This is a genomic window from Pseudoalteromonas sp. DY56-GL79 (genome assembly GCF_041414765.1).
GTDB lineage: Bacteria > Pseudomonadota > Gammaproteobacteria > Enterobacterales > Alteromonadaceae > Pseudoalteromonas > Pseudoalteromonas piscicida.
Genome location: NZ_JANHZS010000015.1, coordinates 1 through 57,671 on the forward strand (window position 1 = coordinate 1; position 57,671 = coordinate 57,671).

General features: G+C 43.3%; 53 protein-coding genes and 1 riboswitch (1 of these 54 running past the window's edge). Of the genes, 31 read left to right on the forward strand and 22 right to left on the reverse strand.

Annotated elements, in window-relative coordinates; all coding sequences use genetic code 11:
* Positions 1-432: 432 nt before the first annotated feature.
* Positions 433-1,791, reverse strand: coding sequence for a capsule assembly Wzi family protein (locus NO992_RS12010; protein ID WP_371377435.1), 1,359 nt, complete (start codon positions 1,789-1,791; stop codon positions 433-435).
* Positions 1,788-2,270, reverse strand: a complete 483-nt coding sequence (coaD, locus tag NO992_RS12015) for a pantetheine-phosphate adenylyltransferase (RefSeq protein ID WP_010374242.1) — start codon at positions 2,268-2,270, stop codon at positions 1,788-1,790. The genes NO992_RS12010 and coaD overlap by 4 nt, the downstream gene beginning before the upstream one ends.
* 185 nt (positions 2,271-2,455) lie before the next feature.
* Here coaD and NO992_RS12020 point away from each other — a divergent pair, with 185 nt between their 5' ends.
* Together NO992_RS12020 and thiI are read left to right on the forward strand one after the other, a co-directional pair.
* On the forward strand, positions 2,456-3,112 hold the full coding sequence (locus NO992_RS12020; protein ID WP_010374241.1) for a TetR/AcrR family transcriptional regulator: 657 nt from the start codon (positions 2,456-2,458) through the stop codon (positions 3,110-3,112).
* 219 nt (positions 3,113-3,331) lie between these two features.
* A complete protein-coding gene (gene thiI / locus NO992_RS12025; protein WP_371377439.1) occupies positions 3,332-4,789 on the forward strand; it encodes a tRNA uracil 4-sulfurtransferase ThiI in 1,458 nt (485 codons plus the stop codon).
* Between the two features lie 247 nt (positions 4,790-5,036).
* Here the strand turns inward: thiI and NO992_RS12030 are convergent, their stop codons facing one another.
* Both NO992_RS12030 and NO992_RS12035 read right to left on the reverse strand, forming a co-directional pair.
* The gene (locus NO992_RS12030; RefSeq protein ID WP_371377442.1) at positions 5,037-5,939 is read right to left on the reverse strand and encodes a ketopantoate reductase family protein; all 903 of its coding nucleotides are present in this window, start codon (positions 5,937-5,939) and stop codon (positions 5,037-5,039) included.
* Positions 5,932-6,204 carry a VanZ family protein gene (locus NO992_RS12035; RefSeq protein ID WP_010374238.1) on the reverse strand — a complete coding sequence of 91 codons (273 nt, stop codon included), beginning with the start codon at positions 6,202-6,204 and terminating at the stop codon, positions 5,932-5,934. Before NO992_RS12035 ends, NO992_RS12030 begins: the two co-directional genes overlap by 8 nt.
* A gap of 230 nt (positions 6,205-6,434) precedes the next feature.
* Between NO992_RS12035 and NO992_RS12040 the strand changes: the two genes are divergently transcribed.
* The 3 genes from NO992_RS12040 to NO992_RS12050 all read left to right on the forward strand — a co-directional run bounded on the left by NO992_RS12040 (position 6,435) and on the right by NO992_RS12050 (position 10,818).
* A complete protein-coding gene (locus NO992_RS12040; RefSeq protein ID WP_010374237.1) occupies positions 6,435-6,917 on the forward strand; it encodes a YajQ family cyclic di-GMP-binding protein in 483 nt (160 codons plus the stop codon).
* A gap of 354 nt (positions 6,918-7,271) precedes the next feature.
* Positions 7,272-7,518, forward strand: a riboswitch (cobalamin riboswitch).
* A gap of 34 nt (positions 7,519-7,552) precedes the next feature.
* The gene (locus tag NO992_RS12045; protein ID WP_371377447.1) at positions 7,553-9,415 is read left to right on the forward strand and encodes a TonB-dependent receptor domain-containing protein; all 1,863 of its coding nucleotides are present in this window, start codon (positions 7,553-7,555) and stop codon (positions 9,413-9,415) included.
* A gap of 425 nt (positions 9,416-9,840) precedes the next feature.
* The gene (locus tag NO992_RS12050; protein ID WP_010374234.1) at positions 9,841-10,818 is read left to right on the forward strand and encodes a hypothetical protein; all 978 of its coding nucleotides are present in this window, start codon (positions 9,841-9,843) and stop codon (positions 10,816-10,818) included.
* Between the two features lie 41 nt (positions 10,819-10,859).
* Here the strand turns inward: NO992_RS12050 and msrA are convergent, their stop codons facing one another.
* From msrA to NO992_RS12065, 3 genes are read right to left on the reverse strand one after another with little or no spacing between them, the layout of a single operon-like run.
* Positions 10,860-11,393 (reverse strand): peptide-methionine (S)-S-oxide reductase MsrA, encoded by a 534-nt coding sequence (msrA, locus tag NO992_RS12055; RefSeq protein WP_010374233.1) that lies wholly within the window; start codon positions 11,391-11,393, stop codon positions 10,860-10,862.
* The gene (locus tag NO992_RS12060) at positions 11,393-14,491 is read right to left on the reverse strand and encodes an efflux RND transporter permease subunit (protein ID WP_017218429.1); all 3,099 of its coding nucleotides are present in this window, start codon (positions 14,489-14,491) and stop codon (positions 11,393-11,395) included. The genes msrA and NO992_RS12060 overlap by 1 nt, the downstream gene beginning before the upstream one ends.
* Positions 14,492-14,497: 6 nt before the next feature.
* Positions 14,498-15,550 (reverse strand): efflux RND transporter periplasmic adaptor subunit, encoded by a 1,053-nt coding sequence (locus NO992_RS12065; RefSeq protein WP_371377451.1) that lies wholly within the window; start codon positions 15,548-15,550, stop codon positions 14,498-14,500.
* A 213-nt stretch (positions 15,551-15,763) separates the two neighbouring features.
* Between NO992_RS12065 and NO992_RS12070 the strand changes: the two genes are divergently transcribed.
* From NO992_RS12070 to NO992_RS12090, 5 genes are all read left to right on the forward strand, one after another.
* Entirely contained in the window at positions 15,764-16,483 is a 720-nt protein-coding gene (locus tag NO992_RS12070; RefSeq protein WP_371377454.1) for a DUF2982 domain-containing protein, read from the forward strand.
* A gap of 22 nt (positions 16,484-16,505) precedes the next feature.
* The gene (locus NO992_RS12075; RefSeq protein WP_010607140.1) at positions 16,506-16,838 is read left to right on the forward strand and encodes a hypothetical protein; all 333 of its coding nucleotides are present in this window, start codon (positions 16,506-16,508) and stop codon (positions 16,836-16,838) included.
* Positions 16,839-16,853: 15 nt separating this feature from the next.
* A complete protein-coding gene (locus NO992_RS12080) occupies positions 16,854-18,539 on the forward strand; it encodes a DUF1566 domain-containing protein (RefSeq protein ID WP_371377457.1) in 1,686 nt (561 codons plus the stop codon).
* 10 nt (positions 18,540-18,549) lie between these two features.
* Positions 18,550-19,053, forward strand: a complete 504-nt coding sequence (locus tag NO992_RS12085) for a DUF1566 domain-containing protein (protein ID WP_371377460.1) — start codon at positions 18,550-18,552, stop codon at positions 19,051-19,053.
* Between the two features lie 183 nt (positions 19,054-19,236).
* A complete protein-coding gene (locus NO992_RS12090; RefSeq protein ID WP_045990556.1) occupies positions 19,237-20,007 on the forward strand; it encodes a YggN family protein in 771 nt (256 codons plus the stop codon).
* Here the strand turns inward: NO992_RS12090 and NO992_RS12095 are convergent.
* The 7 genes from NO992_RS12095 to NO992_RS12125 form a co-directional block, all read right to left on the reverse strand.
* Positions 20,002-20,835, reverse strand: a complete 834-nt coding sequence (locus NO992_RS12095) for an amidohydrolase (RefSeq protein WP_371377462.1) — start codon at positions 20,833-20,835, stop codon at positions 20,002-20,004. The genes NO992_RS12090 and NO992_RS12095 overlap by 6 nt on opposite strands.
* A 14-nt stretch (positions 20,836-20,849) precedes the next feature.
* Positions 20,850-21,578 (reverse strand): SDR family NAD(P)-dependent oxidoreductase, encoded by a 729-nt coding sequence (locus NO992_RS12100; protein ID WP_371377465.1) that lies wholly within the window; start codon positions 21,576-21,578, stop codon positions 20,850-20,852.
* A gap of 2 nt (positions 21,579-21,580) precedes the next feature.
* Positions 21,581-22,069 (reverse strand): peptidylprolyl isomerase, encoded by a 489-nt coding sequence (locus NO992_RS12105; RefSeq protein WP_010607145.1) that lies wholly within the window; start codon positions 22,067-22,069, stop codon positions 21,581-21,583.
* 101 nt (positions 22,070-22,170) lie between these two features.
* Entirely contained in the window at positions 22,171-23,586 is a 1,416-nt protein-coding gene (locus NO992_RS12110) for a LysM peptidoglycan-binding domain-containing protein (protein WP_371377468.1), read from the reverse strand.
* Positions 23,587-23,694: 108 nt separating this feature from the next.
* Positions 23,695-24,675 carry a hypothetical protein gene (locus NO992_RS12115; protein WP_371377471.1) on the reverse strand — a complete coding sequence of 327 codons (981 nt, stop codon included), beginning with the start codon at positions 24,673-24,675 and terminating at the stop codon, positions 23,695-23,697.
* On the reverse strand, positions 24,675-24,959 hold the full coding sequence (locus NO992_RS12120) for a cell division protein ZapA (RefSeq protein ID WP_010607148.1): 285 nt from the start codon (positions 24,957-24,959) through the stop codon (positions 24,675-24,677). The genes NO992_RS12115 and NO992_RS12120 overlap by 1 nt, the downstream gene beginning before the upstream one ends.
* Positions 24,959-25,186, reverse strand: coding sequence for a hypothetical protein (locus NO992_RS12125; protein WP_010374211.1), 228 nt, complete (start codon positions 25,184-25,186; stop codon positions 24,959-24,961). Before NO992_RS12125 ends, NO992_RS12120 begins: the two co-directional genes overlap by 1 nt.
* A gap of 234 nt (positions 25,187-25,420) precedes the next feature.
* On the opposite strand from NO992_RS12125, the gene NO992_RS12130 reads away from it, so the two are divergent.
* Positions 25,421-26,263, forward strand: a complete 843-nt coding sequence (locus tag NO992_RS12130; RefSeq protein ID WP_010374209.1) for a 23S rRNA (adenine(2030)-N(6))-methyltransferase RlmJ — start codon at positions 25,421-25,423, stop codon at positions 26,261-26,263.
* A gap of 137 nt (positions 26,264-26,400) precedes the next feature.
* A complete protein-coding gene (locus NO992_RS12135; RefSeq protein WP_081629150.1) occupies positions 26,401-26,652 on the forward strand; it encodes a hypothetical protein in 252 nt (83 codons plus the stop codon).
* On the opposite strand, the gene NO992_RS12140 is transcribed toward NO992_RS12135, so the two are convergent.
* Both NO992_RS12140 and NO992_RS12145 read right to left on the reverse strand, forming a co-directional pair.
* Positions 26,613-27,182, reverse strand: coding sequence for an alkylphosphonate utilization protein (locus tag NO992_RS12140; RefSeq protein ID WP_010374208.1), 570 nt, complete (start codon positions 27,180-27,182; stop codon positions 26,613-26,615). The two genes, NO992_RS12135 and NO992_RS12140, sit on opposite strands and share 40 nt — an antisense overlap.
* Before the next feature lie 107 nt (positions 27,183-27,289).
* The gene (locus NO992_RS12145; RefSeq protein WP_253106015.1) at positions 27,290-28,027 is read right to left on the reverse strand and encodes an ABC transporter substrate-binding protein; all 738 of its coding nucleotides are present in this window, start codon (positions 28,025-28,027) and stop codon (positions 27,290-27,292) included.
* 209 nt (positions 28,028-28,236) lie between these two features.
* On the opposite strand from NO992_RS12145, the gene NO992_RS12150 reads away from it, so the two are divergent.
* Positions 28,237-29,514 (forward strand): EAL and HDOD domain-containing protein, encoded by a 1,278-nt coding sequence (locus NO992_RS12150; protein ID WP_371377477.1) that lies wholly within the window; start codon positions 28,237-28,239, stop codon positions 29,512-29,514.
* Positions 29,515-29,614: 100 nt separating this feature from the next.
* Here NO992_RS12150 and NO992_RS12155 read toward each other — a convergent pair whose 3' ends face one another.
* From NO992_RS12155 to NO992_RS12165, 3 genes are all read right to left on the reverse strand, one after another.
* Positions 29,615-31,108 carry an exopolyphosphatase gene (locus NO992_RS12155; protein ID WP_371377480.1) on the reverse strand — a complete coding sequence of 498 codons (1,494 nt, stop codon included), beginning with the start codon at positions 31,106-31,108 and terminating at the stop codon, positions 29,615-29,617.
* Positions 31,109-31,125: 17 nt separating this feature from the next.
* Positions 31,126-33,222 (reverse strand): polyphosphate kinase 1, encoded by a 2,097-nt coding sequence (ppk1, locus tag NO992_RS12160; RefSeq protein ID WP_235368009.1) that lies wholly within the window; start codon positions 33,220-33,222, stop codon positions 31,126-31,128.
* A 119-nt stretch (positions 33,223-33,341) separates the two neighbouring features.
* Positions 33,342-33,848 carry a glycine cleavage system protein R gene (locus NO992_RS12165; protein ID WP_371377483.1) on the reverse strand — a complete coding sequence of 169 codons (507 nt, stop codon included), beginning with the start codon at positions 33,846-33,848 and terminating at the stop codon, positions 33,342-33,344.
* Between the two features lie 304 nt (positions 33,849-34,152).
* Between NO992_RS12165 and NO992_RS12170 the strand changes: the two genes are divergently transcribed.
* The 10 genes from NO992_RS12170 to NO992_RS12215 all read left to right on the forward strand — a co-directional run bounded on the left by NO992_RS12170 (position 34,153) and on the right by NO992_RS12215 (position 44,887).
* Complete coding sequence (locus NO992_RS12170; protein WP_174170599.1) at positions 34,153-36,387, forward strand: ABC transporter permease subunit; 2,235 nt, start codon at positions 34,153-34,155, stop codon at positions 36,385-36,387.
* Between the two features lie 15 nt (positions 36,388-36,402).
* Positions 36,403-38,052: a phosphate ABC transporter permease PstA gene (gene pstA, locus NO992_RS12175; protein WP_371377486.1), complete on the forward strand. Its 1,650-nt coding sequence runs from the start codon at positions 36,403-36,405 to the stop codon at positions 38,050-38,052.
* Positions 38,053-38,079: 27 nt separating this feature from the next.
* Positions 38,080-38,907 carry a phosphate ABC transporter ATP-binding protein PstB gene (pstB, locus tag NO992_RS12180; protein ID WP_010607157.1) on the forward strand — a complete coding sequence of 276 codons (828 nt, stop codon included), beginning with the start codon at positions 38,080-38,082 and terminating at the stop codon, positions 38,905-38,907.
* Between the two features lie 23 nt (positions 38,908-38,930).
* A complete protein-coding gene (gene phoU / locus NO992_RS12185) occupies positions 38,931-39,632 on the forward strand; it encodes a phosphate signaling complex protein PhoU (RefSeq protein WP_010607158.1) in 702 nt (233 codons plus the stop codon).
* Positions 39,633-39,774: 142 nt separating this feature from the next.
* On the forward strand, positions 39,775-40,452 hold the full coding sequence (locus NO992_RS12190; RefSeq protein ID WP_138580352.1) for a TIGR00153 family protein: 678 nt from the start codon (positions 39,775-39,777) through the stop codon (positions 40,450-40,452).
* Between the two features lie 36 nt (positions 40,453-40,488).
* The gene (locus NO992_RS12195; protein WP_010607160.1) at positions 40,489-41,757 is read left to right on the forward strand and encodes an inorganic phosphate transporter; all 1,269 of its coding nucleotides are present in this window, start codon (positions 40,489-40,491) and stop codon (positions 41,755-41,757) included.
* 108 nt (positions 41,758-41,865) lie between these two features.
* Positions 41,866-42,777, forward strand: a complete 912-nt coding sequence (locus NO992_RS12200) for a hydrogen peroxide-inducible genes activator (RefSeq protein WP_010374185.1) — start codon at positions 41,866-41,868, stop codon at positions 42,775-42,777.
* A gap of 118 nt (positions 42,778-42,895) precedes the next feature.
* A complete protein-coding gene (locus NO992_RS12205) occupies positions 42,896-43,435 on the forward strand; it encodes an RNA polymerase sigma factor (protein WP_010374182.1) in 540 nt (179 codons plus the stop codon).
* Entirely contained in the window at positions 43,428-44,000 is a 573-nt protein-coding gene (locus tag NO992_RS12210; RefSeq protein ID WP_010374179.1) for a hypothetical protein, read from the forward strand. The genes NO992_RS12205 and NO992_RS12210 overlap by 8 nt, the downstream gene beginning before the upstream one ends.
* On the forward strand, positions 43,997-44,887 hold the full coding sequence (locus tag NO992_RS12215; RefSeq protein WP_371377492.1) for a hypothetical protein: 891 nt from the start codon (positions 43,997-43,999) through the stop codon (positions 44,885-44,887). Before NO992_RS12210 ends, NO992_RS12215 begins: the two co-directional genes overlap by 4 nt.
* A 90-nt stretch (positions 44,888-44,977) precedes the next feature.
* Here NO992_RS12215 and NO992_RS12220 read toward each other — a convergent pair whose 3' ends face one another.
* Together NO992_RS12220 and NO992_RS12225 are read right to left on the reverse strand one after the other, a co-directional pair.
* On the reverse strand, positions 44,978-45,175 hold the full coding sequence (locus NO992_RS12220) for a hypothetical protein (RefSeq protein ID WP_371377495.1): 198 nt from the start codon (positions 45,173-45,175) through the stop codon (positions 44,978-44,980).
* A gap of 158 nt (positions 45,176-45,333) precedes the next feature.
* Entirely contained in the window at positions 45,334-47,841 is a 2,508-nt protein-coding gene (locus NO992_RS12225) for an EAL domain-containing protein (RefSeq protein ID WP_010374172.1), read from the reverse strand.
* A 320-nt stretch (positions 47,842-48,161) separates the two neighbouring features.
* On the opposite strand from NO992_RS12225, the gene queA reads away from it, so the two are divergent.
* The 8 genes from queA (at position 48,162) to NO992_RS12265 (ending at position 57,182) form a co-directional block, all read left to right on the forward strand.
* Positions 48,162-49,199 (forward strand): tRNA preQ1(34) S-adenosylmethionine ribosyltransferase-isomerase QueA, encoded by a 1,038-nt coding sequence (queA, locus tag NO992_RS12230; RefSeq protein WP_010607167.1) that lies wholly within the window; start codon positions 48,162-48,164, stop codon positions 49,197-49,199.
* 214 nt (positions 49,200-49,413) lie between these two features.
* Positions 49,414-50,553, forward strand: a complete 1,140-nt coding sequence (tgt, locus tag NO992_RS12235) for a tRNA guanosine(34) transglycosylase Tgt (protein ID WP_010374167.1) — start codon at positions 49,414-49,416, stop codon at positions 50,551-50,553.
* Positions 50,554-50,573: 20 nt separating this feature from the next.
* Positions 50,574-50,912, forward strand: coding sequence for a preprotein translocase subunit YajC (gene yajC / locus NO992_RS12240; RefSeq protein WP_010374166.1), 339 nt, complete (start codon positions 50,574-50,576; stop codon positions 50,910-50,912).
* Between the two features lie 24 nt (positions 50,913-50,936).
* Positions 50,937-52,796: a protein translocase subunit SecD gene (gene secD, locus NO992_RS12245; protein WP_010374164.1), complete on the forward strand. Its 1,860-nt coding sequence runs from the start codon at positions 50,937-50,939 to the stop codon at positions 52,794-52,796.
* A gap of 9 nt (positions 52,797-52,805) precedes the next feature.
* Positions 52,806-53,750: a protein translocase subunit SecF gene (gene secF / locus NO992_RS12250; RefSeq protein WP_010374162.1), complete on the forward strand. Its 945-nt coding sequence runs from the start codon at positions 52,806-52,808 to the stop codon at positions 53,748-53,750.
* Between the two features lie 132 nt (positions 53,751-53,882).
* Positions 53,883-54,410 (forward strand): hypothetical protein, encoded by a 528-nt coding sequence (locus tag NO992_RS12255; protein ID WP_010374160.1) that lies wholly within the window; start codon positions 53,883-53,885, stop codon positions 54,408-54,410.
* Positions 54,411-54,522: 112 nt separating this feature from the next.
* Positions 54,523-56,304: a bifunctional diguanylate cyclase/phosphodiesterase gene (locus NO992_RS12260; protein ID WP_371377502.1), complete on the forward strand. Its 1,782-nt coding sequence runs from the start codon at positions 54,523-54,525 to the stop codon at positions 56,302-56,304.
* A gap of 86 nt (positions 56,305-56,390) precedes the next feature.
* Positions 56,391-57,182 carry an ABC transporter substrate-binding protein gene (locus NO992_RS12265; protein WP_010374156.1) on the forward strand — a complete coding sequence of 264 codons (792 nt, stop codon included), beginning with the start codon at positions 56,391-56,393 and terminating at the stop codon, positions 57,180-57,182.
* Positions 57,183-57,187: 5 nt separating this feature from the next.
* Here the strand turns inward: NO992_RS12265 and NO992_RS12270 are convergent, their stop codons facing one another.
* A protein-coding gene (locus tag NO992_RS12270) for a hypothetical protein (protein WP_236596530.1) crosses the window boundary here: on the reverse strand, positions 57,188-57,671 show its 3' portion. Its footprint extends 137 nt past the window's final position; only the last 484 of its 621 coding nucleotides appear in the window; the start codon falls outside the window, past its right edge; it ends in the stop codon at positions 57,188-57,190.

Sequence of the window (57,671 nt, forward strand, 5' to 3'; positions counted from 1 at the left end):
GGTTCATTGGTTGCGCCTAGCAATGGGATTGGCGCTATTTGATCATAAATTAGCTAAAAGTGCGATCCCGCCCTGGGTTAACTGGTACAGCGGGGTTCTATGATCTTTCAATTTACTTTATATTTTTATTCTTAGATATTTCTACAATACTTTTGCTAGTTAAGCTATTTAAGTTTCCAGAGTTTAGACTGACAAGAGTAGTGAAGTCCTATGTGATAGGTTTTTTAACAGTAAACTCATTTCTTTTTGCTTTAATTATAAATGAGGATATTATTACTAATCACCGAGTGGATAAAGAGTATCGTGATTGGGTTTACTGGTTATACACTATCGGAATGTATATAACCGATTGGCTTTTAATTGTTGTTTTGCTTATTCCTAAGGACTTTCTTGGATTATACGCCATAATAAAAGAGCGGCGATGGCCGCTCGTTAAAACTGATATTCCACGCTCAACGTAAGTGCTGCGTGGCTTTCGTCTTCTTTCTGAGACTTATCTTGCCATGCTTTTACGCCAATTTTAGCAAGCGCGCCAAACACGCCTTGTTGGTAACCGAGCTCGAGCTGGTTTCGCTCAACGTCTAATGTGTCAAATTCAACTCGTTTTAGTTTGGCATAAGCACCAATGCCATCTGTGCTGAAGTAATCTAACGCGAAAGTGAGGTTTTTAGCGTCCAATCCTGAGCTTGCTCCAAGCCAGAGGTCGCGCTCACTGTAATTTGCTGAATCCACGGTATTATCTCTTGGGCAAAGCGCGAGTTTTAGCTCGTCTTTACAATCAATGCTTGTATCTGAGTATTCAATAAAACTCTTGAGACGATAGTCTTTACCACCCCAGTAGCTTTCAATACCTAGGGTGTACATTGGATTGCTTGGTAATACACCACTGTCGTTATTGCCTGCAAACTCACCGTATAAAGCAAGCGGTTGATTAGCTATCCGAGTGGAATATTTGAAGTCAACGCTGGTGAGGCGTTGTGTTTGCTTTTGGCTTTCAAGGTTTTGCTGCTGATAAACAAAGTCGCTGGATGTTGTACTAAAGCCAAGTTCTAGCCCTTGAATTGGAAAGGCAGCCGCTCTAAATCCCCAAAAATCGCCATCCTTTTTACTGGCTATATTCGGGCGTTGTTTTGCCATAATAGCCGTCACTTGCCAAGGGCCAACGAAAGAGAGAAAGCTCGGTCCAATGTAGTTGTTATTGGCACGACTCAAACGAACCGCCTTCATTGGCGCTGCGTTGTTTGAAAGCATTAGCGCATTTTCGTTGCTCGGTCCCCACCAATAACTGAGTCGCTCAGCGCTGAGAGACCAATTACCAAACAGCACTGCAAGGTGGCTGCCGTGGTGATTAACGTATTTTCCATCTTGGCCTTCATCTGCGTAGTTAACCGCAACTTTAGCGCTAACTGCACCGCCAGTAATAACGCCATAAGTACGTAAGCCAGAACGTTCATTTTGACGTTCACCAAAGCCTGTTGAGCGCTCTTCAGCACCGTTAAAATGTGCTTTTACACTACTGTATCTTGCTCTTTTTGCTTGTTTTAGTGCATGGCGTAAATGTGCCAATGCAAAGCTTGCGGTTTCAGAGAGATTTCTGTCATCAATAGCGGCAAGGTCATTAACAATGCCGCTCCACAGCAGAGGATATTGATTAACTGGACGATTTATCACGCCTTCTGCAACCAGTAAATCTATGCTGTGTTTAAGCTCACTTTGCGACACCTCTATCCAAGGTGAAGCGTGCGCATAAGTACCAACCAATACGGCTAGGGATAATAGGCACTGTTTCATCCGTGTAGTTTTTCCTCTAAAGCTTTGGCAACCAGCGGGTGAACAAATTCACTGACATTGCCTTTATGAAGCGCAACTTCTTTTACTAAAGTTGACGAGATAAATGAATTCTTTTCAGATGGCGTTAAAAATACGCTTTCCAAATCAGGATGTAAACGACGATTCATATTGGCCAGTTGGAACTCATAGTCAAAGTCAGACACCGCGCGAATGCCGCGGATCAGCACGTTGGCTTTTTGCTCTTTCGCTAAATCAACGAGTAATCCTGAAAACCCAATCACTTTTACATTTTTATGTGACTTTAAAATTTCTTCAGCCAAAGCAACACGTTGCTCTAGTGAGAAGCAAGGCTGTTTATTTGGGTTATGGGCAATTGCCAAGATCACGGTATCAAACATTTTTGCTGCACGTTTGATTAAGTCTTCATGTCCATTAGTGAGGGGATCAAATGTGCCAGGGTAGAGGGCGATGACTTTCATAAGCGTAACTATGTTGAATTTTTTTGTATGGTAACAAGGTTTTTTTGAAAAAACACTGGTCAGCTTTGTCGGATCTAAGCTTATCTAGAGGTAAAATTAGTGCTATTTTTTCACATGGAGCGCGAAATAGCCTAGTAACACTAGTAATAACGCGACCACGTTATCAACAAAGATAGAGAATCGTAATGAATACCAAGGAAAAAATAATACGTACCAGCATCGCGTTATTTAATTTGCATGGAGAGCGCGCGATTACGACAAACCATATAGCGTCCAGTTTGGGGATTAGCCCTGGCAATTTGTACTATCATTTTAAAAATAAAGAAGACATCATTCGGCAAATATTCGCCCTTTATAGCGAGCATTTAAATACGCATTTTAAGCCTCTGGAGCAGCACAACGAACCGCTTGAGCAGCTAACTCAATATTTAGATTCCTTGTTCGACCTGATGTGGCGTTATCACTTTTTCTACGACAACCTGACAGACATCTTAGCTCGTGATGATGAATTGAAAAAAAACTACATTGCTTTTCAGTCACGCTTACTCGAGCAAGTAAAGGCTGTAGTAATTGGCCTAAGAGATACGGGAGTGATCACCATAGATGATGACGATGCTAAAGAGCTTGCGCATATGTTGAAAATGACCGTTAGCTTCTGGACTCCCTATGTTAAAGCCAGAAGAATGACAGGCGTTCTCGAGCAACAAGATATATACAATGGTATTGTTAAAGTACTGATGATTTTTAAACCTTACGCGACGCCAATGAGCGCACCGAAAGTGGCACAACTTCAGCAGCATTATCAAGCACTAGCAGAGGCGAGCTTACCGAGTATCGCTTAGCTTTAAAATAATTAAGCGGGCCTTTTGTCTTGGTGAGCACGGGCAAAAGGCTTTGTAGAGCACAAAGGGAAAAGGTTTGTTTATTTCCTAATCGGCTCTGAGTTTGATATACTCGCGCGCCCGAACTGTCCTCGGTCAGTGTGCGCCACGATAAAGTCCGCTTAGGTCAAATCAGTGCGTCATCGCAACCGATAATCGATCTGTAGTAGAGTGACTTTTATGCTTAAATTTATCGTCAAATTACATCCCGAAATTGCTATTAAGAGCAAATCCGTCCGTAAGCGTTTTACCAAAGTATTAGAGAAGAACATCAAAATGCTGTTGGTTCGCGTTGACGAAAACGTAAAAGTTAAAAATAACTGGGACAATATCTCAGTGACGAGCGAGCTAAGTGACGAGAAAACCCGCCATGGTCTAATTGACCACCTTAAACGAACGCCAGGTATTGTGCAGTTTATTGAGGTGCAAGAGACACAGTTCGATACGCTTGATGATATCTACCAACAAACGATTGCTTTGGTTGAGCCATTGATCAAGGGCAAAACGTTTTGTGTACGCGTAAAGCGCCAAGGTAAGCATGAGTTTACTTCAAGCGACGTGGAGCGTTATGTTGGTGGCGGTTTAAACCAAAATGTAGAGGGTGCCAGCGTAAGACTGAAAAAACCTGATGTGACGGTTAAAATCGAAGTCAAAGACAATAAAGCCTACATTGTTCGTCACCAGCACTTTGGTTTAGGTGGCTTCCCACTACCAACACAAGAAGACGTGCTGTCTTTGGTTTCTGGCGGATTCGACTCCGGTGTTGCGACTTATCAAATGATGCGAAAAGGCGCGCGAACGCACTTTTTGTTCTTTAACTTAGGTGGCGCAGCCCACGAAATTGGTGTTAAGCAAGTAAGCCACTACTTGTGGAAACAATTTAGCTCTACCCACAAAGTTAAATTTATTACGATTGACTTTGAGCCGGTTGTTGCAGAAATTCTTGAGAATATCGAAAGCGGACAAATGGGCGTGGTACTAAAACGCATGATGATGCGTGCAGGTGCTGTAGTCGCAGAGCGTTTGGGGATCCCAGCACTGGTAACTGGTGAAAGTATTGGTCAGGTATCGAGTCAAACCTTGGCTAACCTCAACGTGATTGACCGTGTTACAGAGATGCTGATCTTACGACCGCTTATTCAACACGATAAAGAAGAGATCATTCGTATTGCCAGAGCGATTGGCACCAATGAAATGGCAGAAGCAATGCCTGAATATTGTGGTGTGATCTCTCAAAAACCAACGGTAAAAGCACAGCTTCACAAGATCTTAGCGGAAGAAGAAAAGTTTGACTTTGATGTATTGAATACAGTTGTAGCTAACGCGACGGTAAAAGATATTCGTGACATTGAAGTTGAAGCAAAAGAAGAAGTGAAAGAAGCGGAGTCGGTAAGTGAATTACCAGACAATGCGGTGGTATTAGATATTCGTTCTCCAGAAGAGGAAGATGCCAACCCTCTAGAGCTAGATGGCGCACAGGTGATCCACTTACCTTTCTTTAGATTAGCCACTAAGTTTGGCGACTTACCACAGGACAAAGAATACTACCTGTACTGTTCGAAAGGCGTAATGAGCCAGTTACAAGCACTTATTCTGCATGAAAATGGCTATGCTAACGTCAAGGTGTACCGCCCTTAGAATAAAGCATGTTAACAAGCGTTGGGTGAGACTTTAGGATTTACCCAACGTACGTTTTTGTGGGGAGGTAAGAGGTCGTTTGTTATTGCTCACGCGTCCCAATTTATTTGTTTGCTAGTATTTTGTAGTTACCCTCCATGCGCTCTTCGTTCATTCTTTTGAAACGACGCTCCGACATCATACTTAATCCCTAATTCGCTGTGTAAATAGTTTTGTGGGAGGCGGTTTACCCACCGAGAAGTTAAGCTTATTGTCGCGCTAGCTGCCAGCGCTTATTCACTTCATCAAATAACTGTTGATTAAACGGTACATCAATATTTTGTTTTGCTGCTAGCTCGCAAATATACCCGCACATGGCGTCAATTTCTGTGCGTCTATTATTCGCGACATCCTGATTCATTGAAGAGCGATTGTTTGCGGTTTGTGCCATTACGGTGTAAGCAAGCGTGACTAGCTCGCTAAGCGCTAAGTTTACGCCTGTACTTGCAGCCACTAGTTGTACTTCATTCATTAAATTAAGGATTTGGGCTGCGTATTTGGGCTGTCTTAACTGACCATTTGCGACTTGCTCCAATGCACTTAATGGGTTAATGGCAATATTAACCGCCAGCTTTTTCCAAAGTGTTGGCATGATATCAAACGTGGTTTGGGCATTTTCAAATGTGCTAAACAGTTGCGAGAATACGCGCTGGTAGTGGCATTCAGCTGGTGAATTTAGCGGCCCAAACCAAGTTGCACCTTGTCCTGTATGGTGCACCGTGTCTGCGACTTTATAGCCTGCGATGGATGTGCTTAAGAAGTAGGCGGATTGTGTTTTTTCAAGCGCAGCTAACTCACCAGACCAATCTACCATGCCATTATGACTAAGAATTAGCGTGCCATTTTTTGAAAGAGCAGGACGAAGCGCTCGGAGTGCTTCGATGACCTGATATGCTTTAACGGGAATGATTAGCGTATCTATACTGCTGGCTGGAAGTTCTGCAAGCGTTTTTGTGCTGCATGGGATGGTTTGTTGAATACTTGCTGTTTGATAGCGATAAGTCGCTGCGCGTTTATTTCGAGTGATCAGCGTAATTTGATGAGATTGACTAAGATGCTGGGCGAGCAGTAATCCTATCGCCCCTTCACCTAAAATATGTATGTTAGCCATGTTTTCTGTTGCGCCAACTTGCCCAAATATAAAATAGAACAAAATAACTGACCGCACCGGCTAAATCAGCTAAAAAGTCAGCGGTAGATGCTTGGCGGTACGGTAGTGTATGTTGCATCCACTCAATTCCTGCACCATACAAGGACAGTAGCACTATGTGTGTCCATACTTTCACTTTAAAAGCATGGTGAGAGATAAACGCAAGCACAAAAAACACACCAAAATGTGCCACTTTATCGATATTTGGGAACAGCTTTGGAGACAAGCTAATTTCCTTTGCGAATAGCACCGTACATATAATTAAAGAGATAATCAAAAGAGCTTTATAAACGCGCCGTGTCACAATACATCCTACTTCTGTATGACTAAGCGAGCAGTATACCATCGAAAACTGTCCATTGGGTGAACATCCTAATACGTTGTTTAAAAACTTAAAGTAACTCAAATTAAGCATAAACTGCTATAATCGAGCCAAAATGACTTTAGGAGAGAAGCATGCCTTCATTTGATATTGTATCTGAAATTGATATGACAGAAGCAAAAAATACCGTAGACAACGCGGTTCGTGAGCTTGATACGCGTTTTGATTTTCGTGGCGTAGATGCGTCAATCGAGCTAAGCGGTGAAATGATCAACCTCAAAGCGGAAGCAGAACAGCAAGTTATGCAATTGTTCGATATGTTAGTGGGTAAAGCGGCAAAGCGCGGCCTTGATGTAGCAAGCTTCGAGTTAAAAGACATTGAGCGCTCTGGCAAATACGTATCGCGCAAGGTGGCGTTAAAGCAAGGCATCGACAAAGAGATGGCGAAAAAACTGGTTAAGCTTATTAAAGACTCAAAAGTTAAAGTTCAAGCGTCAATTCAAGGCGATACGGTGCGTGTAACGGGTAAAAAGCGTGACGATTTGCAAGAAACGATGCAACTGGTTCGTACCGGTGAGCTTGGTCAGCCATTTCAATTCAAAAACTTCCGCGACTAGGGCCTGTTGACCTTTCAAGTTTGTTTTTGCAGCAGTTTGATTGGTATTTATGCAAGGCAGAGCCTGCGTAGCATAGTTATTCTATGTAAGTTAGGCGATAACACAGTAGAAATGCCAATCAAGCGCTGCCCTTTGGGTTCCCCTGAGTGCGCTTTGTTCATTGTTGCTCAACTTTTGCCTAGATTACTAGGCGACAAGTCGAGCGTCGCGATCAAAACACACTCAGGAGAACAAAAATCAAACAGCAAAGGTCAACAGGTCCTAGTTACGCTTTCCTTCGTTCCAAAAGTGCATAGATTGCACTTTTGGATTTCTAGACGTCCATTGACAATCATTCCGAAACCCAAGACAATAGCCTCGCATTTTCAAGGTGCTGTACACAACCTAGTGTGGTTGCTAAGTGTATAGATAATCGGGAAACTGGTGCGAACACAAGGGAACATCTAATTGCGTTAATCAATAATAAATTGAGTAAGACAGTTTATTACACGTGATTAGCTTGGATCGGTTCTATGCCAGCGCTGCCCCCGCAACGGTAGAGTGAACTGCCAATCTGCAGATTTACTGAGCCCGGAGACCGGCCTTGAAACAGTCACTTTGTGTTCTTGTACGGTGGGTACAAGTTAGGGGAAACCATGTTAAATAAAACTGCTCTAAGCGCGGCGATAGCGACGGCGCTCTCTTTTTCAGCATTTGCGGATCAAAATGTTGAACATATCACTGTTACTGCCAATAAATTTGAACAGTCTCTAGAAAGCGCATTGTCTGCCATTACGGTTATAGGTCGTGCTGATATTGAAAAAAGCAATGTTCAAGATGTCGTATCGCTACTCGATAATGTCGCTGGTATTCAAGCGGTTAGAAACGGAGGCTTTGGTCAAAGCGTGAGTTTATTTCTACGCGGTAATGATGCTAAGCATACGCTAGTGTTAATCGATGGGGTTCGAGTGACGGATGCAAACTCCGGTGACAATTCGCTCACTAATTTACCACTTAATAGCATCGAAAGAATTGAGATTATTCGTGGTGCCAAAGCTGCAATTTATGGTTCAGATGCCATTGCTGGCGTGATTAATATTATTAGTCGCGAAGGGAATAACAATACAATCGCGCTTACGACTGGGAGTAACAATTACTCCAAGACCGAAGCGACGGTAAATTACAAAAAAGACAAGTTTAGTATTGCAGCTAATGCGGGTTACACTCATACCGATGGCTATGATGTGATTGAGAAAGACCCTGAAGCTGCAATCACAAAAAACCATGACCGTGATGGATATTATAACGGTAATGCCGGTTTAAATGTGCAGTATGGTGATGAAGAAAGTGGCATTTTTAGCTTACGTTCACAGTACAGTGAAGGTGAGGGGGAGTATGACTCTTTTGGTAGTGATGCTTACCGTTTCCATAACTACACCAATAAGTTGGCGTGGAAAAGACGTACTGACAAGTTTAGTCAAAGTGCGTCATACAGCTTAGGTAAGGAACAAAACGTTCAAATCGGCAATAGTGCTGACGATAACGCTTATGTCACCAAACGCAGCCAATTTGAATATCAGTCGCAATATAGTTTAACTGAAGCTTTGATCTTCACTGGTAACTTTACCTTTCTAAATGAAGATGTTGGTGATTCTACCGCCTCTTTTTCAGAGCCTGAGCGTGATAACTTATCTTTAGCACTAGGTGGGTTTTACAACGATGAAAATTGGCTGGCAGAGGTTGTACTGAGAACGGATGATTATGATTTTCATGGTCGTGCAAACACCTATACGGTTGCTGTAGGCAAGCAACTCATGGATGGCCTGAGTGTTAAGTTGAATCATGGTACTGCCTTTAGAGCACCTTCTTTATCACAGGCGTTTGTGATTGATAGTCCTTACTATCTGCCTAACCCAAATATTAAGCCGGAAGAAGCCACTAATAACGAAATTATTGTCACATGGAGCGGCAAGAACTTTCGTGTGGAAGCTGCGGTATACGATAACCGTATTACCGATAAAATCGTTTATCAGCAAAATGATAAATGGAAATACATCCCTTACAATGTTCAGCGCGCTGACTTTGAAGGTGCTGATCTTTCTGTTGAAATTGAAGACAAATTTGGTATCGAGCATACGGTAAATGCAAGCTATGTGAGTGCTAAAGACGCTGATACCGACAAGCAATTACAGCGCAGAGCGAGACGCACCTTAACTTATTCAGTCAGTAAAGAGTGGGAAAATGTCGACGCAACACTGACCTTAGTCCATAGAGGTAATCGCGACGATAAAGTATGGGGAGCTGAAGGTGCATATACAGTGACTTTACCGTCATATACGCTGTTTAACTTAGCTGCTAACTATACGTTTTTCGACGGATTCAAGTTAAATGGCCGTATTGAAAACTTAACCGATAAGCGTTATTTCAATGCCACAGCGGGCGAAGCAAAAGATGGCTCTTTACTGGGCTATAAGCCACTAGGTAGACAAGCCTACGTTGGTGTGAGCTATAGCTTCTAATGCGTTAACTGCTTTTCAATACCCAGAGTGATCCATCATGAGTAATGGATCACTTTTCTTATTTATCATTTAGGGCCTGTTGACCTTTGCTGTTTGATTTTTGTTCTTCTGAGTGTGTTTTGATCGCGACGCTCGACTTGCCGCCTAGTAATCTAGGCAAAAGTTGAGCAACAATGAACAAAGCGCACTCAGGTGAACCCAAAGGGCAGCGCTTGACTGGCATTTCTACTGTGTTATCACCTGACTTACATAGAATAACTATGCTACGCAGGCTCTGCCTTGTATAAATACCAGTCAAACTGCTGCAAAAACAAACTTGAAAGATCAACAGGCCCTAGTTGCATTACATTTGTAACTGGTGTTCTACCTTATTTGTGGTTGATAATAGATTTGATTTGTATTATTAATACCTTAAGGAAAAGAACATGAAGTCACTATTATTTGGGTTACTCACGCTTGGGATTGTCACATCAGCGCAAGCCTCACTACCTGAAAATCAGCTTGAACCTCAATTTTCAACACAATCAATGACGGGCGATTTCGCTTGGTTTAACGCGCCATCGCAAACCTGTAGTCGGATCCGCAGCATGATGTACTATCGCCACCCCGGCAACGATCATCTAACGCCTATATCAGTGCCTGTGATTTATACTGGTGGAGAGTGTTGGTCTACTGGCAGGACAACATCTAGCCAAGGTCCAAAGGAAATGTATACGCAGGTGTCAGATATCATTCATCAGCAATTTTCGAATGTGGAACATAACTACAAAGAGTTGACGACCGATATCGTCAACAATATTGCCGCGCAATCTAGTTCAAATAAAGTGAGCCACACCACTAGTCTCTACGGCACTATGCATATGAAAATTGCAGGTAGAGTCGATGCGCAAAATAAAGTACCGGTGTTGATCGATGGTTTCGATTTGAAGTCTTACGCTAAGTTTCGTAAGAAGCAGCTTGGGATGAATATCTATATCCATGTCTATATTAACAACGAAAATGTCACCATCAAAGGTAAGTATGATGTACGTACCCAGCAGCTTGAGTTAGATCCTTTAATTTCTAGCTTTAAGCCTGTGGTGACGACAAAGGTAGAGTTGCCGTGGATCCTCGATTTGATAGATACCTTGACTCCGGGGATTTTTGACAAGCTTTATACTGAATTTAGCCGTATTGTGATTGATGTGTTTGAATTCTTGGGTGTGGATATGAGCGAAGATATTCCGCAGGTCATTAAACACAACGCCCAGTTAATCAATTCAGGTGTTGTTCCGCTTAAAGGCTTAGATACCTTAAGACCTGGTGATACGGCGAATTTAGAAATGGAAGTAATGCGTGGGCATTTGCGGATTAAAGATGGCCGCACTAGCTTTTATGTATTTGCTATACCTATGTTGCCGTAAGGCGTAAGCCGAACGCAATCTATTGCGTTCGGCACACAAGTTTAGTGCTTTAAATTTGCCGCAAAATGGCTTTCAAATTTTGCAATTTTAGGGGCAATCATCACACTGCAATAGCCTTGGTTTGGGTTTTCAGTGTAATAATCTTGGTGATAGTGCTCAGCAGGATAAAATTCAGGCGCAGGGCTAACCTCAGTCACTATTTTTTCACTTAACTGGTTTTGAAGTTGCGCAATACAATCTTGAGTTTGTTGCTGTTGCTGCTGGTCATGATAAAACACCACACTACGGTACTGAGTACCAATGTCGTTGCCTTGGCGATTCAACTGCGTTGGGTCATGCAGGGTAAAAAACATATTAAGCAAAGTATCAAAGCTGACAATATCGGCATCAAATTGCAGTTGGACTACCTCAGCATGACCACTGTCTCCCCGACATATCATTTGATAGGTGGGATTATCTGTGTGGCCACCTGCGTAACCTGACTGCACTGACTCAACACCATTGACGCGGCGAAATGCCGCATCAATACACCAAAAACAACCACCACCAAAAGTTGCGGTTCGTAAAGTTGCCATTATACCTCCTGCTCAGGATGTTGTTTCGACTGCTCCTCAAGACGTTTTGTCGTCTCTTCTGGAGATTGCGTCTTCTTAGCTAGTAAAGTATAGGCGGTTGGGATAACAAACAAGGTTAAAATGGTGGCAACACTGACACCGGCAAAAATCACGACACCGATCACCATGCGGCTTTCGAACCCTGGACCTGTTGCAAACACAAGCGGGATAGAGCTCATCACGGTCGTTAGCGAGGTCATAATAATAGGTCTTAATCGCTGCGCTGCAGCATCAACAATGGCTTGTTCGAAGGCAATGCCTTTGTCACGCAATTGGTTAGCAAATTCCACGATTAAGATCCCGTTTTTGGCGCTAAGGCCAATCAACATGACAATACCAATTTGGCTATAAATGTTGAGCGTGCTGTCGGTGATAAATAACCCATACATCGCACCGACTAAGCCCAGCGGTACGGTGAGCATGATAACCAGTGGATGGACAAAGCTTTCAAACTGTGCGGCTAATACCAAGAACGTAACCGTGAGCGCCAGAATAAACACATAGGTCATCGCTGATGCACCTTCATAAAACAGCTGTGACTCGCCTTTGTAGTCGATGGCACCGTCGATATCATTCTCTTCGGCGGCAACTTTATTTAAAAAGTCGAGCGCTTGCTCCAGTGTATAGTCGCCTGCGAGGTTTGCCGTGATAGTTATCGCGCGCATACGGTTGTAGCGGTTTAATCGAGAAGCCGTGGCTTCTTCTTTTATAGTGATCAAACTGTCTAATGGCACGAGCTCATCGCTACGAGATTTCACATAAATATCAGAAATATTATCTGGGGCAGAGAAGTCGGCTTTGGTGCCTTTTAAGATCACATCGTATTCTTCACCGCGGTCAATAAAGGTGGTAACACGACGTTGTCCCAGCATGGTTTCTAGCGTTTGGCCGATGGCACTTACTGACACGCCTAAGTCTGCAGCTTTGGTTTTATCAATGCTTATCAAAAACTGTGGGAAGGTTTCTTTGTAATCGTGATCAAGACGAACCAGTCCTTTGTTTTCTCGTGCGCGTTCTAGAATGCGATCGCGCCATGCGGCCAACTCGTCATAGTCGTTGCCTTGCAATACAAACTCAATGGGGCGTGAGTTACCGCCGCCGCCAATACCACGGCGCATAATAGCAAAGGCGCGAATATCTGTAACATCTTGCATTTTACCGCTGATCTCATCCATGACTTCCCAAGTAGAGCGTTTTCGCTCATCCCAGTCTGGCATGCCGATAATAGCAACACCGCCTTGACCACCCCAACCAGGTACCCGAATAAGCACGCGGCTAAGTTCCTCTGAGTCTACATAAGGAAGTAGGCGCTCTTCAATTTTTGCCATATTTTGCGAGTTGTTTTCGTAGCTTGCCCCTTCTGGGCCATTCATCATAACGAAGAAAGTACCGCGGTCTTCTTTTGGTGTCAGTTCAGACGGGATCTGTTTAAACAGGCTGTAGCTGGTAAAGCCCGCCAGTGCCAACATCACAATCAGGCTGTATTTACGCGATAAGTTGTCTTGTAAAACTCGACGATACCCTTGTTCAAGTCGTCCAAATTGACGGTCCATCCACTGACTAAAGCGGTTTTCTTTATTGCTAGGCTTTAACACTTTGGAGCAAAGGGCTGGAGACAAGGTCAACGCGGTAATGCTGGAGAACAGTACCGCAGCACTTACTGCAAAGGCAAACTCGGTAAATAGGGCACCAATACGACCATCCATAAAGACCAAGGGAATAAATACGGCAACCAAAACCAGCGTTGTTGCAATGATGGCAAAGCCTACTTCACGCGCGCCACGGTACGCTGCCAGTAACTTAGGTTCGCCAAGCTCGATGCGGCGGTAGATATTTTCTAGCATTACAATGGCGTCATCGACCACAAGGCCGATGGCAAGCACAAGTGCAAGCAGCGTCAGCAAGTTGATAGAATACCCCATGGCCAGTAAGAACATAAAGGTTGCAACTAAGGCTACCGGCACGGTAACAGCAGGGATCAGCGTAGCGCGGATATTGCCAAGGAAGATGTAGATAACGAGTACTACCAACGCCATGGCAATCGCAAGTGTGCTGTATACTTCAGCAATGGACTCACGGATAAAAATAGAAGAATCGTAGCTGTCTTCTATGGTGGTGCCTTGAGGCAGGTTGCGTTTTATTTTTTCAAGCTCTTTACGGGCGTTGTCGACCACTTCTAGCGTATTGGCTTTGGCTTGCTTGACAACGCCAAGGCCAATCATATTTTTACCATTACCACGGAAGGTACTTTCGTCGTCAGCGGCTTCAAGTACCACCTGCGCGACTTCACCAAGTCGCACCAAATAGCCTTGTTCACCGCGCTTAATTACTAGGTTGTCAAAGTCTTCTTGAGTCTTATAGCTTCTGGCAATACGAACAGAAAAATCACGGTCAACGGATTCTATTTCGCCAGCGGGTAATTCTACGTTTTCTCTGCGTAGCACTTGTTCAATATCACTGCTTGTGACTCCACGAGCGGCCATCGCCTTTCGGTCTAGCCAAATCTTCATGGCGTATTGACGCTCACCGCCAATACGTACATTCGATACGCCATCAACAACCGCCAGACGGTCAACGATAAAGCGCTGGGCGTAGTCTGAAAGCTGCAAGGTATCCATGGTTTCGCTATTGAGTACAAACCAAGCGATAGGGCTTTCGTCGCTGTTTGATTTCGATACTTCAGGCGGCCTCACTTGCTCTGGTAGTCTATCCAGCGCACGAGAAACACGCTCACGCACATCATTTGCAGCAGCGTCGATATCGCGATCGATATTAAATTCGATAGTGATATTGGAGCTACCGTTGCGGCTACTGGAGTTTATGCTTTTGATCCCTTCGATCCCCGAAATCCGGTTTTCTAATACTTGGGTGATCTTGGTTTCTACAACTTCCGCCGATGCGCCTGTGTAGTTAGTACTTACACTGACTATTGGAGTTTCAATATCAGGGTATTCGCGCAGCGGTAGCATAGTAAATGCCACTAAGCCAAAGGTCAGCAGCAGTAAGTTAATGACGATCGCGAAGATCGGGCGCTTTACCGCCGTATCAGTGATTCTCACGTCGCCTTACCCCTTTACTTCAACTTTTGAGCCTGAGCGGATCTTCAGGGTGCCTTCCGTGATCACTTGTTGTCCCTCTGTAAGCCCTTCATCGATAGCTACCCAGCCGCTAAAGCGAGTTTGCAGGTGTACTTCGCGTTGTTGCGCTTTACCTTGGTCGTCAATGACAAATACAAAATGCTTATCTTGTCTTGGAATGATGCTTTTTTCTGGCACCACAAGGGCTTGCAATCGAGCCAGTTCAAGCCCCATATGTAGCAGCATACCTGGGCGAAGTTTATGGTCGAGATTGGTGAAGCTCGCTGTTACTCGCACTGAGCGCGTTTGTTCATTAATGCGCGGGTCAATATGGGAGACCTTACCGGTAAATAGTTGCTCCGGGTAAGCTTCACTTTGTGCATTCACTTGCATACCAAGCTGTAGTTGCGCTAGGTATTTTTCAGGCACCTGAAAATCCACTTTAATGATGCTAATGTCATCGAGCGTGGTGATCACTGTATTGTTGTTTACGAAGCTACCGATAGAGATATTTCGAGTACCCAATAATCCATCAAATGGGGCATAAATGGTCATTTCGGCGAGTTTTGTTTTGGTGGCTTCCAATTGTGCAGTTAAGGTGTCTACCTTTGCTGATTGTGCTTCTAGTTGAGAGCGAGCCGCCGATTGAGTTTTTGCGAGGTCTTTAAGGCGGTTTAGTTGTCTAATTTCTTCCTTTAGCGTCACTTTCAGCGCTTCGATATCGAGTTTCTCTTCGGCATCACGCAACTGGACTAGCTTATCGCCTTTTTTTACTACGTCTCCGTCATCGAAATATAGGGCTGCCACATAGTCGCTTTGGGCGCTACTCACGTTGATAGCTTGATTTGCTCTGGCGGAACCAATAGAGTGAACAGCAATAATACGTTCCTCTTTGGTTACGGTATGAGCTTGAACGGAGGTTACGGGTGCCGAGTTGCCACTCATTTTGCCTTCCGAGGCTGGTAAATATAAATAGCCGCTGATGACGACTAGCACTACAATGATAAAAGGAAACAGTGCTTTTCCTGATTGATGACGCATAAAAGTGACCCAGATTATAATTTGTCTCTAGTTTACAAAATTAAAGGCTAACAAAGTCGACGGCATATCCTGTAAATTTGTGCATTAAACGAAAATGTAATTCAATTTAAGTGTTTGTACCTAAATTAAATATTATGAAACACAGTCATTCATGTAAACGATGCATCACAATACGTAAATTAGTCGCATGGGCGATCATCATGTACATCTTTTATGTCTGGTATACCCATGCTTGAAGCAAAACTACGTGCAACCGCTGACCGCAATGGCGTTGAATTTATGCTGGTTGGTGCAATTGGATTGGTTGTTATCATGCTTTTTGTCAACTTGCGTGGTACAGCTATTACTATTGTAGAAATATTTCTTGCCAGCGCCATGTTAGTGGCTATTTTTGTTGGCTTTCTCAAAAGTCAGCAACCATATTTTAGTTTATACTTTACAGAACAAGAGTTTAGGTATGTGCATAAATATGGAGCTTGGCCGCTATCCATTGTAAACTTTCACTCCAGCGGCATTCCCAAAGTTCAACAAGGTGTTGAAACACTTGAGTTAAATGCAGTTGGTATTAAACTTAATGATATTGATGCGTTTTTATTAAATTTAACACCTAGACTAGCGGGTAAATTATTGATCGAGCAGCGGCATATTTTTTTACAAGCTGTTAAAATGCATTGCGAAAATGGCAACTGCCCATCTGAATGGTTGATAGAAGAAACCGTTTTTCGCTCCAAGGCGGGAAAAGAATATACTGGTTTAATGGCAATGTTTGCAAACCGGATGGATAATTTAAAGACAGTGACGGGATATGATTTATTGGTCCCCGCGACTGCCTTAGACAGGGATATTTGGCAATTTTCAGTCATGTTAAACCGCTGGAAACTTAACCCTAAAGAGGTGGTAAAAGCATTGTTAGAAGAACAAACCACCTACTGAAGATGTAACAGGATACACCAATATGAGCTTAGAAACGGCCTATATTAAAAGTGGGCGTAATACCATTATTCACAAAGAGAAGAAGTTAGATCTTGTGATTGTAAATGGTGAAGCACACCCAAAAATCAAGGTGACTGCAAATGGTTTGGTGCCTTTTAAGGAAGACTTACCTAGAAATCGAAGAGAAGCTAAAGAGCGTTATTTAGAGGTCGTCCACGTTTCGAGTATTGATGTATTTGGTGAAGTAAAGCGGTTGTTGTTTATTCAGGCTTTAGACGGCCGAGAATACAAAATAGATTACAGTAAAGTTGGCACTAAGTTGTTCGTGCGAATACATCAAGAGAGTTATCTATAATTCATAAGGAATAATATGAATGCATTCAAGGGAAGTTGGGTTGTACTTGCGCTAATATTAACGGGTTGTGGCGGAGGTTCTGGAAGTGATGAACCGAGCCAAGTCAGCGCATCGGTTAACGCGGGTGCTGATGTCCAAGTAACCGAAAAAACAGAAGTCACCTTGAATGCACAAGCATCACCTCCTGGCGGTACTTTTAACTGGCAAGTAATCTCTGGTGCAAACGTCAGTGAATTTCCAATTACGGAGCAGCAAGCCGCTTTTGTTGCACCGGATATCAAAGCCGATGTTAATTTACTTATTCAGGTTGATTATGTTGCGCCTGATGGCAGTCTTGCAAGCGACCAAGTGACGGTTGCTATCAAATCTAACAATCAATTACCTATACCAAGTATCAGCCAAACAGCCCCGGAAACATTACCAGCCAAATATAAAGATACTATTGTCCTAAGTGGCGCAGGCTCTTCCGATCCAGATGAAAATGGCCAAGTGGTTGCTTATCAGTGGCAGCAAGTAAGTGGTCCCACAACAATACAGCCAACGGGATTGAATACAGCTACTTTATCTTTTGTCCATCCATTATTGGCGAGCTCTCAGGCGTCAATCTGGCAGTTGACGGTTACCGATGATGAAGGCGGACAAGCCAGTACCCAGTTTACCCTCGGGCTACTTGCGAATTCGGATGTGGTAGTGGCTGATGCTGGGAGCGACCAGCAAGTGCAAGAGTTTGATGAGGTCACGCTTGATGGCTCAAACAGTGATACTGTATCTGGTCAGAAACAGTGTGTATGGCGGCAAGTGACGTCTGGCACTCAGATAGCATTAAGTTCTGTTACCGGGTGTTCAACAACTTTTAACGCACCAGATCAAAATATTTTGTCGCAAGTGGAATTTGAGCTGACCGTTACTGACTCGCAAAACCGCTCTGCTACCGACACCGTGCGCATTGATATCGAGAAAAAGCCATTAGGTAAACTAAACGATAGTGGCCAAACTGCATGTTTTAACAATACGGATGCGATCACCTGCAGTATGACGCAGTTTTCGGCTCAAGATGCGCAGCGTGGGCGTGATAATTTTGCCACTCAGGTGGCGAAAGAAGGCAGTGGTCGAGCTGGTTTTGACTTCACCAAACTAAATCGCTTTGCGGATGAATTGCCTGATGACGCTACGGACTTTGCTTGTGTTCGTGATAACGTCACAGGACTTATTTGGGAAGTAAAGGAAGCAAGTTCGGGTACATTACCAAATACTTCTTCTCGCAACGCACAAAATAGTTATACCTGGTATGTTGAGGTAGACGGGGCGATTGCTGAGGGGAGTGTGCAGGCTGCAGCAAATACAACCTGCCCGCAGGATAGCCACTGTGGTATTCAAGCTTTGATTGATGAAGTGAATAACCCTGCCATTGGAGAGCAAAGTTACTGCGGTGGTAACAATTGGCGCTTACCAACTTATATGGAACTACTTGGGCTACTTGATTACGGCAATGCAAGTACTGCGGTGATAGATGAAGCGCTTTTCCCTAACTTACCTAGCACAACCACGCTTGGTCATCGCTATTACTGGACCTTGCAGTCGAGTTTAGATGGTACTGGAGGCACGCTGAGAAGAGCTTATGTTATCGACATGGATACGGGCAATGATTTTGCAGTAGAAAAGTCTAGCAGCGCATTTGTTAGGTTGGTAAGGAATCCTTAGGGAGCGTGGTATGAAAATTATTGCAACTATACTATTTACTTTGTCATTCACGGCTGTTTGCCAAGCGCAAACTTGCGTTGGTACCGGCTCCAATACCAGCCGCTATACGATAAACAGCAACGGTACTGTGCTGGATAGCCAAACGGGATTAATGTGGCAGCGCTGCAACTTTGGGCAAAGTTATAATGCGACTTCTCAAAGCTGTGAAGACAATGCTCAGCAACTTACTTGGCAACAGGCATTGATGGTTGCCAACGAAGACCAATTTGCAGGGTTTACAGATTGGCAAGTGCCCAACGTTAAAGAACTAGCCAGTATTGTGTATCACGAGTGTGTGACTCCAGCAATAAACATAACGGTATTTCCAACGACCAAAAGTAATAATTATTGGTCGGCAACGACCCAAACTAGCCAGCCTCAGTTTGCTTGGGTGTATCAGTTTGCTGATGGTAAAAATAATCCAACTATTAAAACAGCGGATGCCTTTGTCAGGTTAGTGAGATACTATCAATAGCCCTTATTAGTGTTATTGCTACTGCTACTGCCTTTGACACTAACTGGTATGGATTTCTAATATTGTCAGTCAGACATAGCTTGTTACTTTCATCCGTCTAAAATGGCTTTGGGATTGTTTGATCTTTTGGTACTCTCCTGAAGCACCCCTTTCCCGTCTTACATTCTGCACACAGGAGGCCATATGAATCGATTACTCAGCGCGATAGCCTTATCTTGTGCCGTATTGACGTCTTCTGCTCATGCTAACAATAAGTGCGATGTTGAACTTGGGCATGGTCTTATCATCACTGACAACGAAATTCGTATCGTTGATGATGGTCAGACCCGAATTCAAATCAACAATGATAGTCAGCTTTTTATTCTAGGCCGCTGGATTGAGTTAGATCAGGAAGGGGAGAAAGTTGTGCGCGAGTACTCTCTAGGAATACGGGATACAGTTCCTGAGCTGGTTAATCTGGCGACCGATGGCGTCAACCTCGGATTGAGTGCGATTGAGCAAGTAGTTGAGGGGATGTCCGACAAAGAACCTGAAGTGCTCAAAACGCAGTTGCAATACGTTGAACGTGCGCTGATGGATAAGTTTAAGCGTGGAGATGATTTCTTTTTTATCGCACCACAGTCACTTTCTAAAATTGATGATTTCTTTACTAAAGAGATCAGCCAAAAAATTCACTCTGCTGTTCATGGTTCGTTGGGCTCTATTTTAGTCTCTTTGGGGGATGCGTTTAAATCTCGCGAAGGGAATATCGAAGATCGCATTAACGATATGGGACAACGCATGGAGATTATTTCGAAAGAGATAGATAAATCGCTGCAGAAAAAGGCCCATCAATTAGAAGAAAAAGCGGCAGAATATTGCGAGTGCTTAAACACCTTAGATCAAACGGAAGAAAAACTACAGCGCATAGTACCTGAGCTAGTTGCTTACGATCTCGTCCAGATCCGCTCATAATCCATAGCAACTTTTAGCATTGTCTCGGCTGAGTTTATGCCAAGTTGACGATATGCCTATTACGTCAAGATAGTCCTGCCATATTTGCCAATAGCTTTTTTGCATAAGAGAAACCGGATAATTCGAACCTAGCATTAGGCTCTCTTCTCCCGCATGTGTGATTAAGTGAGTAAGCCACTTAGAGAGTGTTAGTGGATTTGCTAACATTTCGTGGCCAGAGCACTTAACCATGACATTATTAAGTGCTCCAATGCGCCTTAATATATCTGTACAAGGGCTGGTAGCATCAATAAACCCTGCATGGTTAAATACGATTTTAAGGTCAGCTTTTTGTTCTGCAAGTTGTAATAAAAGGTCGACTTTTTCGCTTTGCTTAAATTCTAATTGCGCCTCAAAATGTAGTCCATGCTCGGCAAGACAGGTGAGATTTTCGAGCACGAAAGGCGCGGATAAACGTTGGCTGTCACTGCCTTCGGTGATGTCTCTTATCGCCACTAGGTGAGGATGTGCTAAATGCGCTATGGCTGCGCTAAATTGCTCAGGAGTCGCGTTGATGGGGGCGTAACCGACGGCTTTAAAAGGAAAGCTGCCTAGTTCCTGATTTAACCAATGTAATTCGTTGATGGGATTTTGATTATCAAAACCGGCTTCCACATGCACTAAGGCTTCGAGTGTAAACTGTAAATGTTGGGGAAGACTTGTAAGGGTATGGTTCTGTCTTATTTTTTCCAGATTAGGCCAAGCGGGCGGGTTGTGCTTGAGCCAAGAATATTGTCCTAACGCTAAATCGAAAAAGTGTAGGTGGCTATCAATAACTCTCAGACTCATCACGCATTCCTTTTTTACTGTGCGGTATAACCGCCATCAATGCTTTGTAGGCTACCTGTAATAAAACTCGCATCTTCACTTAGCAAGAAAGCGACCAGCGCTGCAACCTCTTGCGGCTGCCCTAATCTACCCAACGGCTGTAACTGGGCTTCTTCTGCAACGATTTCCGCTTTATCAGCGCCGCTACGTGCGCAGTAACTATCAATGGCATGATGGAATAATGGAGTTTCAATTGTGCCAGGGCACACTGCATTCGCGCGAATGTTAAATTTGGCGTAATCCAATGCTGTGGTTTTCGCCATCGAAGCAAGCGCACATTTAGACAGGTTATAAGCGAAGGAGTTAGGTTTACCAATAATAGCCTGATCCGAAGACATCAATACGATGCTACCGCTACGTTGTGATTTCATGCTTGGTAATACGGCTTGAATGGCAGCGTAAGCGCCTTTCACATTCAATGCAAAAAGGGCATCAAATGTGGCTTCGTCGGTATCTTCTATTGTTGCACTCAGATGCTTCCCCGCGTTTGAAACGAGCGCATCTATTTTCCCTGTTTCTGCGACTATATCTGCAATTGTTGCTTTTACATCGGCGACTTTACTGACGTCACAATGGCGAAAAATCCCTTGTTCACTGGGCTGAATATCGAGGTTATAAACGGTGTATTGTTGCGATAGCAGCTTGTTGACAATGGCGGCGCCAATGCCAAAGCTGCCACCGGTAACGATGGCAACTTGGTTCATAATTAGTGTCCGCAGCCGCCAGCAGCGTGTACGTGACCATGTGAAATTTCTTCTGCAGTTGCTTCGCGTACAGAAAGGATCTCAACATCAAACGTTAGTGTTTTGCCTGCAAATGGGTGGTTTAAGTCGCAGTCCGCATTAAAGCGTCCTACTTTTACTACCTTAACCTGATGACGACCTTGGTTTGAATCGACAATAGCAGTCATGCCTGGCTTCCAAACTTTGCTGTCACCAAGACCTTGAAGGTGCTTAATAGGAATGCGCTGTACTAGACCTTCTTGATATTCGCCATAAGCTTGCTCAGGCGTTAAGGTTACCGTAAAGCTATCGCCACCGGTTTTACCTTCAAGTTCACTTTCAAGACCTGGTAGCATGCCTTCAGTACCGTGCAGGTAGTTTAGTGGCTCGCCTTCTTTGCTTGATTCGATTTGGCTGTCACCTTCGTGAAGTGTGTAGTGAAACTCTACCACTGTGTTCTTTGCAATTTGCATAAGTAAACCTTAAATAAATAGTATTCGGTGACGCCATTTAGCATCCACCTGTAAAGCGTGTAGTTTACGTGAGTGCGCTTCTCGGACGCAAGTCTATCCCTTTAATTTGGGCTCTCACCTTGCTTTGGTTTGCCATGGCGCAGTATTGATTGGAGCGCTTCAATGCTAGAGATTGAGGAGCTAGCTGGTTGAGTCTTATTGCTTTTTGGCGCAGCAGGAGCTGGTAAAAATACCATTAACACTTTGCCCGGTTTTAATAGACTCTGTGCCGTGAGTGAATTCCAATTTAATAAATCTTTTACCGCGACCTTGTAGTGACGGCTGATTGTCCACAATGACTCACCTTGTTTTATGGTGTGGTGATGTTCCACTTGAGGTATGGGTTTGGCTTTTATTTCTTTAATATAAGGGCTTACGTCATAGTCGACGAGTAAATCTAACTGCTCATTACTCTCGGAAACTAATAGCTTTTCGCCAACTCGGATCAAATCAGAGCGCTTATTGTTTAGCGCTTTCAGTGCACTAACACTCATCCCCGCATTTAATGCGATGCGGTAGAGTGTGTCGTTGGCTTTGACTGTGTAGCCTTGGCTGAAGTTTTCCCTGAAAAATGCACTTTTCAATAATGCTTGCTCGGATAACGGTAATAACACTTTGTGCGGACCGTTTGGAGAGCTTCTATGTTTTAAGATCCCTTGATTGAGTGCGTATAGTTGACGCTTTTTGATGCCACTGAGTTTAGCCAGTTGATTGACGTCAAATTGCTGTCCAATATCAAGTATCGACGTAGTGGCTTTATTGGGCAAACTTGGTATCTTAAAACCCTTGGGTGAGGTTTTTAGTAAGTGGCTGAGCGCTAAGAGTTTGGGCACGTAGTCTGCAGTTTCTTTTGGTAATGTTAAATGCCAAAAGTGGGTCGACTTTCCTGTTTTTTTATTTTTTGCGATGGCTTTTTTGACGCGCCCTTCACCACTATTGTAGGCTGCAAGCGCGTGTAGCCAGTCGCCATCAAAGCGTTCATGCAAGTACAGCAAATAATCAAGCGCGGCGTCAGTCGATGCTAACACATCCTGTCGACCGTCATACCATTCGTCTTTCTTGATGCCGAAATGGTAGGCAGTGGCATCCACTAGTTGCCAAACTCCAACAGCATTTTGTTGCGATTTGGCCTTTGGTCTAAAGTCACTTTCAACAAAAGGAAGTAATGCGATTTCAATAGGAAGACCTTTGCGCTCTACCTTTTTTACTACGTGATAAAAATAGGGAGCGGCGCGCTTATTTACCACGTTGAGATAATTAGGCTGTGATAAATACCATTTTATGCGCTTATCAAGCCTTGGATGAGATGCAGTATTAAAACTGAGCTTTTGGCGTATGTGTTGCCATAAATCATCGTCTCTGAGGGGGGCTTTAACGGTAGTGATTTTGGGTGGTTCTACCTCAATGATAGCGGGAGACGTGACTGGCTTTTCTTCGGGCACTTGAGTGAGAGCCGACAAAATGGCTTGCCTGCTCACCTGTGGACTGCTACTGCTTTTACATCCAGAAAGCATGGTTAATATTATTAACCCGCTCAGCTGTATTAATACTCTGTTCATCCTTTAACTATACCGAGAGGTTAAGTTTTATTCAAAATTTCTTTGCTGCTGAAAGTGCTGCCACTGCAATAACGCGCGTTGCTGCATGTGTTTATCTGGATATAAAATACTTATTTTATCAACCACTTGCTGAGTATCTTGTAACTCTAATAAAGCCAAAAATTGTGCTGGAGTGGTCAACATTTCAGGACGATAGGGTTTTCCTGTTGCTGGTAATATCCAATCGAGTGCATAGCGATTAAAGTGAGTAATCGCTTGTTGCCACAGTGTAGTATGCGGTAAATGCGCAAGTGGGATCTGATCCACGCTATAACCTGCTATCAAGCCTTGATATTTTGGCAGATAAACACAGATGTCATGACCGCTAAAGCCCGTGACTTGAGCAAGCTCAACCACTACACCTCCTAGCTCTACGGTTTTAGGCGCGTTACCAATGGCTTTACTCGATGGCGCTTGTGTGGCGAGCTTGGACCACGTTGCAATTCTACTTTTTGCCAGTGCAAGTTTGGCTTGCCATTTCGGCCGTTCACTAGGTTCAAGAGACGCGATACGATTTTCACTAAGCATGACGCTTTGGTTAAAAAGCTCAAGCTGTGAGTGAAAGGCCCTCGTCAATGCGTTGGCTGATGTTGCCGTTGGACTTAGCCATTGTAAATTTGGATAAGCATGCTTGAGTAGCACTATGCTGGTGTCTTGTTTGATATCGGCATGCAAAGAGATTACGTAACAAAGCGGAACGGTGAGGCGCTTTTCTAATTCGTGGATCAAGGCCTCTGTGGTGACAAGATCGCCATGTATGGATGCCAACAGTGCACACTGTTTGCCGATAACTAAAGCTTGATTGGGCTGTAAAGCGCTATCTTTTCCTTGGATAAAATAAACCGCGTCATTGACTTTATGGAACCGATTAGCATTGGCGGCGGTGCTTTTAAAACTTGCCGCCAATAGAATGATAGCCCAAATAAGAGAGATGCTACGTAAGATAGGTTTGCTCCAGTATGTCGGCATTATTCGCCTGCTGGCAGCACTAACTTGTCGATGAGCGTGGAAACGAACTCTGCGTCTTGCTGTTGTTTTGCTTCCAATGCTTGTAAATCATGACAAAGGTGTAGGGCTGCGAGTAATAACGCATTGTGATCATTGCGAACGGTTGAGCGTTTACGCATTTCTTCTACACGTCGGTCTAAAAGCGCTACGGCGTTATGCAGCGCTTCTTCTTGATCTGGCGCACATGCAAATTGATGTGACTTGCCAAGTAACGTCACTGTTACTTGGTTATTCTGCTCAGACATTAGCTAGCCTGTTGTGTTTGCAACTTATCAAGTAGGCCAGATAAAGATGAACTAAATTCTTTTTGCTTTTCTTCGCTTTCTAGCATTTCAAGCTGTAGGGTTTCATTTTCATCGATGAGTTTTTGATTTTGTTCTTTTAGTGCCGAAACTTCCGATTTTAACTGGTTATTTTGGCTCAAAAGTTGGTCAATCAACTGGTCGAGTTTTTGGAGATCTTGGTTATTCATTAATGCGCTCATATGACTGTGATTTGTCATGCAAATGTAAAACAAAGCGGCTAAGGATGCTAGTGTTTACGCGACTTTCTGCTGATTTTTCTCAACTTTTAAGAGATAATGCCGATATTGGAATATTTTGTTCAGAAGTGATTCAGTCTAAAGTTAAAAATTGATGAATCATTGCTCAAATTTAGCTCAGGTTTATTTCACCTGTGTTGTTATTATTTTTATCAAGGCGGGGTTATGCTCAGTTACCGACATTCTTTTCATGCAGGAAACCCTGCCGATGTGATCAAACATTTAGTATTGGCAGAATCTTTGTCATACATGGCTAAAAAAGATAAGCCGTACGATTACGTGGATACGCACTCTGGCGCTGGTTTTTTTGAGCTGGCGAGCAGTGATGCACAAAAAACTCAGGAGTATCTGCAAGGCATCGCTAAGCTGTGGAATTATTCTGGATCAGTGTCGGCAATTAGCGATTATGTGGCACTAATCAAGTCTTTTAACGAAGGCGATAAATTAAGTCATTATCCCGGCTCTCCTAAGGTGGCGGAGCATTTCTTACGTCGTCAGGATAACGGCTGGTTTTTTGAATTACATCCAAAAGATCTAGAGCTGTTACAGCAAAATACGGCACATAAAAAGTCACTACGAGTCACAGGGAGTGATGGTTTTAAAGGGCTATTAGGATTGGTGCCACCAGCTTCACGTAGAGCCTGCGTGCTGATGGATCCTCCTTATGAGATCAAATCCGACTATGATGTTGCGGTTAAAAGCATCATAAAAGCGCACAAAAAGTTTGATTCCGGCGTGTATATGATCTGGTATCCCGTTGTTGACCGTGAACGCATTGATGCCATGGAGTCTAGCCTGATTGAATCTGGAGTGCGTAATATTCAAGTGTTTGAACTTGCCACCCGCGCAGATACCCAAGAACGAGGCATGACGGCTTCTGGAATGATGGTGATCAATCCGCCTTGGACCTTAAAGAAAACCATGGATCAAGTGCTGCCCGAGCTGGTTTCGTTATTGGCCGAGGATGATGGTGCGTTTTATCGCAGCATTCAATTAGTAGAAGAATAGTAAAAATAAACTGCTAAGCTATCTAGGGCCTGTTTACCTTTCAAGTTTGTTTTTGCAGCAGTTTGATTGGTATTTGTACAAGGCAGAGCCTGCGTAGCATAGTTATTCTATGTGAGTCAGGCGAGAACACAGTAGAAATGCTAATCAAGCGCTGCCCTTTGGGTTCACCTGAGTGCGCTTTGTTCATTGTTGCTCAACTTTTGCCTAGATTACTAGGCGGCAAGTCGAGCGTCGCGACCAAAACACACTCAGGAGAACAAAAATCAAACAGCAAAGATCAACAGGCCCTAGTCGATAAGGTATTGAAGATACTTAGCAGTTTATCTTGGGGTGTGTTAGCTAGCGCTAGTTATTTCTTAACAAACTTCGTTAAAATAACGATGTTTTGACCCTCTACACGGCCTTCAATATGCTCTGGGTTTGAAGGCGAAAGACGAATGTTACGTACCGCAGTGCCGCGTTTTGCAACTAGGCTACTACCTTTAACATCCAAGTCTTTAATCAAGGTTACAGTGTCACCAGCACTCAGCTTCACCCCGTTACTGTCTAAGTGGACAAGGTCGTCATCCTCTGCAAGTGCTTGATCAGCCCATGCTCGAGTCTCATCTTCTAGATACAGCATGTCTAATGCATCTTGAGCCCAACCGTTATCTGGCGCGAGGCGTTTAAGCATACGGTAGGCAACAACCTGAACGGCAGGAACTTGGCTCCACATACTATCGTTTAAACAGTGCCAATGGTTGGCTTCTAAATCCTGTTGACCTTCAACCTGTGGTTTGCACTGGCTACAAAGATAAACACATTTGTCAGAATGCGCCTCGGCGACTGGTGGTACTTCGTATACTTCGAGACCATCCGTTGAGGTACATAGCTCACATTGATTGTTACTGCGCTCAGCAAGCGCGGCGGCGATAGTCATAATGATTTCCCAAGCTGTAAAAGCGCCATTATACCAAATGCGTCAATTGATGCTCAATTTATGGGAAGAATTTATGCGTATAACTTGATCTATGTCCAGAGCAGAGGTTATCTGCCACCTTTTGCGTGTATAGGTAGTTGTGAAATATACTGCTGTTCTATTTTTTCGATTTCACCAGTGTCTTTAAGTTGTGCGATAGCCTGATTTATCCGCTTAAGTAATCCTTGATGCTTAGCTAACAGGCGTAGCTGCAACATTCCTTCTGAATGTAGTTGGTTGAAGCTAAAAGCAATACCTAGTTGTTCTGACCAATATAATGCGGGCAAATCACCAATGATAATATGTTCAATTCGGCGTAAGTTTAGGGCCTGCAGTAGTTCCTTTTCGGATGCGAAATCAACCCGCTCGAATATGTGGTCATCATGGTAGTAGTAGCCTCTCACTGTCCCAACTTCAATACCCGCTAGGGTTAGTACTGGCGGTTGAGACTGACGAGTAACAACGTACTCTTTAATAGGTAGAATGGGGTCTGAATAGATAAATCTATCGTCTTGCTTTTGCTGCTCGTTCAGCCAATCTGGACTGATGATATCAAAATCAATTTGCTGCTTCTCTAAATAAAAGTTAGTGCGCTTTGCTGGGAGAAGCAGATTTTCGCCTCTGATCTTTGCCTTAACCAAAATGGCTTCTACCATTTCAGGTAGGATCCCAGGCGCATCTTCGCTGTGAGTAAAATAAGGGTAAAAGCTTCCCGAGCCACTTAAACTGTACTTTAAGTAGGGGACTTGTTCTGCCTTAGTCAAACCGGCAAAGGCGAATAACCAGACGATCAAAACTTGCTTCATGCACTCATCTTAGCTTAACTTTTCTTAGACAGGCAAGCCGCTGGCGTTCTGTGAATTAAAAGCCTACTCTTTATAAGGACTTAGTTTAATAAGTTGGTAACTTTTGGTTATAAGTGTTGTAAAATAGCGAAACTTTTTTATTGCTCGGGGCGTTACCATATTATACGCTCCGAGATACGTGGTTTCCTTTTACCTAATAAAGGATACGAATGTTAATGAGTGGTCCGGTGACTGAAGTACGTAAATCAGCGGTGCAGTATATTGCACGACAGGCCATTTTGCGGCCAGATCAAGAAGTCTTTGCCTATGAGTTGCTTTACAGAGACTCAGACAACAATGCTTTCCCAGTAGGGGTGAGCGATGGGCAAGCGACTGGGCGAATGTTTTTTAACTCCCTAATGTTTATCGGTGTAGACCGTTTGGCTGCGGGACAGCTTGCCTTTATCAACCTATCCGACGAATCCTTGCTGCAAGAATTACCTAGCTTATTAGCGCCACAAAAGATTGTGGTGGAAATCGTTGAGCGCTCCAAAAATATTCCTTCACTGGTGAATACAGTGACTAAGTTAACAGAGAAAGGCTACCGGTTTGCGCTAGATGACTACGACGGCACGTCAAAGTGGGATCCGCTGTTACCACTCATGGAGTTCGTCAAAATTGAGGTTGAGCAGCCAATTATAAAAACCAATATGATGGTAAAAAAGCTCAAGCGTCAGTATCCAGATATTAAGGTTATTGTTGAGCGTATCGAAACAAAAGAAGAGTTCGAGATCATCAAATCCTCTGGAGCTGATTTTTTCCAAGGTTTCTTTTTCGCCAAGCCTGAAATGCTCAACCATGGCAACGTGGAACCATCGAAAATGGTGGTCTTTCAGCTGCTACAAGCAACAGCCAGAAAGTCTTTATGCTTTAAAGAAATACAAACTAGAGTAAGCAAAGATCTGAGTTTAACCGCACGATTGCTAAAACTGGCGAACGCGAAAGCCGGTGAAGACAGATTAGAAATCAAGTCTATTTCTCAGGCCGTTGTGTATTTAGGTGAAGACGCAATTAGGCAGTTTGTTAAAGTACTCGCGTTGAGCGAATTGGGTTCAGATAAGCCCAGTGAGCTGACAAGAATGGGGTTAACTCGTGCCAAGTTTGTGGAAACATTTTTGATGCCAGGGGGCGAAGAAATGGCAGAAACCGGCTATTTACTTGGTCTCATGTCTATCCTAGATGTGATCCTTGATGTTGATCTTGCTGTGATAGCAGCAGAATTTTCTCTCGATGATTCGCTTTCCAGCGCGTTACTGAGTTATCAAGGATTGCTTGGTGGAGCGCTACGTTTAGCATTCGAAATTGAGCGCAATGACTGGCGCGAGGCTGAGCTTATTTTACAAGCTATTCGACCAGCAACACCGACCAATTATCTCTATGATATGGCGCTTTCTAGTCGAGCCTACGCAGATGAGATCCTCTCTATTGTGGCAGGTGATGAACAGTAGTTCTCACCTGACAATATGAAAAGGTAAGTAATCGGAGTTGCGGATAATTAGCGCCTTTCTAGCTGCCCATCTAAGCGCTAATGCTAGCTATTGGTAATACTTATCCAAAGCTCAGGTTAAATTGAATACCTATTGTTTTTAAATAGTGTTGTTCTTGCTCTAAATCTGCTTGAAACAGTGAATGTGATTCGATCCACTCAGCTGCAATGTGAAGTATTAAGGCGTTATCAACGGCTGTGATGCTTAGCTCTGGGAGTTGGTCTTGCTGGCGTTTTTGGTTCACTAAAACGCTGAGACGAAACACTGCCAAAATACGGTTAAAGTGGGTTAGTTCTTCGTCGATTAACTCTGTTAACTCTGTTAACTCTGGCATTTTTATTTTTTTTCGATAAAAGCGTACAAGTGCACTTAGCCTTAATTGCTGGGCTTGAGTAAAGCCCGGAAGTTGACTGTGCCTGACAATATATGCACCGTGTTTATGCATGCCGGAAGAGTTAATGGCAAGCCCAACTTCGTGGAGTTTTGCTGCCCAACATAACATTTCGACATCATAAGAGGATAGTTGCCATTGCGCCTTTAGTTGAGTGCTAAAAAGCTTTATGGTTTCACAAATATTTTCGGCGTGCTGCTTATCAATATTATAGTGATCGCTGAACGTGTTAATTGTGCGGGTACGAATATCAAACTCGTCGGTTTGATGCATTTCAAACAATAAGCCTTCTCGCAATGCATATTCACTAAGGCGCATGCGCTCAAGTCCTAATTGTCTAAACAGTGCTATCAATACAGCAAGGCCGCCAGCAATACTGGTTTTTCGCTCCTCAGGTAGTGCTTTTAAGGAGACGTTGTCTATGTGTCCAGCATCAATAAATAACTGCTTAATTTGCTCCAAAATAGGCAGGGTAATTTCATCGGCTTGAGTGAGCTCGTGAACCATGGCCGCAATCGCCTTAATAGTACCGGAAGTACCGATAACGCTATTCCAGCCGAGCCTTAAGTAGCTCGCGGTAACACTCTCAATTTGTTGCTCTGCTTTTATTTCTGCTTTTTTAAATCGCTTTGCAGATAGCTTACCATCAGCAAAGTAGGCTTTTTGCATGGTCACGCAGCCTACATTGCGACTACTTAACAGTTTGTGTGTTAGGTGCTGACCAATAACCAACTCTGTGCTGCCACCACCGATGTCGATAACCAAACGGTTATGACTGTCATGTTCATGGTTGGCGACACCTTGGTAAATAAGCCGAGCTTCTTCTTGACCTGAAATCACATTGATTGGGTATGGAAAAACTTGTTTTGCCTTAGCGAGAAAATAATTAAGGTTTTTGCAATTTCGCAGTGTATAGGTTGCCACTACTTGCACGGACTCTTTCGGAAAGTCATGTAGTGTCGTCGCAAATTGCGAGAGGGTATCTAATGCTCGGGCGATCGCGTCGTCACTTAAATTGAAATCATCATCAAGGCCCGCGGCCAAGTAAACACGTTGCTTTTCTTTATGGAGGAGTTGAAGGCGACCATCTACTTCTCTTGCTACAACAAGGTGAAAACTATTTGAACCTAAGTCCACTGCGGCAATAGAAGGGTAGTCGCGCATATATTCTTCCTCAACGGTTATTCTTTCGCTTCATTTAATTGGTGTAACTCCCATTTTTTTAAATGGTCATAAATCGCGATCTGAGAGCGAATTTTTTTACGGTTACCTCGGCGAACGTACAGATTCTTCTGTTCGGCGTCAATAATTCTGGCTTTGGTGCGATCTTTAAACTGCAGTTCAATAATATCGATAATTAGTTTCTTCAAATGCTCGGCATAAATAGGCGTGCCTACTTCAACTCGGTGGTCGAGGTTACGGGTCATCCAGTCTGCTGACGAAATATACACCTTGGGGTCGCCGTTATTATCGAAAATCATCACTCGCGGGTGTTCTAAGAAACGATCGACGATACTAATGATCTTTATATTATCGCTAAACTGTGCAAGGCCTGGTACAAGGGCACACATACCTCGCACAATGAGGCGGATCTTGACGCCTTTACGTGATGCTTCGTAAAGTTTATCAACGAGCTGCTTGTCAACTAAATTATTGATTTTAATTGTTACTTTTCCTGTTCTCCCTTGCTCTGCATGAGTTATCTCTTCATCGATCAACTCTACAATTCTACTGCGTGCATTGATGGGGGAAATCATCAGGTGTTCGAATTTAAACGGTAGATAACTACTCTCAATAAAGCGAAACACGCTATCGCATTCTTCCGTAATATCGGGGTGTTTGGTAAACAGACTGAAATCAGTATAAATCCGAGCCGTTTTTTCGTGGAAGTTACCCGTTCCTATGTGTGCATATTTGACGATTTTGCCTTTTTCTCTACGGTGAACCACACAAAGCTTACTATGGACCTTAAGCGCTGGTATGCCAATCATGACCTTAATACCGTATTCACTCATGAGTTTTGCCCACTCAATATTATTTTGCTCATCGAAGCGGGCTTTCAATTCAACCATCACGGTGACTTTTTTGCCATTTTTTGCTGCATTGATCAATGAAGCGATCAATCGAGATTGCTTTGCCACACGATAAATGTTGACCTTGATTTGCGTCACTCTGGGGTCAAATGCCGCTTGGCGGATATATTCCAGCATGTGATTGAAGGTATGGTAGGGGTAGTACAGTAAGATATCTTGAACTGAAATTGCGCGAAAGACGCTGCTATATTTTGAAAAGGCTGCACTTTTAAGCGGCGGCAGGGGCTTGTTTTCTAGATAGCCGCGACCAACATTTGGAAAAGAAATAAAATCTCGAAAATTGCGATATCTACCGCCTGGGATCATGGCATCTTGACCTGTCACTCCTAAGCGCTTTTTCATCAGCTTGATCATTTCTTCCGGCATAGATTCTTCATATACCAAGCGCACTGGTTCGGCATATAAGCGCTGTTTGAGACCTTTAGACATGGTATCTAACACGCCTTCTTCAAGCTCATCATCTAAGTTGTATTCGGCGTCACGAGTGAGTTTCATCGAATAGGCGTCAATGCGTTCAAATTTGAAGAAGCTCTTAAACACATCGGCTATAAAAAATCGAATAACGTCATCGAGCAACACAATCGTTTTATGCCGACGAGTTTTTTCTGGCGGCAGTTGGACAAAACGATTCAGGCGATCAGTAGGGACTTCCAAAAAAGCGTGATGCTGCTTTTCACCATTTAGCTCCACAAAAAGGTGGGTCATGGTGTCATTGATATTGTCTGAATAGTCCTTACTTTCGTTAATCATCATTGGCAATAGGTGAGGTAGTACTTGGTCTTTAAAATAGTTGGCTAGCCAATTCTTATGGAAATCCGATAGCGCATCCGGTTGCTTAATATGAATGTGATGCTCATTTAAGTCGATGAGGATCTGGTCATAAATAGCATTAAACTTTTTACCTAGTTCCAACACTTTCTTCTGAATGTCGGCGAGCAGTGCTTCGTCTTCGTCGAAATTCGTTTCAGGAAGGTTATTTAATAAGATACGGCGTTTTACATCTGCAACTCGAACTTGGAAAAACTCGTCTAAGTTGTTGGAAAATATACCAAGAAACCGGATCCGTTCAATGATCGGGTTGGTTGGGTCCTTGGCTTCTTGTAAAACACGTTCGTTAAAAGAGAGCCAGCTTAATTCTTTGGCAAAGTACGTGATAGTTTTATGCTCTGGAGATACGGCCTGCATGGTTCTTTCCATAGGTACAGCTTATTTTTACAGCTTAAGCAGGGTGTGTGACATAATTATGACAAACACAACGCGCCTGTCGTGTTTGTCACGTAACTATCATGAGTATAGTGAAGGTTTTAGCTTTCTTCTATGTCCACGATCAAATCACTGGTGATTGACTCGAGTGCTTCAATTACGTTTTCCTTGACCGTGCCTGCAGGTAAAGTCACGGTCGCGAAAGCACTGAAAATAGGCAGTCCCCAGTTTGGAGCACTACGTTGTTTTGAGGTTAGGTGCGTGATGTTTGCGCCTTTGTGACGAATAACCGTAGCAAGCTCTTGCACAATTCCCGGTCTATCGTTGCCTGTAATGATTAAATTTAATGTGTCTGGCTCTTCTTGCACTTGCAAGCTTTCGCCTGATTCAACGCTAACGTCTAAACCAGGCAATTTATGCAATGCATCTTGTATTTCTTGCAAATGTTCTTCTGCAACTTCAACCTGTACGATGCCCGCGAATTGTCCGGCAAGATGGCTTAAGTTACTGGTTAACCAGTTGCCATGGTTAGAAAGAATAGTGGAAGAGATTTCCTCAACGAGACCCGGTCGGTCCTTACCTATAAGTGTTAATATTAACTGCTTCATATCATGTCTCTTTTTTTGTGCCGCCCGTGGGCGAAAAACGAATTCGGCGCATGATTTAGACTAGTCTAAAAACTTACTTTGTCCAGTGTCTAAAAACACTTAATGTAAAGAAATGCAACGGAATTTTTGTATTTACTCTAGACTAACAATCAGAGCACTTTTTGAGCCGATTAGTTCCATTATTTTTATAATGAATTTGAAGGCCAAAACCGATTGAAGAAAGTGCAATTGTGTCTCGGGTGTAACACAACTGTCATCTTGATGAAATATAATGCCCCCAATTTTTAAACCAAAGGGTATATTGATGACTTCAAATCCGCAAAAGCCATCCTTTAAAACGGATAGAAGCCGTCTCTTTAAAGACAGGTTTGCACAATTTGGCATTACTTCTGGTGGAGTAATGGTATTAGTCGCACTTTTACTTATCTTCTTCTACTTACTATATGTTGTTCAACCAATCTTTGAATCGGCAAAGGTTGAGAAGCGTATGGATATTCAGCTTACACAAGACAAAACATATTTAGGTGTAGGGGTAGAAGAACAAACGGAAATTGCGTACTTACTCGGCAGCAGAGGTTCGGTAGATTATTACCAGATAAAAGGTGAAAGCGCCGGTAAATTACTAGATACATTGGATGTTGAACTTGACGGTAATATTACAGCATTTGCAGAAAGTGCGCCTTTCTTAGGGCAATATGCATTTGGTCTGGATAACGGTCAGGTACAACTGGTGAAGCCGATGTTCACGGTAAGCTTTCCGGGAAATCAACGTGTCTTAACTCCTCGCTTAAGTTATCCACTTAATGCGAAGCAACTGATTGTTGATGAACAAGGGCAAGCAATTCGTAAATTCGCCTTTAGTCACTTCGAAGACAAAACCGCTGTTGTTGCACAGACTGCGGATAAACGTGTGATTTTTGCCTCCTTTGTTGCAGAAGAAAACATGTTTACTGGAGAGGTTGAATGGGTGGTTGAGCGTACCGAGCTAGATATTGATGGTCGCGTTGATGAGTTACTTATTTCTCCAGACACGTCGCGCACATTTGTTCGCTCAGCAAATCAAGTTTACGTCTTTGATTCTCGCTATGCTTCTGAAGTTGAGTTATTCCAGTTGCTTGCTGCAAATGAAGAAAATGCCAACTTGGTCGATATGAACCTACTAGCGGGCGCCAACTCATTAATGCTTGCTAACGACAACGGTGAGGTTTCACAGTGGTTTGAAGTCAATACCGATGATGGACGCCAGTTTGCTAAAATCCGCTCTTTTGAGACGCCAAAGAGCAAACAGGTCAAACTATTTAGTGAATATTATCGTCGTACTTTCTTCACGACTAATGAAAATGGTCAATTAGGTCTATATTACACCACCAGTGAAGCGCACTTATGGCAAGGTAAAATCACAGATAAAGCTGTACAAAAGTTTGCGGTAGCACCACGTGCTAATGCGGCTTTGTTACTCGCCGATGATACGTTAACGGTGGTAGAACTACACAATGAACACCCAGAAGTAACTTGGTCTGCTTTGTGGCAAGAAGTGTGGTACGAAGGGTATCCTGAGCCTGCTTACACTTGGCAATCAACCTCTGCGAGTGATGACTTTGAGTCGAAATTCTCATTAGTGCCTATTTCATTTGGTACCATTAAAGCGGCGCTTTATGCCATGTTGTTTGCTGTTCCTATTGCATTAGCGTCAGCAATCTACACCGCCTATTTCATGTCGAGTGAATTACGCCGCGTGGTGAAACCAACGGTCGAGATAATGGAAGCACTACCAACGGTTATCTTGGGCTTCTTGGCGGGCCTCTGGCTTGCTCCTTTAATTGAAACGCATCTACCTGCCGTGGTTGCTTTATTGGTGCTATTGCCAATCGCGATGATAGCAACGGCATTTGGCTGGACTAAGTTACCTGCAAAAGTGAGACACGTTGTGCCTGAAGGTTGGCATTCAATCTTACTGATCCCTGTTGTGCTTATCGTAGGCTGGATTTCATTTGCCATGAGCGCTGGTATTGAGTCTTGGTTGTTTGGCGGTAATGTGCGTCAGTATCTAACCAATGAGTTAGGTCTAACATTTGACCAGCGTAACTCGCTAGTCGTGGGTATCGCGATGGGTTTTGCGGTTATTCCTACAATCTTTTCTATTGCAGAAGACGCGGTATTTAGCGTACCTAAGCACCTTTCTAATGGCTCATTAGCACTCGGTGCCACGCAGTGGCAGACTTTGGTTCGTGTTGTATTACTGACAGCAAGTCCAGGTATCTTCTCTGCGGTAATGATGGGTCTTGGCCGCGCCGTAGGGGAAACCATGATTGTATTAATGGCAACAGGTAACACGCCAATTATGGATTGGAGTATCTTCCAAGGTATGCGTACGCTTGCTGCAAACATTGCGGTGGAAATGCCGGAGTCTGAAGTTGGCAGCTCTCACTATCGCATCCTGTTCCTAGCTGCCTTTGTATTGTTTATTTTTACTTTCGTATTTAACACCGTTGCTGAGTTTGTTCGCCAGCAGCTGCGTGAAAAGTACAGCTCAATGTAATTGGAGTGACATGACATGGTAAAACAGTGGTTTAAGTCAGGTTCTCCGTGGATCTGGATGACAGGTGGCGCGGTCAGTATTAGTTTGATTTCAGTAATTGGACTACTTGCGATGATCGCATGGAAAGGACTGAGCTTCTTTTGGCCATCAGAAGTTGTAGAAATGCATCTCGACGGTTCTGTTGCTAAGCAGATTGTTATTGGTGAAATATACGATCGTGAGATGGTACCAAAGTCTCGCCTTGAAGCGGCTGGATTCGACCTTTCAGGCTACAACAGCGAGCAAATCGAGCGTTTACTCATTAAAACGGGTAACCGTGAATATGTAGAACTTGATTTCCGTTGGGTATTATCAACTGATATCAAAAGCCAGTCTATGCCAGCGGAATTAGCGGTATTTGAGCGTAGTAAAAATGGTAATTTCTATGGCTATGTTGCCCGCGTTTTAGAAGACGGTAAAGTAGTCACAGAGCAGCCGATTGAAAGGCTACATGAGCTTGTTGAACGCGCCGTTGACCTTAATGACGAAGCGCTTGATCTACAAAATAGCGAAATCGGGCACATTAACTATGAGCTTGAACGTCTACGTTTAAAAGAAAAGTCGTATCAGCTTGATAATGACCTGACAGAGGAAAAGTTAGCAGAGTTAAATGCACGCCGTGCTGAGTTACGCGAAGATTACAAAGTCTTCGAAAAACGTTTATTTGAGCTAAGAAAACAGGCCAAGCGTGACCAAGTTGTGGTCCGTGATATGCGTGGTGAAGAAGTGACTTTACCTCTGTATCAAGTGTTGGACGTTTGGTTTCCAAATGATATGGGCTTTTTTGCCAAGGTGGGTCACTACCTGGTGCAAATCAGCAAGTTTGTGAGTGATGACCCGCGTGAAGCAAACACCGAAGGTGGGGTATTCCCTGCAATCTTTGGTACGGTATTTATGGTTATGCTGATGGCGGTGATCGTGACACCATTCGGCGTTATTGCGGCAATTTATCTTCATGAGTATGCAGCAAAGAATGCCGTGACCAAGATGATCCGCATCGCGGTGATTAACCTTGCAGGTGTTCCATCCATTGTATATGGGGTGTTTGGCTTAGGATTCTTCGTTTATATGCTAGGTGGGTCAATTGACGAACTTTTCTACCCTGAGGCTGCGCCAAGTCCTGTTTTTGGTACACCGGGTGTGATTTGGTCTGCACTTACACTTGCTATCCTTACTTTGCCTGTGGTTATTGTATCCACGGAAGAAGGTCTGTCTCGGATCCCAAGCTCAGTGCGTCATGGTTCACTTGCGCTTGGTGCGACTCAAGCAGAAACCTTATGGCGGATCATTGTTCCAATGGCAAGCCCTGCAATTATGACGGGTCTTATTCTTGCTGTTGCGCGTGCCGCGGGCGAGGTGGCCCCTCTGATGCTGGTGGGTGTAGTAAAAATGGCACCAACCCTACCGCTAGACGGAAACTTCCCCTATATTCACTTGGATCGTAAGTTTATGCACTTAGGATTCCATATTTATGATGTTGGCTTCCAAAGCCCGAATGTTGAAGCTGCTAGACCTTTGGTTTATGCAACCGCGTTCCTACTGGTTACAGTGATTATTGCACTGAATATCACAGCAATTGGTATTCGTAACCACTTACGCGAAAAATTCAGATCGTTAGAGCATTAATAGTAAAGATTTTTAATAGGTAAAAACATGATTACAGTAGCGCCAGAAGTCAATCAAGCAAACGGCAATAACAAGCTTGATTTAGCAAACTTAAGTCCAGAACTCACCGCACTAGAGATCAAAAACCTAGATCTTTACTATGGTGATAAACAAGCCCTTAGCAACGTCAATATGTTGATCCCAAAAGGGCAGGTAACCGCGTTTATCGGCCCATCAGGTTGTGGTAAGTCAACATTACTGCGCTGTATTAACCGCATGAACGACTTGGTTGATAGCTGTCGTATTGAAGGAGAAATCAACCTTCAAGGACAGAACATTTATGACAAGAGCGTAGATGTTGCGGCACTGCGCCGTAACGTAGGTATGGTATTCCAAAGACCAAACCCTTTCCCTAAGTCTATTTATGAGAATGTGGTTTATGGTCTGCGCCTGCAAGGTATCAAAGATAAGCGCAAGTTAGACGAAGTGGTTGAAAAGTCACTCCGTGGCGCCGCACTTTGGGATGAAGTAAAAGACCGACTTCACGACAGTGCATTTGGTTTATCTGGTGGTCAGCAGCAGCGTTTGGTGATTGCTCGCTCTATCGCGATTGAACCAGAAGTGTTGTTACTTGATGAACCAACATCAGCACTCGATCCGATTTCAACATTGGTTATCGAAGAACTCATTAACGACCTGAAAAACAAGTATACTGTAGTTATCGTTACACATAACATGCAACAAGCTGCGCGTGTATCTGATCAAACTGCGTTTATGTATATGGGTGAGTTAATTGAGTATGCAGATACCAATACCTTATTCACCACGCCGTCTAAGAAGAAAACAGAAGACTATATTACAGGTCGTTACGGTTAAGGCGAGCTTGCGAGGAGAATATAATGGAACACAATATTAATAAGCACATTTCTGGCCGCTTTAATGAAGAGCTAGAAAACGTGAGAAATCACGTACTCAGTATGGGTGGACTGGTAGAGCAGCAATTAAACACTGCGCTTGATGCGGTTAATCACAATGATGCTGAAAAAGCGAAAAAGGTCAGTCAGAACGACTACAAAGTCAATGCGATGGAAGTGAATATTGACGAAGAATGTACACGTATCATCGCCAAAAGACAGCCTGCAGCCAGTGACTTGCGTTTGGTTGTTGCCATCGCTAAAACGATTGCAGATCTTGAACGTATCGGAGACGAAGCGGAGCGTATTGCCAAAGTTGCCTTGGATTCGTTTACCAAAGATCAGCAAGATCTATTGGTGAATATTGACAATATGGGTCGACAAGTATCACAAATGCTGCATGATGTGCTCGATGCGTTTGCCCGGATGGACGCGCAAAAGGCCTTTGAAGTGCACAAAGCGGATGCCAAAGTGGACCGTGAATACGAAGCTGTAACGCGTCAAATTATGACCTATATGATGGAAGACCCGCGTTCTATTCCAAAAATTATGGATTTAATTTGGTCTGTGCGCTCCTTAGAGCGTATTGGCGATCGTTGTCAAAATATTGCGGAATATGTGATTTATTTCGTAAATGGCAAAGATATTCGTCATACATCTCAAGAAGATATCGCAAAAACCTTGTGATGCTTATCAATTAGTTGCGCGCTTTCGGCGCGCAATTTCATAGCAAGTTCATCTAAACTTGCAATAAAACCGTTCACAACAGCGCTCAATGCTGTAAAATTACACTTTGCACATGCATACAAATATGATTTAAGGGTCAGTTATGCCTAGTAACGCGTTTTTAGGAGTATTTGCTAAATCTCCTATTAAGCCAATTGAAGAGCATATAAAAATAGTCCATCAAGCCAGTGCGGCTTTGATCCCATTTTTTAACCATGTCTTCAAAGGGGAGTGGACAGAAGCGGATGCAATTCGCATTGAAATCCGCAACCTAGAGCGTGAAGCAGATGAACTAAAGCGTGAAGTGCGCTTACATTTGCCTCGTGGTTTATTCATGCCAGTAGAACGGACTGACTTACTGGAACTTATCACCCACCAAGATAAGATAGCCAACAAAGCGAAAGATATCGCAGGTCGCGTTATCGGTCGTGAAATGGTCATCCCTGAATCCATTCAAAAAGATTTTCTTGCTTACGTCACTCGTTGTGTGGACGCAACTAAACAAGCATCAGAAGCGATTAATGAGTTTGATGAACTGCTTGAGACAGGCTTTAGAGGCCGTGAAGTCACTTTAGTTGAAAAAATGCTAGTTGAGCTTGATGCCATCGAGCAAGATACCGACGATATGCAAATTAAAATTCGTCGAGAGTTACGCGCTGTTGAAGGCGAGCTTAACCCTATTGATGCGATGTTCTTATACAAGATCATCGAATGGGTCGGTGGGCTTGCAGATATCGCAGAGCGCGTTGGTTCACGTCTTGAGCTGATGTTAGCTCGTTAATAAAAATCGATCTTTTAAAATAAAGTAAGGTTTCTTATGGATATCATTGCATCCTACGGCACAGTATTGGTTTTAATTGCCGCAGCAGTTGGTTTCTTTATGGCTTATGGTATTGGCGCAAACGATGTTGCGAATGCTATGGGTACTTCGGTAGGTTCAAAAGCACTTACCATCAAACAAGCAATTATCATTGCTATGATCTTCGAATTCGCTGGTGCTTATCTTGCTGGTGGTGAGGTAACATCAACGATCCGAAAAGGGATTATAGATTCAACCCCTTTCATTGATATTCCTGAACTGATGATATTAGGAATGATCTCCGCGCTTTTTGCTGCAGGCGCATGGTTATTAATGGCTTCAATGCTAGGTTGGCCGGTATCTACGACGCACTCAATCATAGGTGCAATCATTGGTTTTGCGCTAGTAGCTGTGGGCAGCGAAGCAATCCAATGGGGCAAAGTTGCTGGCATTGTTGGGAGCTGGATTGTCACCCCTGCCATCTCTGGTTTTATTGCTTATCTCATCTTTATGAGCGCCCAAAAGCTCATATTTGATACCAATAAGCCACTAGAAAATGCCAAACGCTTTGTGCCTATTTACATGGGTCTAGCGGGCTTTGTTATGTCTTTGGTTACGATCAAAAAAGGTCTTAAGCATATTGGTATCAAGCTTGGCACATTCGAAGGTTTTGCGCTTGCTATCGGTATCGCTATTATCATTGCTATTATCGGTAAGATTGCGATTTCTAAGCTGAAAATGGATCCTAATGCAGACAAGCAAATGCAGTTCAACAATGTTGAAAAAGTATTCGCTATCCTTATGGTACTAACAGCATGTTGTATGGCATTCGCGCATGGTTCGAATGACGTTGCTAACGCAATTGGTCCATTAGCTGCAGTGGTAAACATTGTTGAAAACGACGGTGAAATTGCTAAGAAAGCGGCACTCGCTTGGTGGATCTTACCGCTAGGTGGTTTAGGTATTGTTGCGGGTCTTGCGATTCTTGGTAAGAAAGTTATCAAGACCATCGGTGAAGGCATCACGCATCTTACTCCTAGCCGTGGCTTCGCAGCAGAGCTTGCAGCTGCTTCAACAGTCGTAATCGCATCAGGCACAGGCCTACCAATCTCTACAACTCAAACCTTAGTTGGTGCGGTATTGGGTGTGGGTATGGCACGTGGTATTGCGGCATTAAACATGGGTGTTATTCGTAACATCGTAGTTTCTTGGGTAATTACATTGCCAGTTGGTGCTGCCCTTGCTATTGTTATATTCTATATTTTGAGATTAGTGTTCGGCGTATAAAAATAAACCGCACTTTTCAAAAAGACAGACTTTTAGCTTGAAAAGATCTCAACACCTTTGGTGTTGGGGTCTTTTTATTTGTGCTGTTGAAAATTAAGAGTAAAGCTTGTGACTAATTTACCTAGTATCAAACAACTACAATACCTTCTTGCGGTGCATCAGCACCAACATTTTGGTCGTGCAGCGGAAGCATGCTTTATTGGTCAATCGACGCTAAGTAGCGCGATACAAAACCTTGAAGAGACATTAGGATGTCAGCTAATTGAACGCGAAAATCGCAGCCTAATGTTTACCGATATTGGTGAGGAAGTGGTTGAACGAGCGCGGAAAATTATCGACGACACCATGAGCGTTAAAGAACTAACTAAAAGCTATAAAAACCCATTATCTGGCAAGTTGACGTTAGGGATCATTCCCACCATTGCGAGTTTTATTGCTGCGCCACTTTATCAGGCGTGCAAAAAGGAGTTTGCAGCGCTTAATTTGGTACTGGTTGAAGATACCAGTGATAACTTATTGGATAAGTTAGAGCATGGTCATATTGATATGGCCATGTTGGCGCTGCCATATAGAACCGATAAGTTCCATACTCAAGTGCTTGCAAAAGATCACTTTAGCTTGGTTCGCCACGCTGAGTACAGCGTACCGGAGCCGATAGAGGACTTTAACCTGTTACCTGAGCAAAGTGTATTTTTACTCGAAAAAGAGCACTGTATGACGGGACATGCTCTTAGCGCTTGCCACTTAAACCGTAGCGCGTGCATTAATCCATTTGAGGCGGCAAACCTACATACTTTATTAAGTATGGTGGAATATAAAAATGGCGTAACGTTTTTACCTCAAATGGCGATCAATGCGGGGATTTTGGAAGGTAAACCTTTAGTGGCTATGCCACCACAAGATCATGCATATCGTGAGATTGGCTTGATTTGGCGTCGTACCACGGGGCGGATCAGAGATTTTAGACTGTTTAGCGACTTTGTTGGTGGCTACATCAGTGGCCAATGTCAGTCGCAGTAGTGATGACGAAAGAAGCACCTTAACGGTGCTTTTTTTTCAAAAAATTTTCCCGTCTGAACAACTTTTTTTGCGCCCGCTACGATTAACAGTTAGTGAGTATATTGGATGAGTGAACTGCGTGTTTTTTAATAGCGAAAAACAATTAATAAAAAGAGCACTGCAAGGTAATCAAGGGGCATGGTCAAAGCTTTGCGCCCAGCATCATAGCCGTGTGTATAACCAATGTTTGAGGCTGGTTGGTAATCCGCAAGACGCGCTAGATATTGCTCAAGATGTATTTTTAAGTATGTATCGAAATCTGCATACCTTTAATGGCGATGCCAAGTTCTCGACTTGGGTATTTAAAATCACCCATGCAAGGATTGTGGATCACATGCGAAAACATAAGTTTGAATCGATTGAAGGTAAAGAACCTGAGATGCCGCAACACGGACCAGACAGCAAAATAGCGCAACAACAAAGTAATGAAGAGATATATATCGCGCTGAAACAACTACCATTTGAGCAGCGCATTGTCGTGGAGCTAAAGTTTTTCCAGCATTACACCTTTGATGAAATTGCGCTGCAGCTTGAGTTATCAAGTAATACGGTAAAGGCTAGGCTATACAGTGCGTTAGGTAAGATGAAAGGGCAACTAGAGGTGCAAAATCATGGCTAAATTAGCACACTTATTTGAGCAGTGGTTAGATGGTAAAGTGCTTTCTGAGGCAGAGTTGGCTGAACTTCAGGCAGATAGTGAATATCGAGAAATGATGAGTGCTGCCACTACTTGGCAACAACGTGCTGCTAGCTTTGAAGAGCAAGCGCCTCCCTCACAACTCACTTTGCAGCATCAAACTCGCGCTTGGCCAGTGGCTGCCGTTGCAGCTTGGCTGGTTGTCGGGCTTGGTGTATCAGGGCTTTGGCTACAGAATTTAGGCTTGCATCAACAGTTGAGTGTTCAACAAACACAACTGGCACAGCAGCAAAGCGCTATGCAGGCCATGCTCGCAAAACTTGATGAGACTAAGCCAATAGATCAAGCTACGCTTGCCAAGTTAGCAACACAAGTGGTTGAACAAAATCGTAAAGAGCGCAGTTTGGCAATGAATAATCTCGTTGATCTGATCCAAGCACAAAGAGCGCAAGATCAAGCCCTACTTAGGCTGCAATTGAATGAATTGGCAGAGCAAGTAGAGCAAACACCGACACAAAATTTAGCACAGTATCGAGGTAAACCATGAAGTTAATTCCACTTTGTTTTGGCGCTGTCGCAGCCATTGCTACAAGCTTTGCTCAGGCCCAAGTTGTTGATGAAGCGCTAAAGCGTGAGGTTGCTATTTTTGAGCGGGTACTAATGAGTGCATTACAGCATGACACACAAGACCAAGTTCGTAGTGTTTCTGGCTATTATTTAAAAGATCAGGGAGTTGTGTTTGAACTGGCATTAAAACGTCGGCACCGTTTAGAGTGGATCTCTCATATCGACAATCTCGATGATGTGGCTGCAATAGGGGAGTTTGAACTGCCGGAATTTGATATGGACATTGCGGAGGTCGAGATTTCACAGCCAATAGCTGAAGCTTTTTCTCAAGCTTATTCGGATGCTGCTGAGAAGGTGAGAGCAGGAGCCGAGAAGGTCCGCGAAGCCGTAGAGCAAGAAAGAGAGAATAGAATTCAATTGAGGGAGCTTGAACGCCAAAAAGCGGAGCTGGAGTTTGCGAAAAGGCACGAAAGTAATGATCAAGTAAAAGAATTTACGGAGTCATTGAGAGAAGTTGAAAAGCGCATAGAAAAGCTTTCACTTAAGGATTCGGAATTAAAAGACCTGAAAGATAAGCTGAAAGCGAGCCTTGAGGCTTCTCGAGTCAAACGAGCGAAAGAGAAAGCAGAAAAGCAGCAGGCGCTTGAAAAAATGCTAGTAACCAGCTTAGCCCGAAGTTTATGTGACTATGGTGCAGGTTTAAGAAGTTTACCTAGAAATGAGCATGTAAGTTTTATTTACAGTGAGCTTAGTAATCCAAACAATAAACAGGTATTTGTTTATCCAAAATCCTTGGTGCAGCAATGTGTTAAAGGTGAGAAAACGGCTAAGGAGCTAGCCGAGACAGTAACTAGCTATCGTTTTTAGTTAACCTAAGCTTGGGACAAAACAGCATGATTACGTGCTGTTTTATTTATAAAGGAACTTACGCTAGTAAAGGAACTACACTTGCTTGTATTAAGCCTGCTCTATATTTTTTGCAGTAGTTAAATTTGGTAAAAAGAGTAAGTAAACCCAAACCACTATATTAAAGTAGGGTAGCAAACCAAGCCCTGTGAACAATTTTACCGGATATCCTTTAGTGTTGGCATAGCGGTAACATTGATACGCGATGAGCAAGTTTGTAAGTAATAAAAACAGTGATAATGACAGCATAATTTACCCCTTGAAGTCCATAGCAAGATGTAACTCAATCCTTTGAATGTCTATAAAATTAAGGTGTTACCTTAAAATTTGGTGACATTTTAAACTGGTTTCTTTAATTATAGTGGACTTTGCAAGAAGTAAAAGTAACCTTTAGTATAAAAATGTTACTACGCTGTTTTTAGAGATAAAATAGTTTTTGCACTGCTCGCTAGTTGCTCAATAGGGAGCGGTCTGGAGATAAAGTAACCCTGTCCATAGTCCACACCTATTTCTTTAAGCTGTTGAAATATTTCTTTGTTTTCAACATATTCGGCAACTGAACACTTATCTAATGAGTGACTAATATCGTTTACAGCTTTTACCAGTGCTAGATCAATTGGGTCGTTGAGCATGTCTCGAACAAAGGAACCATCTATCTTAACATGCTGTGCGGGTAGCTGTTTTAGGTAGCTAAAAGTGCTGAAGCCTGTCCCGAAATCATCAATAGCGAAATGACAGCCAAGATCGTTCAGGTTTTTGATCATCGTCTGGGTTGCGTTAAGATTGTTAATACTGGCAGATTCAGTGATCTCAAAAATAACGCGATTAGCTGAAACTTGATGCTCTTTTAAGCAGGCTTGAATGTGTGGCTGCAGTCGTTCATCTAAAAATGAATGAGCGGATAAGTTAATCGCCACTTGGCTCAGGATCTCGTGTTCCGCCAGTGCTTTAATGGCTGTTCTGATCACGCATTGATCCATCAAAAATGTATCATTAAGTAGCTCTAATGCAGGAATAAACTGATTTGGGTAAATAGTCTCACCGTTGATCTTTAATCTAAGCAGTGCTTCGTAATAGGCTATTTGTTGTTTTTTGAAATCCCAGATCGGTTGATAGTGGAGTTCTATGCTGTCGTTCTGAAGCGCTTGCCTAACACTATGGCCCCATTCTAAACCGGTTTGCAGTGTCTGGTTTTGTTCATCTTCTTTGTTATAACAATGAACCAAGTTGCGGCCGAGATTTTTGGCAATATAAAGGGCTATGTCTGCTTGTTTTAAGCACTCGCTGGGATCCGCATTTTCATTGGTAATTTGCGTTAATCCGATAGAACAACTGAGAGAGTATGCATTGTCTTCAAAGTGAAATTTATGTTCTTCGATAGCCATGCAGATGCTTTCAGCGCACATATGAGCGTCGAGTAAATTGGTGTGCTTAAGCAGTACAGCAAATTCGTCTCCACCAATACGGAAAGTGAGGTGCTCTTCACCTATTTTGTCGCCAAACAACTCAGATACTTCTTTGAGTACGATATCTCCTTGCTGATGACCTTTACTGTCATTGATGATCTTAAAGTGATCTAAGTCGATGTAAATTAGCGCGTGTTCTATCTCTTCTGCAGACTTTACTTCATTGCACAGCTGATTTAATTGCTGGTCAAAATAGTAGCGGTTGTGTAAGCCGGTAAGCGTATCATGCAGTGCTAAGTGTCTGAGTTGTAGTTCAGCTTGCTTGCGCTCGTGAATGTTATCGAGTGTTGCAGTTATTGCGACTGAACTTGAGGTGTTCTTGATAAGTTGCAGGCGACACTCGACCCACACAAGATGTCCAGCTTTATGGCAGAGCTGCAGCTCGACTTGCGCATGTTGCCTTACCCCACTTTGAATTTCTCGAATGACTTTGTTGAAAGTTGCCAGTTCATCTTTGGCAATGTAGTTGCTGAGTTGGGTATTGAGGCTCGACTTAATTCCAAAGCCAGATAGGTATTCCCATGCTGGATTTATAAAGCGGATCGCGCCTTCCAAATCCAATTCGACGACCACAGTTCTGAGGTGCAGTAAGATCCGTTGGTGTGCAGAAAATAAATCTTTATAGCGACTTTCACTGCGACTGAGTTGCTCAACTTTATTCGCAAACTCAGCATAGCTCACCATAAAATCTTCTCGCCGCGCCGCATGGTCGCATACCTTGCTTAAAAACGGCATATCGTATGGCGCTCGAACAAAGTCGGTAACACCTAACAATAATAGTTGTTCGGCATGGTCGGCATCGCGTTTGTCAATAATGGTTACAATGGCTTGGCTTGGACGATGTTTGAGAATACTTTCGACTAAGTTTTCTGCGGAACCTGACAAGTTAGACGTAGTGTCCATTAAAACAATGGCGTAGTGATCTTGTAGAAATAGTGATAAAGCGCTGGCCGCCGAGCTTACATGTGTGCAAACGAAATTGTGCGATAAGTGCTCACATATCTTTTGCGCACGTTGTTGGTTGGGCTCTAACAACAGCAAGTTGAGGCGGCTGCTTTTATCTAAATGCGTTGACAACACATTGGCCAGAATTTGCGGCAACATGTCTTGACGCTCAAATGGCAGCACGGCATCAATACTGTAGCTACGGGCGGTGGTTTCGGCTATTCGTTCACAATAAGTCGGTGGAATAAGCACAATGGGTGTGTTTTTGGGCGTTGCCAGCAGACCTGAGCGGATCATGCGAGAGAATCGCCAACCGTCAATTTTGCCAACATCCAAGCCGGTGATCACTAAATCTACAGCTTGGGTCTTCAGTAAGCTTAGGGCATCTTGAGAGTCGGACTTGGCAATGATAGTAAAGACATCTAATGCACTAAGAGTTTTAGTCAAGGTTTGACGCTCGTGAGCACTGGCGTTAACAATGAGCAACGTTAGTTGTCTAGACACAATAAAAAAACCTCACCAGATACTGCGACACAATCATTGGGCTTATCTTAAAGTTAGCAAATCGTACTTAACCGCTGATTGATAATAATCAAACAGTGACGCGAACTTTGCTCGGAAATCATAGCCGATAGCGATAAGTTATTGTTTAAACGTAAAGAATAAAGAACGCACTAAACAAAGGTGCACACCGTACAAAATTTTACATGGTGATTACCGTTTTAGACTCGCTAGGTTAAAGGTATTTACGCAAGGTTACAAGCACTTGATTTCGCCAAAACACCGCACTAGACTTGGCGCACTTTTAGAAATGAGGCCTTTCCATGCGCGTAGCAGACTTTAGTTTTGATCTTCCTGATGAGTTGATTGCCAGACACCCAATGAAGGAACGCTCTAGCAGTCGTCTTCTTACCTTAAATGGCAATAGTGGTGAAATAGAACACAAAGTATTTAGAGATATTTTGGCACTTATTAATCCAGAAGACTTAATCATCTTTAATAACACTAAAGTTATTCCTGCTCGTATGTTTGGTCAAAAAGCCAGTGGTGGAAAACTCGAAGTACTGGTTGAGCGCGTTGTAGATGAGCGTACTGTGCTTGCTCACGTAAGAGCGAGCAAGTCGCCAAAACCTGGTACTAAGATTGAGCTTGAAGGCCAAGCAACCGCAGAAATGGTTCAGCGCCATGGTGAATTATTTGAGTTGAGATTTGAGGGCGAAGAAAATGTATTGGCTATTTTAGATAAAATTGGCCATATGCCTTTGCCTCCTTATATCGACAGGCCGGATGATGAAGAAGATAAAGAGCGTTATCAGACTGTGTATGGTGAGAAACCTGGCGCAGTCGCCGCACCTACCGCTGGACTGCACTTTGATGATGAATTGATGGCCAAGCTAAAAGACAAAGGTGTTGAGATGGCCTTTGTTACTTTGCACGTGGGCGCAGGTACGTTCCAGCCAGTTAGAGTCGATTCGGTGGAAGAGCATGTTATGCACTCAGAATATATCGAGGTCTCAGCAGAAGTCGTGGAGGCAATCAAAGCGGCAAAAGCCAGAGGAGGACGCGTCATCGCGGTGGGTACTACGTCGGTGCGCTCACTTGAGTCTGCGGCTAAAGCAAACGGCGGTGAAATTGCTCCACTTTACGGCGATACCGATATTTTTATTTACCCGGGCTACCGTTTTAACGTGGTAGATGCAATGGTGACTAACTTTCACTTACCAGAATCAACGTTAATCATGTTAGTGAGTGCGTTTGCAGGGCAACAGCATATTATGAAGGCCTACCAAACCGCCATTGAACAGAAATACCGCTTCTTTAGTTACGGTGATGCGATGTTCTTACAAAAGCAAGATAAGTAACTTACGCCATACAACTATTAAAATGCCCAGTGTTGCTGGGCATTTTGCGTTTTATGGCTGTAAAGTTGCAAGCTCGATATGGACTTTGTGTTTTTTATCCCAATATTAGAATTGCGCTAGTAATCTTGGTAGAATCGAAAGATCACTGCCCTAAGCATTGGCTTAGCACGTTTTTTAGTCAAAGTTGGACTGTTTTTCCGACAAAGAGGTAACAATGAAATTTGAATTAGATAGCAAACAGGGTAAGGCTCGCCGAGGTCGCTTGATTTTTGACCGTGGTGTGGTAGAAACGCCTGCATTTATGCCTGTTGGTACTTACGGCACAGTAAAAGGCATGACCCCTGATGAGCTCAAAGAAACGGGCGCACATATCTGTTTAGGAAATACCTTCCACTTGATGCTAAGACCTGGCACTGAGATCATTAAGCAGCACGGCGATCTGCATGATTTTATGAACTGGGATAAACCGATTTTGACCGATTCAGGCGGTTTCCAAGTATTTAGTCTAGGTGCGATGCGTAAAATTTCGGAAGAAGGTGTGTTGTTCAAGTCACCAGTTAATGGTGAGAAGATCATGTTGTCTCCAGAAAAAGCGATGGAAGTACAGCGCGATTTAGGGTCAGATATCGTCATGATTTTTGACGAATGTACGCCGTATCCAGCGACAGAAAAAGAAGCAAAAGACTCGATGGAGCTAAGCTTACGTTGGGCTAAGCGCTCTAAAGATGCACATGCAGACAATCCTTCTGCACTATTCGGTATTATTCAGGGTGGTATGTACCCAGAGCTTCGTGCCGAGTCACAAAAGGGTTTAGAAGAAATCGGCTTTGACGGTTATGCACTTGGTGGTTTATCAGTTGGTGAGCCAAAAGAAGACATGATCAATATTCTTGACCAATGTGCCTATAAAATGCCAGAAAACAAGCCACGCTACTTAATGGGCGTTGGTAAACCAGAAGATCTGGTTGAAGCGGTGCGTCGTGGTATTGACATGTTTGACTGTGTGATGCCAACACGTAACGCTCGTAATGGTCACTTGTTTGTGACAGGTGGCGTGGTGAAAATCCGCAATGCAGCACACAAAACAGATACTAGTCCACTAGATGCGGAGTGTGATTGCCACACTTGTAAGAATTACTCTCGAGCGTACTTACATCACCTAGATAAGTGTAATGAAATTCTAGGCGCTCGACTCAATACCATCCATAACTTACGTTATTATCAACGCTTGATGGAAGGAATGAGAAACGCCTTATCTGAAGGTACATTTGATGAATTTGTCGAAGACTTTTATGCGCGCCGTGGCATTGCGGTGCCAGAGTTGGCTGACGTTGGTTTGACAGAAAATAATTAATTTATAAACGAGGAAGTGAAATGAGCTTTTTTATCTCAAACGCGCATGCTAGCACTGCTGCGGCTGCACCAGCTGGTGGTGGCATGGAAATGCTAATCATGTTAGGTATTTTTGGTTTGGTATTTTATTTTTTAATTTACCGTCCACAAGCCAAGCGTGTTAAAGAACACAAAGACCTAATGGGTGCATTAGGTAAGGGTGACGAAGTACTAACTCAAGGTGGACTTGTGGGTAAAATCACAAAGGTTGCTGATGATAAAGACTTTGTTGTAATCGCACTAAACGACCAAACTGAAGTGACAGTGCAAAAGTCAGCGGTTTCAGCTGTGTTACCTAAAGGTACAATGAAATCTCTATAAGAATAATAATAAAGGGATAGCCCAGTGTTAAACAAGTTTCCAATGTGGAAGTACTTACTTGTTCTCGCTGTGTTGGCTATCGGTATTCTTTATGCCACACCTAACTTGTATGGTCGCGATCCGGCCATACAAGTATCTGGCACAAAAGGTGCTGATGCGACGCTCAGTGTATTAGATCAAGTTAACGAAACCCTGCAAAAGAACAACCTTGCCGTAAAATCTTCTGTGTTAGAAGACGGTCAAATTCTTGTTCGCTTCAAAAATGTTGAAGATCAGCTTAAAGCACAAGATATTCTGCGTAATAGCTTAAGCGATGATTATATTTCAGCAATCAATATGTCTCCGGCACAACCTGAGTGGTTAAAAGACTTAGGTGCAAACCCAATGAAGCTCGGTCTAGATTTAAGTGGTGGTGTTCACTTCACAATGGAAGTGGATATGGTCACGGCGATGGACAATGCACTTGAGCAAATGGAGCAAGATTTCAAGAGCGATTTACGTGATGAGAAATTGCGTTATCGTGCGGTTCGTCGTGTTTCTAATAGTGAACGTGTACAAGTAACGATGCGCTCGGAAGAAGATAAAGACGCAGCAATGAGCTTCTTGAGAAAGCGTTACCCGGGTAACGACTTTATCAATGATAGTAGCGATAGCCTCGCTTTCTTCTCAAGCCTTAGCGACCTTAAATATAAAGAGTTGCGCGAATACGCTATCAAGCAAAATGAAACCATTATTCGTAACCGTATTAACCAACTGGGTGTTGCTGAACCAAATGTTCAACGTCAAGGTGGTGAGCGCATAATTGTTCAACTTCCAGGTGTTCAGGACACGGCTCGCGCGAAAGAGATCCTCGGTGCTACGGCGACACTTGAGTTCCGTGAAGTAGACGAAAATGCCGACGTGCGTGCAGCAGCACAAGGTCGCATTCCTCCTGGCACAGAAGTGATCCCACATAAAGATGGCTATCCTGTCGTGCTGAAAAAGCGCGTTATTCTTGAAGGTACGCATATCACAGGTGCGCAATCTGGTATGGATGAATATCAGCGCCCTCAGGTGAATATCAAGCTTGATAGCAAAGGTGGGGCAAAAATGAATGCCTTTACCAAACGTGCTATCGGCAAACGTATGGCGACGGTTTTCATCGAGTACAAACCGTCTGGCAAAAAAGATGAAAACGGCAAAGCGTTACCACCAATCAAAGTGGAAGAAGTGATTAACGTTGCAACGATTCAAGCGCGTTTAAATAGCTCTTTCCGTATTACTGGTATTGATAGCCCAGCAGAAGCACATAACTTAAGCTTGCTACTACGTGCAGGAGCACTGGTTGCACCAATTCAAATCGTTGAAGAACGTACTGTAGGTCCAAGCCTTGGTCAGGAAAATATCGAAGCTGGTATGACTGCGGTTGTCCTTGGTTTTGCGTTTGTTCTTGCCTTTATGTTGCTGTACTACAAAGGCTTCGGTCTGGTAGCAAACTTAGCACTTGCGGCTAACCTCATTATGATTGTGGGTGTGATGTCGATGATCCCAGGTGCGACGCTGACGTTGCCAGGTATAGCAGGCATTGTATTAACCGTCGGTATGGCCGTTGATGCCAACGTACTTATCTTTGAGCGTATTCGTGAAGAAATAGCGGAAGGCCGCAGTCCACAGCAAGCCGTTCACCATGGTTACGATAGTGCATTTAGTACGATTTTTGATGCCAACATCACCACTTTAATTGCTGCGGTGATCCTATTCTCTGTTGGTACAGGTCCAATTGCAGGCTTCGCGGTAACCTTAGCTATCGGTATCATTACCTCGATGTTTACAGCGATCGTTGGTACGCGTGCGGTTATTAATGCCATCATCGGTGGCAGACGTATCACTAAGCTATCAATCTAGGAGACGGACATGCAATTATTAAACTTAAAAGGCACTATCCGTTTTATGTCGGCAAGAAAGCTTTCAATGGCTTTCTCGGCATTGTTGATCTTGGCTTCAATCGGCTCGTTTATGGTGAAAGGACTAAACTTTGGTTTGGATTTTACCGGTGGTACGGCAGTTGAAGTTGGGTTTTCACAGCCTGCGGACTTAGCGAAGGTACGTAGTGTATTAGCTGAAAGCGGTTTTGCCGATGCCTCTGTGCAACTTTTTGGTTCAAGCCAAGAGGTATTAGTACGACTCGCCCCTCGTGGAGACGACGTGAAAGCTGAGGTACTAGGTAACCAGCTTATTGCAGCACTTAAACAAGCGGACGAAAGTGTGGTGATGCGCCGCATTGAATTCGTAGGTCCAAGTGTTGGTGAAGATCTCAAAGAGCAGGGTGGCTTAGCGATGCTAACCGCGCTTATCTGTATCTTGATTTACGTTGCTTTTCGTTTTGAATGGCGCTTTGCGGTAGGTGCTGTATTTGCACTCTTCCACGATGTTGTACTGACAATGGGTCTGTTCTCAATCTTAGGTCTGGAATTTGACTTAACGATTTTAGCGGCAATATTGGCGGTAATAGGTTATTCACTCAACGATACTATCGTTGTGTCTGACCGTATTCGTGAAAATTTCCGTAAAGTACGTATTGATGACACCTTAGAGATCATCAACATTTCACTGACACAAACGCTTAATCGTACATTAGTGACCTCAATCACGACAATCCTTGTATTGATCGCGCTATTTGTTTGGGGTGGTCAAACCATTCATGGTTTTGCGACGGCCTTACTGTTCGGTGTATTTATCGGTACCTATTCTTCTGTTTATGTAGCGAGTTCAGTTGCAGTAGCAATGGGCGTTAGCAAAGAAGATTTGATCCCGGTAGAAGTTGAAAAAGAAGGTGCAGACCTAGACGCTATGCCTTAATCACAGAAATTATTGTGATAATCGAAAGCGGCTTTTTGGCCGCTTTTTTGTTGCTTGTAAAACTTCATTTTATTGTTTCTAAAAAATGACAGTAGTATATAATGATAATCGTTATCAATAAAGGAGATACTTATGTACAAACTTGTGATGGCGGTTGGCGCATTAACATTAATGACCGCATGTTCTAAGCAACCTGAATTAGAACAACGCACAGAGTCCGCTCCCACGGAAGCAACCTCATCTTTGGCACAATATAAAGCACAAGCCGAGACCTTACTTGCGGATATTCGTATCGAGAAAGATGCTGCAGCACTTGAAGCACAATCCGCCGATCTTGTGACTCTTTCTAGAACTTTGCTTAATGAGTTTGTGGCCAAGTATCCTCAGTGTCAGACTTATCTAGATGCCTTGGATAAGGCCGCTGATATCATTCCTACTTTACCACTTGAAGAAATCGAAACGGGCTATCACGCAGATGGTAAATTACCCAAGTTTGATGACCCAGTTTGCTACCATGCAAAAGATTTATTAGTGCATCCAGCAACGGTTCAAGCGATTGCGATGAAAGGGTTTAGTGGCGCTGAAGACTATAAAAGTGCAGAGATGGAAATTGTGGAAGTGATTGCACACTTTGATCAGGTAGAGCGAGCGCTGAAGTAAGCGGTTGAAAATCATTCAATTGCAAATTGGGTACATTTCACCCGATTGACATATATCTGTCATACACTGTTGCTACCGTGCGCGATTATACTTTTACAGTGAGTTTAATGCTGTGGATCCTTCGCGCACGTTAGTACTTAATACAATAATAAAAGAAAAAGCTGTATTTACTCTGTTTCAGCCTATCTACGATCTTGCGAAACGGCAAATCTTAGGGTTTGAAGCATTAAGTCGTGGCATGTCTGGCTCATTGTTGGAATCTCCAGACAAGCTTTTTGCGATTGCGAGTAAGCAGGAGCGTTTGTCAGAACTCGAGATTATCTGTCGTGAAGCCGCTATTAAGCAGTTTGTCTCACTCAACCTTCCTGGTAAGTTATTTTTAAACGTTAGTCCAAAAGCGTTACTTGATCCGAGCCACCCAAAGGGCGAAACCAGACATCTTACAGAAGTGTATGGGCTCGATCCCAAGCGTGTCGTCATTGAAGTGACTGAGCAAGACAAAGTAGATGATGCGGATCTGCTACTAACTACAATTACCCATTATCGAGAACTTGGATTTCAAATTGCGATTGATGATTTGGGAGCGGGTTACTCTGGTCTCAAGAAGTGGTCGGAGTTATGCCCTGATTACGTCAAAGTCGACAGATATTTTATCGACCATTGTGACCAAAGTGTGGTGAAACGCGAGTTTTTAAAGTCCATTATCGAGCTTGCTAAAGCCACTAGCACTCAGGTTATAGCTGAGGGAATTGAGCGAATTGAAGAGCTGAAGCTTATTGAGCAGCTCGGTATAGTGATTGCGCAGGGCTTCTTACTTGCTAAGCCAACTCGAAAGCCTCCCACTGAACTTGCACTGTTTAAATCTTTGCACACAGAATCTAAAACGGCCTTCAATCAATTTGAGCAGTCGATGGCAATCGGTTGGCTTGCTAAAGAGGCTAATGCTATCCATGAATGTACGCAATGTATCGATGCTCATAGGTTGTTTGAACAAGATCGTAAGCTAACCAGCCTTGCAGTGGTTAACGATGCTAGAGAGCCTGTAGGGCTGCTACACAGAGATCAACTGACTGAGGTCTTTGCGGCACCATATGGTCATGCACTCTTCGATAAGAAATCAGTGATTAAGTTGATGGATAAACAGCCGTTAGTGGTGGATGAGAAGCAAGAGCTTGATACGGTGAGTAAGCAAATAACCGACCATGAATTTGATATTCGACGTCATATCATTATTACAAGAGATAGTCGTTATCTTGGCTTAGCGCCCTTGAGAGACATACTCAAGCATATTACAGAAGAAAAAATTCGTCATGCTCAACATGCCAATCCATTAACCATGTTGCCGGGCAATGTCGCGATAAATGAGGCAATAGAGCAAAGGTTACGTTCACATCATGACTTTTCTCTTGCATATATCGACCTTAATCATTTTAAGCAGTTTAATGATTTATATGGGTATGCCAGTGGCGATAGCGTGATTAAGCTACTTGCTGAGGTGACAGTTGATGTATGTGCACAGAGCTCAAGCTTTGTCGGGCATATCGGGGGCGACGACTTTATGGTGGTGTTCGATAATAATGATGCAGAAGTGTTGTGTCATGAAATCATCACTCAGTTTGAGCTTAAATCAAAAGCCTTTTTTACTCCCGAGCATGTTAGTGCTGGCGGTTACTGGGCAACAAATCGTGAAGGGCAAAAGCAATTTGTACCTTTACTCACTTTATCGATTGGTTTAGTGAGACCAGATTTACAACACTGTATAAATTCGCACCAAGTTGCAGCTTTAGCAACGGATGCTAAGAAAGAAGCAAAGCGCTATCGTAATAGCTATTTATTTGTATGTAACCGTCGCAAGCCTACGGTATCGACTGTACGATTGGAAAATGCAGGTTGACTATATTTTTAATTACGCAATAGTAATAGCAATCCGTAAAAATACTCTTGATTGTAGTATTGTTTCCCCTAAAAGAGGGTTGTGCGATGAAGTTAAAGTTGAGTGTAATTATCTCTGCTCTGGTGTTTCAAAGTGCTTGTATAGCGGCGCAAACCCCCGAGTTAATCTATGTCGCGAAAGAAGCGCGAACCTTGTACGATCGCGATCTTTATCTTTACGAATTACTAGAAAAGGCGCTAGCGGCTGCTAAGTACTCAGCTCAAATTGAACACATCAAAATCCACCCTCATCAACAGCGCACGTTAATGGCACTAAGCCGAGGTAAGGTTGATTTGCATTGGTCGATGACCAGCCCAGCCCGTGAGCGAATTGCTATTCCTATTAAGGTCCCCTTGTATGATGAACTTATTGGTAAACGTGTGCTGATTGTTCATAAAGATATTTATCCCGCCATAAAAGCAGTTCGGTCACTTAATGGATTAAAGCGTTTTACCGCAGTTCAGGGGCACGATTGGCCTGATACCAAAATTCTAAGCTACAACGGTCTTAAGGTCAGACCGATTTCTGATTATCAAACCATGTTTAATCTGATTGCGGATAAGAAAGCAGATTATTTTCCACGTTCAATAATCGAGGCAGAATCAGAACTCATTGCGCAAAATAATGCAAACTTGATGATAGTGCCTGATTTCCACCTTTCTTATTCAACCGCATTTTATTTCTTTGTGAATAAGGATAAACAGGCTTTAGCAACAGCCTTGAAAGAGGGACTTGCCAAACTTCAAGCGTCTGGCGAGTTACAATCTTTAAAGCAAAAGTATGGTCTTAACAAGCAACTTGAAAGTGAGAGTATCGAGCTAGTCAACCCTTACTTTTGAGTTGATTATCTCTTTTTCCTCAGGCTTGGAAGTGCATAATCATACGCTTCTTTGTAAGTAACTGCGGCTAAAATTAATAAAATTAGGCAGTTTGCACTGTATATCAGGTAACCGCTAACATCAAAGCTGTAGAAGAAAAATGTCAGGTTCACACCCTTTGCATTTCTAAAGTAATTTTCAACTAGTGCAGCAAAGCTCATACATACGCTAAATATTGCTAACCAAGGCATTATTGCATCAGCAAAGGTATAGCGGGTTTTGAATTTAGGAAATAACTTTTTCGTCAATTCTACACGATATGTAAGAGGGAATACGATCATTAAGTCGATTAAAAAGTGTGCTCCAAAAATGAGAGTATTTTGAAGTAACCTCTGATCTTTAGACGATTCTAAACTGATGAGGCCGGAGGAAAACACCGCTGTTTCTAGGGTAAACGGTACAATGGCAAGAAGAGATAAAGCGCATATATTGATGTCTTTTAATCGAGCT

Coding starts and splice junctions, on each gene's coding strand:
- NO992_RS12010 (WP_371377435.1), bottom strand. CDS start 1,791: ATGAAACAGTGCCTATTATCCCTAGCCGTATTGGTTGGTACTTATGCG.
- coaD (WP_010374242.1), bottom strand. CDS start 2,270: ATGAAAGTCATCGCCCTCTACCCTGGCACATTTGATCCCCTCACTAAT.
- NO992_RS12020 (WP_010374241.1), top strand. CDS start 2,456: ATGAATACCAAGGAAAAAATAATACGTACCAGCATCGCGTTATTTAAT.
- thiI (WP_371377439.1), top strand. CDS start 3,332: ATGCTTAAATTTATCGTCAAATTACATCCCGAAATTGCTATTAAGAGC.
- NO992_RS12030 (WP_371377442.1), bottom strand. CDS start 5,939: ATGGCTAACATACATATTTTAGGTGAAGGGGCGATAGGATTACTGCTC.
- NO992_RS12040 (WP_010374237.1), top strand. CDS start 6,435: ATGCCTTCATTTGATATTGTATCTGAAATTGATATGACAGAAGCAAAA.
- NO992_RS12045 (WP_371377447.1), top strand. CDS start 7,553: ATGTTAAATAAAACTGCTCTAAGCGCGGCGATAGCGACGGCGCTCTCT.
- NO992_RS12050 (WP_010374234.1), top strand. CDS start 9,841: ATGAAGTCACTATTATTTGGGTTACTCACGCTTGGGATTGTCACATCA.
- msrA (WP_010374233.1), bottom strand. CDS start 11,393: ATGGCAACTTTACGAACCGCAACTTTTGGTGGTGGTTGTTTTTGGTGT.
- NO992_RS12065 (WP_371377451.1), bottom strand. CDS start 15,550: ATGCGTCATCAATCAGGAAAAGCACTGTTTCCTTTTATCATTGTAGTG.
- NO992_RS12070 (WP_371377454.1), top strand. CDS start 15,764: ATGTCTGGTATACCCATGCTTGAAGCAAAACTACGTGCAACCGCTGAC.
- NO992_RS12075 (WP_010607140.1), top strand. CDS start 16,506: ATGAGCTTAGAAACGGCCTATATTAAAAGTGGGCGTAATACCATTATT.
- NO992_RS12080 (WP_371377457.1), top strand. CDS start 16,854: ATGAATGCATTCAAGGGAAGTTGGGTTGTACTTGCGCTAATATTAACG.
- NO992_RS12085 (WP_371377460.1), top strand. CDS start 18,550: ATGAAAATTATTGCAACTATACTATTTACTTTGTCATTCACGGCTGTT.
- NO992_RS12090 (WP_045990556.1), top strand. CDS start 19,237: ATGAATCGATTACTCAGCGCGATAGCCTTATCTTGTGCCGTATTGACG.
- NO992_RS12095 (WP_371377462.1), bottom strand. CDS start 20,835: ATGAGTCTGAGAGTTATTGATAGCCACCTACACTTTTTCGATTTAGCG.
- NO992_RS12100 (WP_371377465.1), bottom strand. CDS start 21,578: ATGAACCAAGTTGCCATCGTTACCGGTGGCAGCTTTGGCATTGGCGCC.
- NO992_RS12105 (WP_010607145.1), bottom strand. CDS start 22,069: ATGCAAATTGCAAAGAACACAGTGGTAGAGTTTCACTACACACTTCAC.
- NO992_RS12115 (WP_371377471.1), bottom strand. CDS start 24,675: ATGCCGACATACTGGAGCAAACCTATCTTACGTAGCATCTCTCTTATT.
- NO992_RS12120 (WP_010607148.1), bottom strand. CDS start 24,959: ATGTCTGAGCAGAATAACCAAGTAACAGTGACGTTACTTGGCAAGTCA.
- NO992_RS12125 (WP_010374211.1), bottom strand. CDS start 25,186: ATGAATAACCAAGATCTCCAAAAACTCGACCAGTTGATTGACCAACTT.
- NO992_RS12130 (WP_010374209.1), top strand. CDS start 25,421: ATGCTCAGTTACCGACATTCTTTTCATGCAGGAAACCCTGCCGATGTG.
- NO992_RS12135 (WP_081629150.1), top strand. CDS start 26,401: ATGCTAATCAAGCGCTGCCCTTTGGGTTCACCTGAGTGCGCTTTGTTC.
- NO992_RS12140 (WP_010374208.1), bottom strand. CDS start 27,182: ATGACTATCGCCGCCGCGCTTGCTGAGCGCAGTAACAATCAATGTGAG.
- NO992_RS12145 (WP_253106015.1), bottom strand. CDS start 28,027: ATGAAGCAAGTTTTGATCGTCTGGTTATTCGCCTTTGCCGGTTTGACT.
- NO992_RS12150 (WP_371377477.1), top strand. CDS start 28,237: ATGTTAATGAGTGGTCCGGTGACTGAAGTACGTAAATCAGCGGTGCAG.
- NO992_RS12155 (WP_371377480.1), bottom strand. CDS start 31,108: ATGCGCGACTACCCTTCTATTGCCGCAGTGGACTTAGGTTCAAATAGT.
- ppk1 (WP_235368009.1), bottom strand. CDS start 33,222: ATGCAGGCCGTATCTCCAGAGCATAAAACTATCACGTACTTTGCCAAA.
- NO992_RS12165 (WP_371377483.1), bottom strand. CDS start 33,848: ATGAAGCAGTTAATATTAACACTTATAGGTAAGGACCGACCGGGTCTC.
- NO992_RS12170 (WP_174170599.1), top strand. CDS start 34,153: ATGACTTCAAATCCGCAAAAGCCATCCTTTAAAACGGATAGAAGCCGT.
- pstA (WP_371377486.1), top strand. CDS start 36,403: ATGGTAAAACAGTGGTTTAAGTCAGGTTCTCCGTGGATCTGGATGACA.
- pstB (WP_010607157.1), top strand. CDS start 38,080: ATGATTACAGTAGCGCCAGAAGTCAATCAAGCAAACGGCAATAACAAG.
- phoU (WP_010607158.1), top strand. CDS start 38,931: ATGGAACACAATATTAATAAGCACATTTCTGGCCGCTTTAATGAAGAG.
- NO992_RS12190 (WP_138580352.1), top strand. CDS start 39,775: ATGCCTAGTAACGCGTTTTTAGGAGTATTTGCTAAATCTCCTATTAAG.
- NO992_RS12195 (WP_010607160.1), top strand. CDS start 40,489: ATGGATATCATTGCATCCTACGGCACAGTATTGGTTTTAATTGCCGCA.
- NO992_RS12210 (WP_010374179.1), top strand. CDS start 43,428: ATGGCTAAATTAGCACACTTATTTGAGCAGTGGTTAGATGGTAAAGTG.
- NO992_RS12215 (WP_371377492.1), top strand. CDS start 43,997: ATGAAGTTAATTCCACTTTGTTTTGGCGCTGTCGCAGCCATTGCTACA.
- NO992_RS12220 (WP_371377495.1), bottom strand. CDS start 45,175: ATGCTGTCATTATCACTGTTTTTATTACTTACAAACTTGCTCATCGCG.
- queA (WP_010607167.1), top strand. CDS start 48,162: ATGCGCGTAGCAGACTTTAGTTTTGATCTTCCTGATGAGTTGATTGCC.
- tgt (WP_010374167.1), top strand. CDS start 49,414: ATGAAATTTGAATTAGATAGCAAACAGGGTAAGGCTCGCCGAGGTCGC.
- yajC (WP_010374166.1), top strand. CDS start 50,574: ATGAGCTTTTTTATCTCAAACGCGCATGCTAGCACTGCTGCGGCTGCA.
- secF (WP_010374162.1), top strand. CDS start 52,806: ATGCAATTATTAAACTTAAAAGGCACTATCCGTTTTATGTCGGCAAGA.
- NO992_RS12255 (WP_010374160.1), top strand. CDS start 53,883: ATGTACAAACTTGTGATGGCGGTTGGCGCATTAACATTAATGACCGCA.
- NO992_RS12265 (WP_010374156.1), top strand. CDS start 56,391: ATGAAGTTAAAGTTGAGTGTAATTATCTCTGCTCTGGTGTTTCAAAGT.